Annotated in this window: 54 protein-coding genes, 1 tRNA gene and 7 pseudogenes (1 of these 62 only partly in view); 29 read left to right on the top strand and 33 right to left on the bottom strand. The window is 71.1% G+C overall.

Annotation, left to right across the window (positions count from 1 at the left end; genetic code table 11):
- Positions 1–924 carry the 5' portion of a YafY family protein gene (locus ABZU69_RS16540; protein WP_354965180.1) on the bottom strand. Its footprint begins 132 nt before the window's first position, so only the first 924 of its 1,056 coding nucleotides appear in the window; its start codon is at positions 922–924; its stop codon lies off the left edge, out of view.
- A 102-nt stretch (positions 925–1,026) separates the two neighbouring features.
- On the opposite strand from ABZU69_RS16540, the gene ABZU69_RS16535 reads away from it, so the two are divergent.
- Both ABZU69_RS16535 and ABZU69_RS16530 read left to right on the top strand, forming a co-directional pair.
- Entirely contained in the window at positions 1,027–2,025 is a 999-nt protein-coding gene (locus tag ABZU69_RS16535) for a tyrosine-type recombinase/integrase (RefSeq protein ID WP_354965179.1), read from the top strand.
- 29 nt (positions 2,026–2,054) lie between these two features.
- On the top strand, positions 2,055–2,900 hold the full coding sequence (locus ABZU69_RS16530; protein ID WP_354965178.1) for an LLM class flavin-dependent oxidoreductase: 846 nt from the start codon (positions 2,055–2,057) through the stop codon (positions 2,898–2,900).
- 28 nt (positions 2,901–2,928) lie between these two features.
- On the opposite strand, the gene ABZU69_RS16525 is transcribed toward ABZU69_RS16530, so the two are convergent.
- Entirely contained in the window at positions 2,929–3,300 is a 372-nt protein-coding gene (locus tag ABZU69_RS16525; protein WP_354965177.1) for a VOC family protein, read from the bottom strand.
- Positions 3,301–3,363: 63 nt separating this feature from the next.
- Positions 3,364–5,067, bottom strand: a complete 1,704-nt coding sequence (locus ABZU69_RS16520) for an acyl-CoA dehydrogenase family protein (protein WP_354965176.1) — start codon at positions 5,065–5,067, stop codon at positions 3,364–3,366.
- 148 nt (positions 5,068–5,215) lie between these two features.
- Between ABZU69_RS16520 and ABZU69_RS16515 the strand changes: the two genes are divergently transcribed.
- On the top strand, positions 5,216–5,674 hold the full coding sequence (locus ABZU69_RS16515; RefSeq protein ID WP_354965175.1) for a hypothetical protein: 459 nt from the start codon (positions 5,216–5,218) through the stop codon (positions 5,672–5,674).
- A gap of 52 nt (positions 5,675–5,726) precedes the next feature.
- Positions 5,727–6,884, top strand: coding sequence for a low temperature requirement protein A (locus ABZU69_RS16510; RefSeq protein WP_354965174.1), 1,158 nt, complete (start codon positions 5,727–5,729; stop codon positions 6,882–6,884).
- Between the two features lie 10 nt (positions 6,885–6,894).
- Here the strand turns inward: ABZU69_RS16510 and ABZU69_RS16505 are convergent, their stop codons facing one another.
- The 8 genes from ABZU69_RS16505 to ABZU69_RS16470 all read right to left on the bottom strand — a co-directional run bounded on the left by ABZU69_RS16505 (position 6,895) and on the right by ABZU69_RS16470 (position 14,316).
- Positions 6,895–7,503 carry a thymidine kinase gene (locus ABZU69_RS16505; protein ID WP_231931215.1) on the bottom strand — a complete coding sequence of 203 codons (609 nt, stop codon included), beginning with the start codon at positions 7,501–7,503 and terminating at the stop codon, positions 6,895–6,897.
- Positions 7,504–7,664: 161 nt separating this feature from the next.
- On the bottom strand, positions 7,665–9,056 hold the full coding sequence (locus tag ABZU69_RS16500; RefSeq protein ID WP_354965173.1) for an MFS transporter: 1,392 nt from the start codon (positions 9,054–9,056) through the stop codon (positions 7,665–7,667).
- A 16-nt stretch (positions 9,057–9,072) separates the two neighbouring features.
- Entirely contained in the window at positions 9,073–9,840 is a 768-nt protein-coding gene (locus ABZU69_RS16495; RefSeq protein WP_354965172.1) for a glycerophosphodiester phosphodiesterase, read from the bottom strand.
- A gap of 52 nt (positions 9,841–9,892) precedes the next feature.
- Complete coding sequence (locus ABZU69_RS16490; RefSeq protein WP_354965388.1) at positions 9,893–11,038, bottom strand: NYN domain-containing protein; 1,146 nt, start codon at positions 11,036–11,038, stop codon at positions 9,893–9,895.
- Positions 11,039–11,040: 2 nt separating this feature from the next.
- Entirely contained in the window at positions 11,041–11,601 is a 561-nt protein-coding gene (locus ABZU69_RS16485; protein ID WP_354965171.1) for a hypothetical protein, read from the bottom strand.
- Positions 11,602–11,893: 292 nt separating this feature from the next.
- Complete coding sequence (locus ABZU69_RS16480; protein ID WP_354965170.1) at positions 11,894–12,853, bottom strand: SDR family NAD(P)-dependent oxidoreductase; 960 nt, start codon at positions 12,851–12,853, stop codon at positions 11,894–11,896.
- Positions 12,854–12,911: 58 nt separating this feature from the next.
- Positions 12,912–13,496 carry a TetR/AcrR family transcriptional regulator gene (locus tag ABZU69_RS16475; RefSeq protein WP_354965169.1) on the bottom strand — a complete coding sequence of 195 codons (585 nt, stop codon included), beginning with the start codon at positions 13,494–13,496 and terminating at the stop codon, positions 12,912–12,914.
- Between the two features lie 46 nt (positions 13,497–13,542).
- Complete coding sequence (locus ABZU69_RS16470; protein ID WP_354965387.1) at positions 13,543–14,316, bottom strand: lysophospholipid acyltransferase family protein; 774 nt, start codon at positions 14,314–14,316, stop codon at positions 13,543–13,545.
- Between the two features lie 190 nt (positions 14,317–14,506).
- On the opposite strand from ABZU69_RS16470, the gene ABZU69_RS16465 reads away from it, so the two are divergent.
- The 3 genes from ABZU69_RS16465 to ABZU69_RS16455 all read left to right on the top strand — a co-directional run bounded on the left by ABZU69_RS16465 (position 14,507) and on the right by ABZU69_RS16455 (position 18,211).
- A complete protein-coding gene (locus ABZU69_RS16465; protein WP_354965168.1) occupies positions 14,507–15,919 on the top strand; it encodes a cytochrome ubiquinol oxidase subunit I in 1,413 nt (470 codons plus the stop codon).
- Between the two features lie 15 nt (positions 15,920–15,934).
- The gene (cydB, locus tag ABZU69_RS16460; protein WP_354965167.1) at positions 15,935–16,933 is read left to right on the top strand and encodes a cytochrome d ubiquinol oxidase subunit II; all 999 of its coding nucleotides are present in this window, start codon (positions 15,935–15,937) and stop codon (positions 16,931–16,933) included.
- A gap of 87 nt (positions 16,934–17,020) precedes the next feature.
- Positions 17,021–18,211 (top strand): GNAT family N-acetyltransferase, encoded by a 1,191-nt coding sequence (locus ABZU69_RS16455; RefSeq protein WP_354965166.1) that lies wholly within the window; start codon positions 17,021–17,023, stop codon positions 18,209–18,211.
- On the opposite strand, the gene ABZU69_RS16450 is transcribed toward ABZU69_RS16455, so the two are convergent.
- The 4 genes from ABZU69_RS16450 to ABZU69_RS16435 all read right to left on the bottom strand — a co-directional run bounded on the left by ABZU69_RS16450 (position 18,202) and on the right by ABZU69_RS16435 (position 20,600).
- A complete protein-coding gene (locus ABZU69_RS16450) occupies positions 18,202–18,399 on the bottom strand; it encodes a hypothetical protein (protein WP_354965165.1) in 198 nt (65 codons plus the stop codon). The two genes, ABZU69_RS16455 and ABZU69_RS16450, sit on opposite strands and share 10 nt — an antisense overlap.
- A gap of 87 nt (positions 18,400–18,486) precedes the next feature.
- Positions 18,487–19,176 (bottom strand): hypothetical protein, encoded by a 690-nt coding sequence (locus ABZU69_RS16445; RefSeq protein ID WP_354965164.1) that lies wholly within the window; start codon positions 19,174–19,176, stop codon positions 18,487–18,489.
- 83 nt (positions 19,177–19,259) lie between these two features.
- Positions 19,260–19,721 (bottom strand): peroxiredoxin, encoded by a 462-nt coding sequence (locus ABZU69_RS16440; RefSeq protein ID WP_354965163.1) that lies wholly within the window; start codon positions 19,719–19,721, stop codon positions 19,260–19,262.
- Between the two features lie 45 nt (positions 19,722–19,766).
- Complete coding sequence (locus tag ABZU69_RS16435) at positions 19,767–20,600, bottom strand: patatin-like phospholipase family protein (protein ID WP_354965162.1); 834 nt, start codon at positions 20,598–20,600, stop codon at positions 19,767–19,769.
- Positions 20,601–20,686: 86 nt separating this feature from the next.
- On the opposite strand from ABZU69_RS16435, the gene ABZU69_RS16430 reads away from it, so the two are divergent.
- On the top strand, positions 20,687–21,415 hold the full coding sequence (locus tag ABZU69_RS16430; protein ID WP_354965161.1) for an SDR family oxidoreductase: 729 nt from the start codon (positions 20,687–20,689) through the stop codon (positions 21,413–21,415).
- Positions 21,416–21,459: 44 nt separating this feature from the next.
- On the opposite strand, the gene ABZU69_RS16425 is transcribed toward ABZU69_RS16430, so the two are convergent.
- Positions 21,460–21,585, bottom strand: coding sequence for a hypothetical protein (locus ABZU69_RS16425; RefSeq protein WP_269458402.1), 126 nt, complete (start codon positions 21,583–21,585; stop codon positions 21,460–21,462).
- Positions 21,582–23,003 carry an OFA family MFS transporter gene (locus ABZU69_RS16420; protein WP_354965160.1) on the bottom strand — a complete coding sequence of 474 codons (1,422 nt, stop codon included), beginning with the start codon at positions 23,001–23,003 and terminating at the stop codon, positions 21,582–21,584. Before ABZU69_RS16420 ends, ABZU69_RS16425 begins: the two co-directional genes overlap by 4 nt.
- Positions 23,004–23,319: 316 nt before the next feature.
- Between ABZU69_RS16420 and ABZU69_RS16415 the strand changes: the two genes are divergently transcribed.
- Positions 23,320–24,039: a VOC family protein gene (locus ABZU69_RS16415; protein ID WP_354965159.1), complete on the top strand. Its 720-nt coding sequence runs from the start codon at positions 23,320–23,322 to the stop codon at positions 24,037–24,039.
- Positions 24,040–24,066: 27 nt separating this feature from the next.
- Here the strand turns inward: ABZU69_RS16415 and ABZU69_RS16410 are convergent, their stop codons facing one another.
- Both ABZU69_RS16410 and zwf read right to left on the bottom strand, forming a co-directional pair.
- Positions 24,067–24,267 (bottom strand): hypothetical protein, encoded by a 201-nt coding sequence (locus tag ABZU69_RS16410; RefSeq protein ID WP_354965158.1) that lies wholly within the window; start codon positions 24,265–24,267, stop codon positions 24,067–24,069.
- Positions 24,267–25,646 carry a glucose-6-phosphate dehydrogenase gene (gene zwf, locus ABZU69_RS16405; RefSeq protein ID WP_354965157.1) on the bottom strand — a complete coding sequence of 460 codons (1,380 nt, stop codon included), beginning with the start codon at positions 25,644–25,646 and terminating at the stop codon, positions 24,267–24,269. The genes ABZU69_RS16410 and zwf overlap by 1 nt, the downstream gene beginning before the upstream one ends.
- A 189-nt stretch (positions 25,647–25,835) precedes the next feature.
- Here zwf and ABZU69_RS16400 point away from each other — a divergent pair, with 189 nt between their 5' ends.
- The 5 genes from ABZU69_RS16400 to ABZU69_RS16380 all read left to right on the top strand — a co-directional run bounded on the left by ABZU69_RS16400 (position 25,836) and on the right by ABZU69_RS16380 (position 31,446).
- Positions 25,836–27,467, top strand: coding sequence for a beta-N-acetylhexosaminidase (locus ABZU69_RS16400; protein ID WP_354965156.1), 1,632 nt, complete (start codon positions 25,836–25,838; stop codon positions 27,465–27,467).
- 88 nt (positions 27,468–27,555) lie between these two features.
- On the top strand, positions 27,556–28,005 hold the full coding sequence (locus ABZU69_RS16395) for a helix-turn-helix transcriptional regulator (protein ID WP_354965155.1): 450 nt from the start codon (positions 27,556–27,558) through the stop codon (positions 28,003–28,005).
- A gap of 5 nt (positions 28,006–28,010) precedes the next feature.
- Positions 28,011–28,421, top strand: coding sequence for a VOC family protein (locus ABZU69_RS16390; protein WP_354965154.1), 411 nt, complete (start codon positions 28,011–28,013; stop codon positions 28,419–28,421).
- A 3-nt stretch (positions 28,422–28,424) separates the two neighbouring features.
- Complete coding sequence (locus ABZU69_RS16385) at positions 28,425–28,928, top strand: pyridoxamine 5'-phosphate oxidase family protein (RefSeq protein ID WP_354965153.1); 504 nt, start codon at positions 28,425–28,427, stop codon at positions 28,926–28,928.
- A 124-nt stretch (positions 28,929–29,052) separates the two neighbouring features.
- Positions 29,053–31,446, top strand: a complete 2,394-nt coding sequence (locus ABZU69_RS16380) for an excinuclease ABC subunit UvrA (RefSeq protein ID WP_354965152.1) — start codon at positions 29,053–29,055, stop codon at positions 31,444–31,446.
- 55 nt (positions 31,447–31,501) lie between these two features.
- Here the strand turns inward: ABZU69_RS16380 and ABZU69_RS16375 are convergent, their stop codons facing one another.
- Entirely contained in the window at positions 31,502–32,257 is a 756-nt protein-coding gene (locus ABZU69_RS16375; protein ID WP_354965151.1) for a helix-turn-helix domain-containing protein, read from the bottom strand.
- Between the two features lie 223 nt (positions 32,258–32,480).
- Here ABZU69_RS16375 and ABZU69_RS16370 point away from each other — a divergent pair, with 223 nt between their 5' ends.
- The 3 genes from ABZU69_RS16370 to ABZU69_RS16360 are packed head-to-tail and all read left to right on the top strand — an operon-like array spanning position 32,481 to position 34,909.
- The gene (locus ABZU69_RS16370; RefSeq protein WP_354965150.1) at positions 32,481–33,146 is read left to right on the top strand and encodes a DUF4097 family beta strand repeat-containing protein; all 666 of its coding nucleotides are present in this window, start codon (positions 32,481–32,483) and stop codon (positions 33,144–33,146) included.
- 12 nt (positions 33,147–33,158) lie between these two features.
- A complete protein-coding gene (locus ABZU69_RS16365; protein ID WP_354965149.1) occupies positions 33,159–34,121 on the top strand; it encodes an ATP-binding cassette domain-containing protein in 963 nt (320 codons plus the stop codon).
- Entirely contained in the window at positions 34,118–34,909 is a 792-nt protein-coding gene (locus tag ABZU69_RS16360) for an ABC transporter permease (protein ID WP_354965148.1), read from the top strand. Before ABZU69_RS16365 ends, ABZU69_RS16360 begins: the two co-directional genes overlap by 4 nt.
- 138 nt (positions 34,910–35,047) lie before the next feature.
- On the opposite strand, the pseudogene ABZU69_RS16355 reads toward ABZU69_RS16360, so the two are convergent.
- The 3 genes and pseudogenes from ABZU69_RS16355 to ABZU69_RS16345 all read right to left on the bottom strand — a co-directional run bounded on the left by ABZU69_RS16355 (position 35,048) and on the right by ABZU69_RS16345 (position 37,629).
- A pseudogene (locus tag ABZU69_RS16355) lies at positions 35,048–36,215 on the bottom strand (DUF6596 domain-containing protein).
- Positions 36,212–36,571 (bottom strand): YciI family protein, encoded by a 360-nt coding sequence (locus ABZU69_RS16350; protein WP_354965147.1) that lies wholly within the window; start codon positions 36,569–36,571, stop codon positions 36,212–36,214. The pseudogene ABZU69_RS16355 and the gene ABZU69_RS16350 overlap by 4 nt, the downstream one beginning before the upstream one ends.
- Before the next feature lie 83 nt (positions 36,572–36,654).
- Positions 36,655–37,629, bottom strand: coding sequence for a helix-turn-helix domain-containing protein (locus tag ABZU69_RS16345; RefSeq protein ID WP_354965146.1), 975 nt, complete (start codon positions 37,627–37,629; stop codon positions 36,655–36,657).
- Between the two features lie 509 nt (positions 37,630–38,138).
- Between ABZU69_RS16345 and ABZU69_RS16340 the strand changes: the two genes are divergently transcribed.
- The 3 genes and pseudogenes from ABZU69_RS16340 to ABZU69_RS16330 form a co-directional block, all read left to right on the top strand.
- Positions 38,139–41,180, top strand: coding sequence for a S8 family serine peptidase (locus tag ABZU69_RS16340; RefSeq protein WP_354965145.1), 3,042 nt, complete (start codon positions 38,139–38,141; stop codon positions 41,178–41,180).
- Between the two features lie 188 nt (positions 41,181–41,368).
- A complete protein-coding gene (locus tag ABZU69_RS16335; protein ID WP_354965144.1) occupies positions 41,369–44,692 on the top strand; it encodes a S8 family serine peptidase in 3,324 nt (1,107 codons plus the stop codon).
- A gap of 140 nt (positions 44,693–44,832) precedes the next feature.
- Positions 44,833–44,985 (top strand): annotated as a pseudogene (locus ABZU69_RS16330) (amino acid ABC transporter substrate-binding protein); the annotation flags it as partial.
- Between the two features lie 163 nt (positions 44,986–45,148).
- On the opposite strand, the gene ABZU69_RS16325 reads toward ABZU69_RS16330, so the two are convergent.
- Positions 45,149–45,223 (bottom strand) — tRNA-Cys (locus ABZU69_RS16325).
- Between ABZU69_RS16325 and ABZU69_RS16320 the strand changes: the two genes are divergently transcribed.
- From ABZU69_RS16320 to ABZU69_RS16290, 7 genes and pseudogenes are all read left to right on the top strand, one after another.
- Positions 45,216–45,806 carry a type IIL restriction-modification enzyme MmeI gene (locus tag ABZU69_RS16320; RefSeq protein ID WP_354965386.1) on the top strand — a complete coding sequence of 197 codons (591 nt, stop codon included), beginning with the start codon at positions 45,216–45,218 and terminating at the stop codon, positions 45,804–45,806. The genes ABZU69_RS16325 and ABZU69_RS16320 overlap by 8 nt on opposite strands.
- A 715-nt stretch (positions 45,807–46,521) precedes the next feature.
- The gene (locus ABZU69_RS16315) at positions 46,522–46,734 is read left to right on the top strand and encodes an excisionase family DNA-binding protein (protein ID WP_354965143.1); all 213 of its coding nucleotides are present in this window, start codon (positions 46,522–46,524) and stop codon (positions 46,732–46,734) included.
- Positions 46,734–47,435 (top strand): hypothetical protein, encoded by a 702-nt coding sequence (locus ABZU69_RS16310; RefSeq protein WP_354965142.1) that lies wholly within the window; start codon positions 46,734–46,736, stop codon positions 47,433–47,435. Before ABZU69_RS16315 ends, ABZU69_RS16310 begins: the two co-directional genes overlap by 1 nt.
- Positions 47,432–47,500: pseudogene (locus ABZU69_RS16305) on the top strand (hypothetical protein); the annotation flags it as partial. The gene ABZU69_RS16310 and the pseudogene ABZU69_RS16305, both read left to right, overlap by 4 nt.
- Positions 47,501–47,503: 3 nt before the next feature.
- Complete coding sequence (locus ABZU69_RS16300; protein ID WP_354965404.1) at positions 47,504–47,656, top strand: hypothetical protein; 153 nt, start codon at positions 47,504–47,506, stop codon at positions 47,654–47,656.
- Between the two features lie 407 nt (positions 47,657–48,063).
- Positions 48,064–48,243 (top strand): annotated as a pseudogene (locus tag ABZU69_RS16295) (dCTP deaminase); the annotation flags it as partial.
- Positions 48,244–48,906: 663 nt separating this feature from the next.
- A pseudogene (locus ABZU69_RS16290) lies at positions 48,907–49,026 on the top strand (IS5/IS1182 family transposase); the annotation flags it as partial.
- A 47-nt stretch (positions 49,027–49,073) separates the two neighbouring features.
- Here the strand turns inward: ABZU69_RS16290 and ABZU69_RS16285 are convergent.
- Together ABZU69_RS16285 and ABZU69_RS16280 are read right to left on the bottom strand one after the other, a co-directional pair.
- Complete coding sequence (locus ABZU69_RS16285; protein WP_354965141.1) at positions 49,074–49,271, bottom strand: hypothetical protein; 198 nt, start codon at positions 49,269–49,271, stop codon at positions 49,074–49,076.
- A 142-nt stretch (positions 49,272–49,413) separates the two neighbouring features.
- Positions 49,414–49,995, bottom strand: a complete 582-nt coding sequence (locus tag ABZU69_RS16280; RefSeq protein WP_354965140.1) for a hypothetical protein — start codon at positions 49,993–49,995, stop codon at positions 49,414–49,416.
- A gap of 250 nt (positions 49,996–50,245) precedes the next feature.
- Between ABZU69_RS16280 and ABZU69_RS16275 the strand changes: the two genes are divergently transcribed.
- Entirely contained in the window at positions 50,246–50,494 is a 249-nt protein-coding gene (locus tag ABZU69_RS16275; RefSeq protein WP_354965139.1) for a helix-turn-helix transcriptional regulator, read from the top strand.
- A gap of 59 nt (positions 50,495–50,553) precedes the next feature.
- Here the strand turns inward: ABZU69_RS16275 and lexA are convergent, their stop codons facing one another.
- Complete coding sequence (lexA, locus tag ABZU69_RS16270) at positions 50,554–51,204, bottom strand: transcriptional repressor LexA (RefSeq protein WP_354965138.1); 651 nt, start codon at positions 51,202–51,204, stop codon at positions 50,554–50,556.
- 161 nt (positions 51,205–51,365) lie between these two features.
- Positions 51,366–51,486 (bottom strand): annotated as a pseudogene (locus ABZU69_RS16265) (L,D-transpeptidase); the annotation flags it as partial.
- Positions 51,487–52,023: 537 nt separating this feature from the next.
- Between ABZU69_RS16265 and ABZU69_RS16260 the strand changes: the two are divergent.
- Positions 52,024–52,812: an ATP-binding protein gene (locus tag ABZU69_RS16260; RefSeq protein ID WP_354965137.1), complete on the top strand. Its 789-nt coding sequence runs from the start codon at positions 52,024–52,026 to the stop codon at positions 52,810–52,812.
- 267 nt (positions 52,813–53,079) lie between these two features.
- Here ABZU69_RS16260 and ABZU69_RS16255 read toward each other — a convergent pair whose 3' ends face one another.
- The 5 genes and pseudogenes from ABZU69_RS16255 to ABZU69_RS16235 form a co-directional block, all read right to left on the bottom strand.
- Entirely contained in the window at positions 53,080–53,778 is a 699-nt protein-coding gene (locus tag ABZU69_RS16255) for a hypothetical protein (protein WP_354965136.1), read from the bottom strand.
- A gap of 534 nt (positions 53,779–54,312) precedes the next feature.
- Entirely contained in the window at positions 54,313–55,023 is a 711-nt protein-coding gene (locus ABZU69_RS16250; RefSeq protein ID WP_354965135.1) for a DUF3800 domain-containing protein, read from the bottom strand.
- 118 nt (positions 55,024–55,141) lie between these two features.
- Positions 55,142–55,570, bottom strand: coding sequence for a hypothetical protein (locus tag ABZU69_RS16245; protein ID WP_354965134.1), 429 nt, complete (start codon positions 55,568–55,570; stop codon positions 55,142–55,144).
- Positions 55,567–55,932, bottom strand: a complete 366-nt coding sequence (locus ABZU69_RS16240; RefSeq protein ID WP_354965133.1) for a hypothetical protein — start codon at positions 55,930–55,932, stop codon at positions 55,567–55,569. Before ABZU69_RS16240 ends, ABZU69_RS16245 begins: the two co-directional genes overlap by 4 nt.
- A gap of 22 nt (positions 55,933–55,954) precedes the next feature.
- Positions 55,955–56,146: pseudogene (locus ABZU69_RS16235) on the bottom strand (ATP-dependent DNA ligase); the annotation flags it as partial.
- Positions 56,147–56,412: the final 266 nt, after the last annotated feature.

The raw sequence follows: 56,412 nt of genomic DNA, 5'->3' as shown, positions 1-56,412 counted from the left end.
ACGCAACTCGGCCGGTGCGAGCACCTCGACCTGCGCGCCGAGCTTGAGCATCTCGACGTGGCCGTGCCGGACCGACTCGATCGGCACGGTGGTGACCAACCAGCCGTCCGCGTCCGGAGCGCCGGCGGCGTCGCGCGCCGCCCGACTCATCGCCGGCGGGAAGAGGTGCACCGTCCGCGCCAGCGCCGCCACGGTCATCCGCACCCGTGCCTCGGCGCGATAGACGCTGCTCTCGTAGCGCTCGGTGTGCTCCTGCCAGCAGCCCGCCAGGTCGAAGCCGGGCGGCCGGTCGGCGGGTTCATCCAGCACGGTCAGGTCCAGGATCGCGCCCACCCGGTAGGTGCGTACCTGTCCGGCCGCCGCGGCGACCAGATACCACCGGCCGGCCTTGAGCACCACGCCGAGCGGGTCGAGGGTGCGGGTGACCTCCCGGGGTTGCTGCCACCGCTGGTAGCGCACCCGGATCCGGCGGTCCTCCCACACCGCGCCGGCCAGGGCGGCCAGGTGCGGGGTGGGCTCGGGTTCGCGGAACCAGCTCGGCGCGTCCAGGTGGAACCGTTGCCGGATCCGCCCGCCCCGGTCGGTGAGGTCGCTCGGCAGCGCGGCCCGCAACTTCAGCTCCGCGGTGGCCAGCACCGACCCCAGGCCCAGCTCCGCGGCCGGGCCAGGCACACCGGCCAGGAACAGCGCCTCGGCCTCACCGGCGGTCAGCCCGGTCAGCCGGGTGCGGTAGCCGTCGAGCAGCCGGTACCCGCCGGCCGGGCCGCGCTCGGCGTACACCGGCACCCCGGAGGCGCCCAGGGACTCCACGTCCCGGTACACCGTCCGGACCGACACCTCCAGGGCCTCGGACAGCTCCGCAGCGGTCATCCGCCCCCGCGTCTGCAGGAGCAGCAGCAGGGAGACCAGCCGACTGGCACGCACCGCCCGACGGTAGCCGGCCCGCCGCGCCCCGACACCGACCGGGGCCGGTGGTCTCGGCGCGCCTTCCCGGCCAACCCACCCCGAGCTGAGAGTGTTTTTCACATGGTGTCCTCCGACGCTCCGGTGCTCGCCCGCCCGACAGCCCGACCGGCCCTGCCCGGCGGGCCGGTCGACGTCACCGAGGCGTGGCTGCGCAACCGCCGGTTGTCCGCGCACACCCGCGACGCCTACCGGCGCGACGTCACCGGCTGGCTCAGCTGGTGCACCGGCCGCGACCTGGATCCGCTGCGGGCCAACTTCCTGCACGTCAACGAATACGCCCGTGCCCTGGAGTCCACCCTCGGCGCGCGCAGTGGTCGGCCACTGACCCCGGCGACCGTGGCGCGCCGGCTCTCCGCGCTGTCCAGCTGGTACGACTTCCTCGTCAAGCTCGGCGCGGTGCCGGCCAACCCGGTCGCAGGCGCGGACCGGCCCCGCGTCGACCGGGACCACTCCGCCACGGTCGGGCTCACCCCGGAGGAGGTGGACGCGCTGCTCAGCGCGGCCGACGCCGACACCGGCCCGACGGCCGCCCGCAACCGGGCCGCGATCGCCCTCCTGGCCGACCTGGGTCTGCGCGTCGGCGAGCTGATCTCACTGGACCTCACCGACCTGGGCACCGAGCGCGGGCACCGCAGCGTGCGCTTCGTCGGCAAGGGCGGCAAGCAGCGCCGACGTGCCCTCACCCCCGGCACCGGGTACGCGGTGGACGCCTACCTGGCCCAGCGGGCCGCCGCCACCGGCGTGCCGGTGCCGCAGCTGACCGGGCCGCTGCTGGTCACCGCCAACGGCGCCCGGCTGGACCGGCACTCGGTGTTCCGGATGGTCCGCCGGCTGGCCCGGGCCGCCGGCATCCCGGCCTGGGCGAAACTCTCACCACACTCGCTGCGGCACGCCTTCGCCACCACCGCCCGCTCCGAGGGCGTCCCGTTGGAGGACGTGCAGGACGCGATGGGCCACGCCGACCCCCGTACCACCCGCCGCTACGACCGCGACCGGCACAACCTCGACCGCGACCCGGCGTACGTGGTGTGGGCGGCCCGGTCCCGTCGCCGCGGCTGAGGGTCGTACCCCCGCAATACGGTCGATGGATGAGACACGGTCTGGAGCTTCCCTGCGGCGGCGCCTCCGTCACGGTGTCCACCCTGGTCGAGCTGGGTGAGCTCGCCGAGAGCGCCGGGTGGGACGGGGTGTTCCTGGAGGACTATCTCGTCCACTACTCCGGCGACGACCCGCCCACCTACGACCCGTGGCTGGTGCTCACGGCGATCGCCGTGAGCACCGGTCGGGTGCGGTTGGGCACCACGGTCACCGCGCTGCCCCGGCGCCGCCCGGCGAAGCTGGCCCGTGAGGTGCTCACCCTCGACCACCTCAGCGCGGGGCGCGCCACGGTCGCGGTCGGCGTCGGCGACCCGGGCGACCGAGGCCTGGCCGCGTTCGGCGAGCCGACCGAGGTGGCCGTCCGGGCCGCCATGCTCGACGAGGGTCTCGACCTGCTGACCGGGCTGCTCAGCGGAGCGCCGGTCAGCCACCAGGGCACCCACTACCGCGCGGACGCGGTGGCGCTGCGGCCGCCGCCGGTGCAGTCGCCCCGGGTGCCGGTCTGGGTCGGCGGCAGCACCCAGGCCGGGTCGGTGCGGCGGCGGGCGGCCCGCGCCGACGGCATCGTGCCCTACAAGCTCACCGACACCGACGGGTGGTCCGACTTCACCCCCGATGAGGTACGCGAGCTGGTGGGCACCCTGCCACCCACCCGCGCCGACGGCCAGCCGTTCGACGTGGCGATCGGCGGCCGGAGGCGCCGACCGGACGAACGCGCCGAGCGGGCCTACCTCGGCGAACTCGCCGAGGTAGGCGCCACCTGGTGGTTGGAGTACGTCCCGGTCGGCGACGCGGCGACGATGCGGGCCGCCGTCGCCCGTGGTCCGCTGCGCTGACACGCCGCGCGGCCGTGGGCGCGGGTGCTCAGCCCTGCGGGCGGGGGCAGATGCAGAACGGCTGCCCGATCGGGTCGATGAGCACCACCCACCCGTCGCCGCCGGGCTGGAACTCAGGCTTCGACGCGCCGGCCTCGACGAACTCCTTCTCCGCCGCGGCCAGGTCGTCGACGTAGAGGTCGAGGTGGTAGCGCTTACCACCAGCCGGGTCCGGCCAGGACGGCGGCCGGTATCCCTCGACCAGCCCGAAGCCGATGGAAACGCCACCGCCCTTGATCATGGCGTACTCGGCTTGGCTGTGGGTGATCTCCCAGCCCAGGGCCCGGTGGTAGAACGCGGCGTGCGCGGCCGGGTCGGAGCTGTCCAGGTTGACCATGGCGAGGTCGGCGGTTGTTGTCATGCTGGCAGTCTGCACCGGCGTACCTGCCAACCAGTGTCAGGTACGCCGGTGTTTCTCGCCCGCTCAGCAGAGCAGGTCCAGGTGGTGGTGCGCGTCCTCGGCGATCTCCTCGTGCCGCAGCCAACGCCGCGCCCACAGCCGGGCCGCCAACTCCGCCTGCTCGTCGCCCCACGCGGCGTGCTCGACGAGCAGCGCGGTGGTCAGCGCGTACGCCAGTCGCAGCGCCAGGCCGCGGGCACCGGCGAGCACCGCCTCGGCCCCCGGGTCGGCGGTCACCGCGGTGATGGTGTCGCGGAGCTGCGCGGCGGTCGTGGCCAGCGTGTCGGCCAGCGCCGGTGACAGTGGCCGGGCCAGATCGACGGCGGCGGCGAGCCGGCTCAGCAGCGGCGCCCCGGCGTCCTCCCGGGTCAACGCGCGCAGCACGTCCAGGGCGAGCACATTGGTGGTGCCCTCCCAGATCGGCAGGACCTGCGCGTCGCGCAGCAGCCGGGGCACGCCGGTGTCCTCCACGTAACCGGCCCCGCCGAAGCTCTCCACGTACTCACTGGCGGAACCGACGGCGAGCCGGCCGGTGGCCAGCTTCGCCAGCGGCGCCACGATGCGCAGCTCCGCCGCGGCCGCCGGGTCGCCGCCGACCTCGACCCGGCCGAGCAGCGCGAACGAATGCCCGGCCAGGGCGAACGCACCCGCCGCGTCGACCGCGAGGGTGCCCAGGGTGGCCCGGTGCAGCGGCGAGGACGCCAGCGCGCCGCCGGCGACGTGACGCGCGTCGGCGTACGCCCGGGCGTACGCCAGCCCGCGCCGCATCCCCCCAGCCGCCGCGGCGGCGTTGTGCACCCGGGTCACCACGACCAGGGTCATCGCCCGGACCAGGCCGGGTACCGTCGGGTCGCCCAGCGGCACGGCGTACGCGTCGTGCAGGCCGATCTCGGCGGTGGGCAGCGCCCGGGTGCCGAGCTTGTCCTTGAGCCGGTGCACGGTGACGCCCGGCGCCGGCGCGTCCGCCGCGGCGCCGTCGGCCAGGGGCGAGTCGGCCGCGTACCGGGGGACCAGGAACGGGGCGAGTACGCGGCTGCCGCGGCCGGCGCCCTCCGGGCGGGCCAGCGCCACCGCCATCGCCGCGTCGGCGGCGGAACAGAACCACTTCTCCCCGGTCAGCCGCCACGAACCGTCCGCGGCGGGCCGACCCACCGTGCTGGAGCGCCCCAGGTCAGAACCGCCCTGCGACTCGGTCATCCACTGCCCGCTGGTGATGGCCGTGGCCGGGTCCGTGGAGATCAGCCGGGGCAGCCACGCGTCGCGGACCCCGGCGTCGACATCGGGCAGGCTCAGCAGCGCCGCCGCCCCGTCGGCCATCGCCACCGGGCAGGAGAACGTCGCCGACTCCGGGCCGTACAGGTGCAGCAGGGCGTGCTGCACCACCCGCGCGGCCGCACCCCAGGTGCCGCGCGCGTCCGGCAGGTAGGGCAGCGCGACCACGGCGTGCCGGGCGGCGGCGGCACGCTGCGCCTGCCAGCCGGCGGAGGTGTCGATGCGGTCGACGCGGGCGCCCCACGGGTCGTAGCGGACCAGCGTCGGCGGGTGCGCCTCAGCGTCGGCGTGCGCGGCGCGCAGCGGCCCGGTGACGTCGGCGGCCAGGTCGGCCAGGCGCCCCTTCGCGGCGGCGTGCCCGTCCGGGCCGAGGCGGCGTTCCAGCCAGGACCGCAGCAGGGCGTCACCGGCGTACGGGTCGGAGGGGGGTGGTACCGGCTGCACGAAGCGGTTCATCGATCGGCTCCCTGGCACTGCTGTGGGGGTGTGCGACGACGGTAGACGATCCGTGGCCGCCGGGAACAGGGCACAGCAGCCCACCGGTCGCACCCAGTTTCCGACTTGTCGTGCTCGACTGTGACGGAGTTCTCTACGGTCGGTAGTCGTGGGTGCCGGCCAGCCGTACAGCCGACCGGCCCGGCGGCACCGCCCGATGCGCACCGGGCTGGCCTTCGCCGGGATCGGCGTGGCGCTGTGCTGCGTCGGGGTGGCCGGGCTGGCCTCCTGGAACCTGCAGACCGTACGCCAGGCCGCCGGCCCGATCCGGGAGACCGCCGACGGTTTCCTGAGCGAGGTGACCCTCGGCGACAGCGACGGGGCGTACGAGCGGCTCTGCGCGGACGCCCGCAGCCGATGGAGCGCGATCGGCTTCACCAGTTGGGTGCGTACGCCGCCGATGGTGACCGACTACGAGATCACCGACGTGTCGGTGGCGACCAGTGGCGGTCGGCCGCACGGCACGGTGACAGTGAAGTTGACCCGCGACGGCGGGCTCAGCGAGGAACGGCGGCTGCCGGTGGTCCGCGAGGGCGGGGACTGGCGGGTCTGCGGTGACCCCTTCTGAGCCGCCGGTCGCGAGGCCGGTGCGCCCCTGGTTGCTACGCGAGCGTCGGGGGGTGGAGCCGACCACCTCGACGGAGCTCTTCTTCGACCTGGTCTTCATCTTCACCATCACCCAGTTGGCGCATTATCTGATCGAACACGCGGACTGGCGTGGCGCCGCCCGCACTGCGCTGCTGCTGGCGCTGGTCTGGTTCGTGTGGGTCTACACCGCCTGGGTGACGAATTGGCTGCACCCGGACCGGGCGCCGGTGCGGGCACTCCTGATCGGGCTGATGCTGGGCAGCCTGCTGCTGTCGGCAGCGATCCCCGGGGCGTTCGCCGGTACCGGCCTGCTCTTCGCCCTGGTGTACGTGACGGTGCAGGTGGGCCGCACCCTGTTCGCGCTGTGGGCGGTGCGGGGCCATCCGTTGCTGGTCGACGGGTTTCAGAAGACGCTGCCGTGGTTCGCCGGGACGTCGGCGCTCGTGGTGCTCGGAGGACTGGGTGGCGAGGGTGTCCGCGAGGCGCTGTGGGCGACGGCGATCGTGTGTGACGTGGTTGGCCTGTCGATCGGGTATCCCGTGCCCGGTCTGGGGCGTACCCGCGCCGAGCGGTGGGAGGTGGAGGGCGGGCACCTGGCTGAGCGGTGCCAGGCGTTCATCCTCATCGCCCTGGGCGAGTCGATCCTGGTCACCGGGAGCACCCTCGCGCAGCAGCTGAGCGTGGTGACCTCCGGGGCGTTCGTGCTGGCGTTCGCCGGGTCGGTGGCGCTGTGGTGGGTGTACTTCGCCCGCTCGGCCTCGGCGGCGACGGAGGTCGTGGTCCGCGCCGGTGAGCGCACCGGCGGGTTGAGTCGGGTGGCGTTCAACTATCTGCACCCGGTGATGGTCGCTGGCATCGTCGTCACCTCGGCGGGCGACGAGCGGCTGCTGCACGAGCCCGGCGCGCCCGCCGACACTGTCGCCGCGCTGTTCATCCTGGGCGGTCCGGCGCTGTTCCTCGCCGGGCACGCCGCCTACCGGGCGGTGCTGTGGCGGGCCCGGCCGACCAGCCGGATCGGGGCGGTGGCGCTGCTGCTGGCACTCGTACCGGTGAGCGTGGAACTGGAGGCGCCGGTGGCGGTGTGCGCGGCGGCGGCGTTGGTGGTGACCGTCGCGGTCATCCTGGTCGACCGACGCCGGGCCGGCGGAGAGCGCCGGGCCGCGGCAGCCGCCCGAGACGACCGGGCGTGACCGCTGCTGGTCAGTCGCGGGGGCCGAGGTCGCCGCTGCGGTAGTGCCGCCGGCAGAGCACCTGGTAGCGCACCTCGGCGGTGTCGACCGTGTCGCCGATGACGACCTGCGCGCCCTCGCGGACCACCCGGCCGTCGACCACCCGGGCGTTGAGCAGCCCTTCCCGGCCGCACCAGCAGAGCACCTCGACCTGGATGCGGGCCACCTCGTCGGCCAGCTCGAACAGCCGCTGGGTGGCGGGGAACAGGCAGGACCGGAAGTCGGTGGCCAGGCCGAACGCGAACACGTCCACGTCGTAGCTGTCGACCAGCTCAGCCATCTGCTCGACGTGCTCGACGGTGTAGAAGCACGCCTCGTCGCAGATCAGGTAGTCGACGCGTTCCCCCTCGGCCCACCGGCCCCGGACCAGGGCCCGCAGGTCCAGGTCGTCGGTGACCTCGATCGCCTCGTGCGCCAGACCGATGCGGGTGGTGACCTGTGGGCCCAGCGACCGGTCGATGCGGGTGGTGACCAGCCCGCGCCGGCCCTGCCGGGCGTGGTTGTAGTTCATCTGCAGCGCCATGGTGGACTTGCCGCAGTCCATCGGCCCCCAGAAGAACTTCAACGCCGCGGCGTGCACCGGACGCCCGTCGAGCCCCCGCGCCGCCGCGCACCCGGCCGGAGCGTGCGGCTGGCCGGGGAACGGGTGGGCCAGGCAGGTCGGGGCGGCAGCGGCGTCGTCGGTCACGGTCGGGCAGCCTATCTGATCGACCAGGGCCGATCAGCCCGGCGCGGGCGGGGTCAGAGCACCCGGGGCGGGGTGTTCCCGGCCGCGACGATGGCCCGGCGGATCGGCACGGCCAGAAGGAGCAGGAACCCGACCACGAAGAAGATCAGGAGGGAGACCAGGCCCACTCGGTAGGAGGCGGTGAGCTGGAACACCAGGCCGAAGGCGAGGGGGCCGAGCCAGCTGGTGCCCTTGTCGCTGATCTCGTAGAAGCCGTAGTACTCGCCCTCCTTGCCGGCCGGGATGAGCTGGCTGAACAGCGACCGGCTCAGCGCCTGGCTGCCGCCCAGGACCAGGCCGATGGCCGCGCCGAGGACCATGAACGGCACCGGCGCCTCGGCGGGCAGCCGGAAAGCGCCGATGATCACACCGGTCCAGAGCACGAGGCTGAGCAGCACCGTTTTCCAGGCGCCGATGAGCCGGGCCAGCGCGCCGAGGCTCAGCGCGCCACCGAAGGCGAGGAACTGCACCAGCAGGATGGTGATGATCAGGGTGCTCTGCTCCAGCCGCAGCTCCTCGGTGCCGTACTGGCTGGCGAGGGTGATGACGGTCTGGATGCCGTCGTTGTAGACCAGGAACGCGAGCAGGAAGAACAGCGTCAGCGGGTACGCCTTGACCTCACGCAGGGTGCGGCCGAGCTGCCGGAACCCGTCGGTGAGCACGTTGCCGCCGCGGGCCAGCGCCGCCGCGGTGGGGCGTTCACGTAGCCAGCGCAGCGGCACCAGGGTGAACGCCGCCCACCACACGCCGGCGGACACGATCGACCAGCGGGCCAGGTCCAGGGTGCGCTGCGGGTTGTCGTCCTCGCTGAGCAGGGTGACCGCGACCAGGTTGAACGCCAGCAGCAGGCCGCCGCCGAGGTAGCCCAGCGCCCAGCCTCGGCTGGAGATGCCGTCGCGCTCGTCGGGGCCGCCGAGCTGTGGCAGGAACGAGTTGTACACCACGATGGCCGCGCCGAAGGAGATGTTGGCGACCAGGAACAGCGCCCCGCCGAGCAGGTACCGGTCGCCGGTGACGAAGGCCATCGCCATGGTCGCGCCGGCGCCGGTGAACGCCGCGCCGCCGAGCAGCCGCTTCTTGTGCGCCGACCGGTCGGCGATCGCGCCGATGATCGGCAGCACGAATACGGTGAGAAACACCGACAGCGAGATCAGGTACGGGTAGTACGAGCCGGCGGCCACCCGGATGCCCAGCGGGTGCACGTAGCCGTCGCAACTGTCCGCGCCCAGCTCGCAGCCGGCGGCCAGCTCGGCGACCGTGGTGAGGAACGGGCCGAGGAACACCGTGATGACGGTGGTCTGGAAGGCGGAGTTGGCCCAGTCGTAGATGTACCAGCCGCGCCGCTCGCGGCGGGTGCTCGCCGGGGGCGGGGTGTCGTCCACCGTGGGGGTCACGGTCGAGGCCATCGGGGGTCCTTGATGGTCAGGCGGCCCAGTGGCCGCGGCTGCGGTAGACGTCGCGCAGCACGCCGACGTGATCGGTCATGATGCCATCCACGCCACGATCCAGTAAGTCGTGCATCTGGGCTGGTTCGTCGATCGTCCAGACATGCACCTGCAGGCCGAGTCGGTGGCAGTAGTCGAGGAACCGGCGGTCCACGACCGGCACCCGACCGTAGTGCGGTGGCACCTGTGCGGCGACCACCGACGGGGGCAGCCGCAGCCGGCGGCCGTGCAGCGAGGCCAGGCGCAGCCGGGCCACCCCGCGCATGCCGAGGCTGGTGGCGACCCGCCCGTCGGTGAGGGCGCGCAGCCGGGTCAGCCGGGCGTCGCTGAACGAGGCGAGCAGCACCCGGTCGCCGGCGCCGGCCCGGGTCACCGTGGCCACCGTCGGCTCGACGCCGCCGTCAGCCTTCACGTCGACGTTGAAGCGGACCTGCGGCCACGCGCCCAGCACCTCGTCGAGCCGGGGTACGACGGCGGCCCCGCCGACGCGTACCGAGGCGAGGTCGGCCCAGCGCAGGTCGGCGATGCGCCCCGGTTCGCCGGTGATCCGGCGCAGCGTCGGGTCGTGGAAGATCACCGCCACCCCGTCGGCGGTGGCGTGCACGTCGGTCTCCACGTACCGGTAGCCGAGCCCGACGGCACGGGCGAACGCCTCGGTGGTGTTCTCGTCGCCCTCGGCGGCGCCGCCGCGGTGGGCGAACGCCAGCGGCCCGGGCGCGTCCAGGTAGCCGAATCGGGTCAGCACGCGACGCAGTATGCCCGCCGCCGATGGATCGTGGGTGACCTGTCGGCGAAGATCAGGCCCGTGGCACGGGGGCGTTAGGGAGTTCGTCGAGCACCTGCCGTCCGGCGGCTGGTTCGTCGCCTGGCGGTTCTGGTGCCGGGCCCGGTTGGTGGCCCCGCCCGCAGCGGTGGCAGGCGCCCCGCCGGCGCAGGTGGTAGGCGATCGTGGCGGCGCCGAGTCCGGCCCCCCACACCGTCCAGAAGAGGCTCGGGACGTACAGGGCCCAGGTGCCCCGGGCTTCGCTTGTCCAGAGCAACATCAGGCCAGCCGGAATGATCGTCACAGCGACGATCGACGCCGGGACGACGGCGAGGGCGGGCGGGACCCGTTTGCCGGCCTTGAACCAGATCCAGCGGGGATAAACCTCCCCCCATCGGGCCACCAGACCGTGGGTGAGCACACCCCCCAGCGCCGACGCGACCGCGCAGCCTAGCCCGACCTCAAGCATCCCCGGCGTGTCCTGCATCATCCGCAGGAAGTCCTGGCTGATGCCGAGGGGATAGCCGAGGTACCAGGCGATCCTGGTGACCTCGTAGGGCAACGGCGCAAGGCAGGCGACCGCGACGGCCCACCGGCCCCACCGCAGCAGCGTCTGCCGTGACGGGCCACGGCCGTCTCCGTGGCGGCGGCCGCAGTGTGCGCAGGCGGCCGCGACCCGCCGCTGGTAGGCGAGGGTGGCAGCGGCCCACAGCAGGCCGCCGACGAACACGATGATCAGGTTCGTCCGGTGCCAGTTCAGGATGTCACCGATGCCGCCCTGGTCACCTGGTACGCCGGTGAAGGCGAAGACCAACAGCAGCGGCGCGAACGCCACCAGGACGATCATGGTGTAGTCGGGGATGACCAGGGTCAACCCGACCGCCGCCACCCATCCGAAGACAACCAGCGCCGCCGACAGGTGACCAGGCCGGGCGCGCCGCGTCATGATCCACGCGACGACCGCACCGAGCAGCCCGAGCGCGGCGATGACCGGGGCGACGACCTCGGCGCGGCTGCCTTCCAGGATGGACCCCGACGCGCGTGCCGGGTCGATCGGCGCGAACGGGAACCCGTCACCTCCGGCCGTCCAGTACAGCCCCAATCCGCCGTACAGCAGCGAGAAGCCCGCGGCGGCGTATCCGGACCAGGTCGGCCAGTGCCTCCACCAGAGCCACAGCATGGTCACCGGGCCCGGTCTCCGGCGTCGGGAAGCTCGGCGGCCGTTTGGCTCTGCTCAGCGCCATACACGGCATACCCGCCAGTGAGAACCGGGTACCGGGGCCGCTGGGGGAGTTCCGGAGGGAGGTCCGTCTCGGGATCGAGGCAGTGTGTGGGTGGCCGCTCGGTCCCGTTCTGCGCCTGAGCGTCGACGATCACATCCGGCCGCGTCCCGCCGTCGATAATCTTCACGTAGTAGCCGTGGTTCTTCGCCGTCCCTTCGCCCTCCGGCACGATCGCGGTGAACAACGCGACGTTCCCGGCGACCTTCAGACACGTCACGTCGGCCCGTCCCTGCGCGACTAGTGTGCCGTCCGCTCGCTCGTGCCGGTAAAGGAACTGGCCGTGCGCTGATCCGTCCGCGGCCGAAACCGCCGAGACGCCGAACCAGATCCGGTGCCCAACCACGTTGGGCTCGTCGTACACGAAATGTCCCATCCCGGCGACCACCGACCACCCGGCTGCGGCGGTCTTCGGCTCGGACTGCTGGGCCCACGCCACCGAGGGCCACGCCGCGACCACCACGGCTGCCACCGCCCCCAACACCGTCGTACGCGAACCAGAGATGAACATGTCACTCCTTTGAGCAAGCGGTTGGCTGACGTGAACCAGCATCACCACATGCCCAGGCGACCTCATCCCCCCGCCGAGCCAGCCGCATCCCTCAGCCAGGGGAACCGACGCCAAGCGCACGTGCCGCGCGGAAAGGGGTGGCCGCCGGGGGCCGTGGAAGGCGGGGTGTCCGGGGCGCGGGCATGCCCGGTCTCCGTGAACTCCGCCTCGCCGGTCAGTTGTCCGGCCGGCACCGCCGACCCGGTCAGCGCCGCAGGAGCCGGATCGTCTCGTCCCAGAGGAGTTCGGCGTTCTTGTCGTCGATGGCGTACGGGAGCACGCCGCTCATGCCGTCGGCCCGCTCGGCGATGACCAGGGCCTCGTTGCCGTCCTCGAAGTAGCGTCCGGTCACGCCGTCGACCTCGGGGGAGGCGGCCAGCAGGACCGAGGTGGCCGCGCCCTGCTGCGGGGTCTTCCAGCCTGGTGGCACCTCCAGGCGGTTGCCCTGCTCGTCCACCGCACCGACGTAGCGCAGTTGCGCGTCGTCGAGGTGCCGTTGCAGGTTGGTCATGATGCCGCCGGGGTGCAGGGCGTTGGCCGTGACCCCGTCGACGGCCCACTGTCGGGCCAGGGCGACGGTGAACAGGATGGTCGCGGTCTTCGACTGGCCGTACGCCGACCAGGCCTCGTAGGGCCGGTCGGTGAAGTGGATGTCGTCGAAGTCGACCGGGGACTGCTGGTGGGCCGAGGAGCTGACGACGACGATCCGGGCGCCCTGCGCAGCGGCGAGCGCGTCGTGCAGGCCCAGGGTCAGCGCGGCGTGACCGAGGTGGTTGATGGCGAACTGGGCCTCCCAGCCCTCGGTGGTCCTGGTCAGCTCCGGCAGGGCCATGACGCCGGCGTTGTTGACCAGGATGTGCAGCGGGCCCGTCCAGGTGTTGACGAAGGCGTCGAGGGAGGTGCGGTCGGCCAGGTCGAGCCGGGCGACCCGGACCGCGCCGTGCGCCCCGCCCGCCGTGATGTCGGCTGCGGCGCGCTCGCCGGCGACGGTGTCGCGGACGGCCAGCGTCACCTCGGCGCCGGCGTTGGCCAGCGCCCGGACGGTCTCCAGGCCGATCCCGGACGCGCCGCCGGTGACCACGGCCCGCCGGCCGCTGAGGTCGACGCCGCCGATCACCTCAGCGGCGGTCGACCGGGCGGAGTAAGGGGTGATGATTCGTGACATTTCGGAACTCCTTGGACGCAGGGATGCAGCGTGAGGGTGCGGTGGGGTGGGCGGCGGGTCAGCCCGCGGCGCGGCAGATCAGCCGCAGGGCCCGGCGGATCCGGTCGCGGAACTCGTCCCTGGTGGCCGAGGTCGATTTCCAGGTCAACGCGGCGGAGAAGAGCAGGTCCATCACGTCGTCCGCCGTCAGGCCACCGTCGAGCAGGCCGGGCGGGGCGAGAGCGTCGACGTGGGCGCGCAGTGCCGCCCGGGCCCGCTCCTGGTAGTCGTGGAACATCGAGCCCAACTGGGGCCCGCTGTTCTCGAGCAGCTCGTTGAGGTCGCGGGCCACCTGGGTGTCGATGTACGGGCCCATCAGCGCATCCAGCCCCGCCACGATCCGCTCGTCGAAGCTCAGCGCCTGGTCGCCGAAGCGCGCCTGCATGGCCTGCTGGGCGCGTTCCATGACGCCCTGCATGGTGGCGCGGTACAGCTGCTCCTTGGTGGGGAACATCAGGTACAGGCCCGGCCGGGAGATGCCGGCCGCCTTGGCGACCGCCTCCATCGACGTCTTCTGGAACCCGTAGCGCCCGAACACCCCGACCGCCGCTGCGAGGACAGCGGCGCGCTTCGGGTCTTCGTGCTCCATCTCCACGCTGCTCACGTTAGACAGCGTAGACAGGTTTCCAAAACTTGTCTAACCCGTCAGGTCATCCGAGCCGGCGGCGGTGGGACCTGCTGGGGTCGCTCGGGCGGCTGGGGTCGATGTGTCGAGGCCGGTCGGGTTCGTCGGGGCGCAGCGGGGCGAGGCTGTCGGTGAGCGCGTCGATGATCTGGTCGGTGGCCCGGCGGGCGGCGCCGGGGCCGCTGGCGGCTGCCTCGTGCAGGTCGATGGGTGCGCCGAAGTGCACCCGGATCACCGGACGGCGCCACAGCGCGCGGGCGACGCCGCGCAGCATGCCCCGGGGCGCGCGGTAGGGCAGCACCTCGTGGGCGCCCCACTGGGCGACCGGGATGACCGGGGCGGCGCAGGCCAGGGCGAGCCGCGCGGCGCCGGTCTTGCCGCGTTCGGGCCATATGCCGGGGTCGAGGCTGATGCGCCCCTCCGGGTAGATGAGGATCACCGATCCTCCCGCGACGGCGGCGGTGGCGGCCTCCAGGGCCCGGTGCACCGCATCGGTGCCCCGGTCGACGCGGATGTGCCCGGCGTGGCGCATGAGGGAGCCGAACACCGGGGCGCGGAACAGCCCGGCGGTCGCCATGATCCGGGGGGCGATGCCGCGGGTCTGGCAGGCGGCGGCCATCACCACGGGGTCGAACGGGCTGATGTGGTTGGCGGCCAGCACCAGCGGTCCGCGGCGCAGGTGCGCGGGGACGTCGCCGGTGACCTCGAGGCGGGCCACCAGGCCGACCAGGGGTCGGGCCAGCAGTTGGGCGGCGCGCCAGATCAGCGGCGGTTGCCAGGGGGAGTGCGCGGTGTCCATCAGCGCGCCATCGTCGCACGTGCGCACGGTGCTGCGAGGGCGGGTCGGCCGGTTGCCGCCGGGCCCGGCGGCCCGGGTGATCAAGGTCATTGGTCCCGGGCCGGTTCGGGCCGCCCGACCCTGCCCGCTCCTCTACGACGAGCAGTAGTATTTACTACGTCTCGTAGTACGACATGGCTGGGGGTTCCAGGTGGACGCGTTGGACGTCGCCCGATGGCAGTTCGGTGTCACCACCGTCTACCACTTTCTCTTCGTTCCGCTGACCATCGGCCTGTCCGTGCTGGTGGCGATCCTGCAGACGTTGTGGCACCGCACCGGCAACGAGCGTTACCTCAAGCTCACCAAGTTCTACGGCAAGCTCTTCCTCATCAACTTCGCGATGGGCGTGGTCACCGGCATCGTGCAGGAGTTCCAGTTCGGCATGAACTGGAGCGACTACTCCCGCTTCGTCGGCGACATCTTCGGCGCGCCCCTGGCCATCGAGGCGCTGGTCGCGTTCTTCCTCGAATCCACCTTCATCGGCCTGTGGATCTTCGGCTGGGACCGGCTGCCCAAGCGGGCGCACCTGGCCAGCATCTGGGCCGCCGCGATCGGCACGAACCTCAGCGCGTACTTCATCCTCGCCGCGAACTCGTTCATGCAGAACCCGGTCGGCTACAAGGTCAACCCGGACACCGGCCGCGCCGAGCTGACCGACTTCCCGGCCGTGCTGACCAACAAGGTCGCCCTGATCACCTTCCCGCACACCCTGGCCGGCTCGTTCCTGGTCGCCGGGTCGCTGGTCGCCGCCGTGGGCCTGTGGCACCTGATCCGCAACCGCGACTCCGCCGACACCGGCGCCTACCGCTTCGCCGCGAAGTTCGGTTCCTGGGTGGTCCTGGTCGCCTCCGCCGCCGTGCTGTTCACCGGCGACATCCAGGGCAAGATCATGACCGAGGTCCAGCCGATGAAGATGGCCGCCGCCGAGGGCCTCTACACCACCGAGAGCCCCGCCTCGTTCTCCGTGCTCACCGTCGGCAGCCTCGACGGCAGCCGCGAGGTGCTCGCCATCAAGATCCCGTACCTGCTGTCGTACCTGGGCACCGGCGACCCCCACGGCACCGTGCACGGCATCAACGACCTCCAGGCCCAGTACGCCACCCAGTACGGCGCCGGCAGCTACACCCCGATCATCCCGGTCACCTACTGGAGCTTCCGCTTCATGATCGCCTTCGGGATGGCCGCCGCCGCGATCGCCCTGCTGGTGCTCTGGAGCCAGCGCAAGGGCCGCACGCCCACCAGCAGGTGGCTGCTGCGCGCCGGGATGGTCATGCCGGTGCTGCCGCTGCTGGCCAACTCCTTCGGCTGGATCTTCACCGAGATGGGCCGCCAGCCGTGGATCGTCTTCGGCGAGATGCTCACCCGCAACGGCGTGTCCCGCAGCGTCTCGCTGGCCGAGGTGCTCACCTCGTTCACCGCCTTCACGCTGATCTACGCCACCCTCGCGGTGATCGAGGTCAAGCTCCTGCTGCGCTACGCCCGCGCCGGCGTACCCGACGTCACCGAGACGCCCCCGTCCGACGACACCGACGACGCCGAGCGTCCGCTCGCCTTCGCCTACTGATCACCGGAGCCTGCCGTGGACCTCACCACCATCTGGTTTCTCCTCATCGCCGTGCTCTTCACCGGCTACTTCATCCTGGAGGGCTTCGACTTCGGCGTGGGCATGCTGCTGCCCGTGCTCGGCCGCGACGACCGGGAACGACGGGTCCTGATCAACACGATCGGCCCGGTCTGGGACGGCAACGAGGTGTGGCTGATCACCGCCGGCGGCGCGATGTTCGCCGCCTTCCCCGAGTGGTACGCCACCCTCTTCTCCGGCTTCTACCTGCCGCTGCTGCTGATCCTGCTGGCCCTGATCGGCCGCGGGGTGGCCTTCGAGTACCGGCACAAGCGCCCCGAGGTGTCCTGGAAGCGTCGCTGGGACGCGGCGATCGTGGTCGGCTCGCTGCTGCCGGCGTTCCTGTGGGGCGTCGCCTTCGCCAACATCCTGCGCGGTGTGCCGCTGGACGCCGAGCACGAGTACGTCGGTGGCCTGGTCGACCTGCTGCACCCGTACGCCCTGCTCGGTGGCGCGACCACCCTGGCGCTGTTCGTCACCCACGGCGCGGTGTTCATCGCCCTGAAGACCGCCGGCGAGATCCGCGAGCGCGCCAGCGCCCTCGCGGTGCGCCTCGGCGTCGGTGCCGCCGTGCTCGCGGTGGGCTTCCTGGCCTGGACGCTGAGCATCCGCTCCAGCGCGGCCGCCGTCGTGCTCGCCGTCGGCGCGGCCCTCGCCCTGCTCGGTGGCCTCGCCGCCGCCCGGGTACGCCGGGAGGGCTGGGCGTTCACCGGCACCGCCGTGGCGATCGGGCTGGCGGTGGCGACCCTGTTCGCGGCGCTGTTCCCGAACGTGCTGCCCTCCACCCTGGACGCGGCGGGCACGTTGACCGCCACCAACGCCGCCTCCACCCCCTACACCCTGAAGATCATGACCTGGGTGGCGGTGATCTTCACCCCGGTCGTGCTGGCCTACCAAGGCTGGACCTACTGGGTGTTCCGCAAGCGGATCGGCGTGGCCAACATCCCGCAGCACTGACCGCCGGGGCGCGGGGTCGGTTCCGACCCCGCGCCCCGGCCGTTAATTCGGCGGCCCCCCGAAGATCCATCCCGCTAGGGTGTTCCGATGCCCGCCACCGTGCACGTACGCGAACTCACCACCGACGACCTGGCCGACGCCTGGGAGCTGGGCCGGTTCGCCTTCGGGTCCGACCCGCAGCGCCCATCGCACGCCACCGCCACGGTGCCCGGCCTGACCCGCTACGGCGCGTTCGACGACACCGGCCGGCTCGTCGGCAAGGCCGTCGACCTGCACCACGACCAGTGGTGGTCCGGGCGGGCCGTGCCCGCGGCCGACGTCGGCGGCGTGGCGGTCACCCCCGAGGCCCGCGGCCGGGGCGTGGCCCGCGGCATGCTCACCGCCCTGCTGCGGGGCGCCCGCGAGCGCGGCGCGGCGATCAGCGCGCTGTACCCGACCGTCGCCGCCCCCTACCGTGCCTGCGGCTGGGAGGCCGCCGGGGTGCTGCGCACCGTCGACCTGGCCACCGCCGCGCTGCCCCGGCACCGGCCGGATCCCCGGTTGACCGTCCGGGCCGGCACGCCCGCCGACCTGCCCGCCGTCATGGCCCTGTACGAGCGGGTCACCCGGCACCGCAACGGCCCGCTGACCCGCCGGGGCGAGCTGTTCGACTTCTTCGCCGCCGACCGCGGCCTGCCCGGCGACGCGCTCACCCTCGTCGAGGACGGCGGCGACCTGGTGGGTTACGCCAGCTGGGAACGGGGCCGTGGCTACGGCGCCGACTCGGTGCTGACCGTCGACGAGGCCCTGGCGACCACCGCCGAGGCCGCCCGGGAACTCGTCGGCGTGCTCGGCAGCTGGGCCAGCGTCGCACCGACCCTGCGACTGTGCCCGCTCGACGGCGACGCCGTGAGCGTCCACCTGCCGCTGGAGTTGGTCCGCGAGCACAAACGGAACCTGTGGATGCACCGGCCGGTGGACGTGGCCCGGGCGGTCCGCATGCGTGGTTGGCCGGCCCACGCCCGCGGCGCCGTCGAGTTCACCCTCGCCGACGCCGTCGCCGACTGGAACGCCGGCACCTGGCGGTTGAGCGTCGCCGACGGCGCCGGTGAGCTGACCCGGATCGGTGGCGAGGCGGACCTGCGGCTGGACGTGCGCGGCTTCGCGCTGCTCTACGCCGGCGCCGCCCGCGCCCGGTCGGTCGCCGAGGCGGGCCTGCTGCACGCCGCCGGCGCCGACCCGGACGCCCTGGATCTGCTGGGCGCCGGAGGCCCGGCGCAGCTGCTCGACTACTTCTGACCGACCGTCGCGGCGACGCCCGGGATCGCTGCCAGTTCGGCGTTCGCGCGCTGGGTGACCAGGGTGAGGACCCGGGCGGCGGCGCTGGAGTCGTCGGCCGGGAGGTCCGCGTACAGCCGGGCGGTGATGCCCGCGACGGCGTCGGAGACGCGACCCTGCACGGCGTGACCGGCGTCGGTGAGCCACACCCGCGGCTCCTCGGCGCCCGCTGGCGCGCGGTCGCCGACCTGGCCGGTCGGGGGCTCGTCGTACGAGCCCCCGACCCGCCGGAGCCGTCAGCGGGCCTCGCGCAGCTCCGCCAGCCGCGCCTCGATCTCGGCCAGCTCGGCGCGCAGCTTCTCCGCCTGCTGCTCCGCCTCAGCCCGCTCGGTGCCGAGGATCTGCTCCACCGCCTCCTGCACACCCGGCACGTCGACCAGCGCCACCATCTTCAACGCCTCGGCCGGCTTCACCACGTACGGCTTGGCCAGGGCCTTGCTGCCCTGCTGCGCGGCGACCGTCCACTCACCCTCGGCGTACGCCAACGTCACCGTCAGGCCCGCGGGGCCCTTCGGCTTCACGGCCTTGACCGCCCGCCGCGCCGGCGCCTTCTCCACCTGCTCCACCTTCGGCTCCTCCCGCCGCGGCGTCGGCACCCGCGGCGTGTCCAACACGAACTCCGGCTCCACCACCGCGGCCGGCTGCTCCTGCGCCGGCGGCTCCGGCTTCGGCTCGGCGACCCGACGCCCGGCGCCCTTCGGCGCGACCGCGAGATCCGCGGGGGAGAACGGCAACTCGTCGCGGCCGAAACGCACCACCACGAACTCGTCGGACACCTCGGGATCGGTCAGCTCGACCACCTGGCCGATCTGACCGGCGATCTGCCCCGCCGATGCGGTGAACACCACCCGGGGCCGGCGGCCCGCCGCCAACGCATCCCGCAGGCTCTGCACCTCGTCAGTGGACAAACCCTGGCCGGCATCCATCACAACCCTCTTCCGTACACCTGTTTGATTGCTGTCTTGATACCAGCCGACTGCGACACCCGCCGCACGGGGCTCACACCCGCTCAGCCGCCCAACGCCCGCAGCGCCCGGTCGGCGTGGTCGTTCATGCTGACCTCGCTGTGGATCACCTCGATCACCCGCCGGTCCGCGCCGATCACGAACGTCATCCGCTTCGTGCTCAGCGGCCCCAACGGCAGCCGCCGGCGCACCCCGAACCGCTGCGCCACCGTCCCGTCCTCGTCCGACAGCAGGGGATAGTCGAAGCCGTGCAGCGTGGAGAACTCCGCCTGCCTGGCCACGCTGTCGCGGCTGATGCCCACCCGCGTGGCGCCGACCGCCGCGAACTCCGCCGCCAGGTCCCGGAAATGGCAGCTCTCGGCCGTGCAGCCCCGGGTCATCGCCGCCGGGTAGAAGAACAGCACCACCGGCCCCGCCGTCAGGAACTCCGACAGCCGCCGGGGCGTGCCCGTCTCATCGGGCAGCTCGAAGTCCTCCACGACGTCGCCGACACCCACACCCGCCACCGCGCACCTCCGTTGTCGGACCAGACAGGCGGTGAGCGTAAGCGATCACACCCAGAGGGCCGCCACCTCGTCCGCCACCACCGCGGCCTGCGCCCGCCCGGCCCGCGCGGATCCCGCCCGTCGCGCCGGATCCAGCACGTTGCGGCCGATGGCCTTGCGCGCCGACGCGTCCGGCGTCACCACCACCACCCGCGACCCGGCCGCCCGCAACCCGGCCACCTGCGCCGACAGCCGCGGCATCGGCCCGAACGCCCCCGACGTCGGCGCGATCACCAGCACCCGTCGGGCATCCGCGGCCAGGTCGGCGTTCACCGTCGAGCGCATCTCGCCGTCGACGTAGCGGCGCGCGCCGATCGTCACCGGCGGCCACACGCCGGGCACCGCGCAACTGGCACCCACCGCGTCCACCAGGGACACGGAGCTGTCGCCGTCGAACACCACGAACTCACCCGAGGACGCGTCCACCGCGGTCACCAGCAGCCGCCGCTGCGGCCACTCAGCCGTCGGCAGGCGGGCCTCGATGACGGCGCGGCGGGACGCCTCCGACGGGGTACGCGCCGCCACCGCCATCGCACCGATGCGCGCCCGCGCCCGCACCGCGTCGCGGGTCCGGGCACCCGCCCACACCATCCGCGCCAGCACCGCCAAGCCCAGCCGCGCCGTCAGCTCGCCCGACGGCGGCGCCAACTGCGCCTCGTACAGTTGCTCCAGCGGCACCCCCGAGCACATCTGCGCCCCGACGACCGAGCCCGCCGATGTGCCCACCACCAGGTCCGCCTCGGTCACCGGGACGCCCCGCTCGGCGAGCCCCGCCAGCAGCCCCAGCTCCCAGGCCACGCCCGTGACCCCACCACCGCCGAGCACCAACGCGCGCTCCATGTGACTCTCCTCTCGACGACCGGTCCGCGCGGTCACGGTAGCGTCGGCGGGGCCGGCACGCAGCCGTCAGAAACTCGGGGGGCACCGTGGCACCTGTCACCGTCATCACCGGTGGTGGTCGCGGCATCGGCGCGGCCACCGCCCGCCGTCTCGCCGCGGCAGGCCACCACATCGCCCTGTGCTACCGCCGCGACCACGCCGCCGCCGACGCCGTGCTGGCCGACCTGCGGGCCACCGGCGTGCGGGCCACCGCGGTACGCGCCGACACCACCGACCCGGACCAGGTCGACGCCCTGTTCGACGCCGCCGCGCAGCTCGGCCCGCTCACCGGCCTGGTCAACAACGCGGGCGTCACCAGCCCCATCGGGCCCTTCACCGAGCTGCGTGTCGAAGACCTGCGCCGGGTCGTCGACGTCAACCTCGTCGGCTACGTCCTCTGCGCCCAACAGGCCGCCCGCCGGCTGGCCGACGGCGGCGCCATCGTCAACGTCTCGTCCGCCGCCGCCACCCTCGGCAGCCCCGGGGAGTACGTGCACTACGCCGCCGTCAAGGCCGCCACCGACACCCTCACCATCGGCCTGGCCAAGGAACTCGCCCCGCGCGGCATCCGAGTCAACGCGGTCGCCCCCGGCATCGTGCGCACCGACATCCACGCCGACTCCGGCGTACCCGACCGCGCCGACACCGCCGTCGGTCGTATCCCGCTCGGCCGCGCCGGCGAGCCCGACGAGGTCGCGGCCGCCATCGCCTGGCTGCTCGGTCCGGACGCCTCGTACGCCACCGGCACGGTGCTGCGCGTCTCCGGCGGTCTGTGACCGACCGGTGTGGGTGCCGCGCGGATGCGGCACCCACACCCGGATCAGTGGGTGAACAGCTTCGCCGCCGTGATCACCGTCTGCGCCACCCCGTAGCCGAGCAGCGCCGCCACCACCAACCAGGAGATCCACAACCGGGCCTGCTGCCCGGGCCGTCCGTTCTCGCTCACCGGGTGCCACTCCTCTCCGCCGCCACCGGCGCCGTGTCCTCGGCGCCGTCCCGGTCGGTGGGCGGCTCGTGGAACCGTTCCGGCACCGGCCGGATCAGCAGATTCGCCACGAAGCCCACCGCCAGCACGCCGACCATCGTGAACAGCGCCGGCCGGTACGCCGACGCCGTCAGGGTGCCCGGCTCGCCCTGCGCGTCGAGGAACCCGTTGACGATCAGCGGGCCCGCGATCCCCGCCGCCGACCAGGCGGTCAGCAGCCGACCGTGGATCGCGCCCACCTGGTACGTGCCGAACAGGTCCCGCAGGTACGCCGGCACCGTGGAGAACCCGCCGCCGTAGAACGACAGGATCACGCAGGCCAGCAGCACGAACAGCGCCGTGGCCGTCTGCCCGATCAGGGCCAGCAGCGCGTACAGCACCATCCCGACGCCCAAATACACCATGTAGATCGGCTTGCGGCCGATCACGTCCGAGGTGGACGACCAGGCGAACCGGCCGGCCATGTTGAACAGCGACAGCAGGCCGACGAACCCGCCGGCCGCCGCCACCGACACCGCCGACGTGCCGTTGTCGCGGAAGAAGTCCTGGATCATCGGGCTGGCCTGTTCCAGGATTCCGATGCCCGCCGTCACGTTGCAGAACAGCGCCACCCACAGCAGCCAGAACGACCGGGTCTTGACCGAGTTGGCCGCCGACACGTTCGCCGTGGTGACCAGCGGCTTGGACGCCACCGTCGCCGGGTCGAAGCCGGCCGGGCGCCAGTCCGGTGCCGGCACCCGCACGTTCGCCACCCCGAACATCATGATCACGAAATAGCCCAGGCCGAGCGTCACGAACAGCCACACCAGGGCGCTGCCCGACGCCGTCGATCCCGCGTTGGCCGGGTCGTAACCCGGGTCGTAGAACGACAGCAACTGCCGGGACAGGGGAGAGGCCACCATCGCCCCACCACCGAAGCCCATGATCGCCAGGCCGGTCGCCAACCCGGGGCGGTCCGGGAACCACTTGATCAACGTGGAGACGGGGGAGATGTACCCGATCCCCAGGCCGATGCCGCCGAGCAGGCCGTAGCCCAGGTACAGCAGCCACAGTTGCTTCGTGGCGATGCCCAGTGAGCCCACCAGGAAGCCCGCCGCCCAGAAGCAGGCGGAGACGAACATCGCCTTACGCGGCCCGTTCGCCTCCACCCATGTCCCGGCGACCGCGGCGGACAACCCCAGCATCACGATCGCGATGCTGAAGATCACCCCGATCGCGGTCTGGCTGGTGTCGAAGTGGGCGATCAGCGAGTTCTTGTAGACGCTGGTCGCGTAGACCTGGCCGATGCAGAGGTGGATGGCCAACGCCGCGGGGGGTATGAGCCACCGGCTGTACCCGGGCGGCGCGACGGTGTGCCGACGATCGAGTGCGGAAAGCATGAGCTGCTTCCTCTCCGAAGCGGGCGAGAAACCTGCTCATCACTTCCCCACACCGCAGGGCAGGAGCAAACCTCACCAGCGCCGGACGGTCGGTACGGTGAGCTGAGCGGTCAGTCAGCCCGCCAGGCGTCCGATCGTCATCCGGGGCGTGCCAGCCGCCGGCGAGGGCGTCGGCGTTCGCGGGACCCCAACTGCCCTTGTCGTACGTCTGCACCGGCGCCGGCGCCCCTCGCTACCTCCGCCTTCTGGTCGACCCCGGACGACGATCGGCCAAATCCATGTGCGGCGGCTGCGCGGCAGCGGCTACGAAGAACGGATGGCCAACGAGGTGACCGTTCCGCTGCTGCCCTGCGCGTCCATCGACGACATCGTCGCGTTCTACCAGGTGCTCGGTTTCCGGACCACGCATCGGCAACGTAAGCCCAACCCGTACGTGGCACTGCGGCGTGCGGACCTGCATCTGCACTTTTTCGAGATGCCGGGGTTCGATCCGGAGCAGTCCTACGGCTCGTGCCTGGTGCTGACGTCGGACACGGGTGAGCTGTATCGGGCGTTCGCTGCGGGAATGCGGGCCGCGTACGGCAAGGTGCTGATCTCCGGGACACCGCGAATGACCAGGCCCCGGGCACGGAAGAACTATGACGGGTTCAGCGGGTTCAGCGTCATCGACCCGGGAGGCAACTGGATCCGCGTCGTTCAGAACGCGGCTGTCAGCCCCACACCGGCGCCCGGGCCGACTGGAGGGCTCGACAAAGCTCTGGCGAACGCTGTCGTGCAGGGGGATTCCAAGGGTGACTTCCCGCAAGCCGCCCGGATCCTCGACAGTGCTCTGGCCCGTTTCGAAACGGGGGACGACCCGGTCGCGCTGGTGGAGGCTCTCGCCTATCGCGCCGAAGTGGCGATGGTGCTGCACGAGCCGGCGACGGCTGCGCAGATGCTGACCCGCATCGACCGCGTCGAGCTGAGCACGGATGAGGCCGAGCGGGCGACGGGGGCACTCCAGAGTTGTGCCGACATCGCGGCGACACTGGCCTAGTGCCTCGTCGGGCAGCCCTGCACGCTGCTAGCTGGCCGGGTCCGCCCGCCAGATCCAGTTGCGCCGCTCGTACAGGGGCGTGAGGCCTACCCGGAGCATGTTGTTCAGCGACGGGTTGGACGAGCCGGGCGCTGGCTTGCCCGTCTCGGCGGTGACCCACCGGCAGCCGGCCTGCGCCGCAGCCGCCGCCCGGGCCGTCAAGAGTGCGCGCGCCCTGTCCTCCACCATCACCGCAGCTGCGGGGCGTGCCAGCCGCCAGCGAGGGCGTCGGCGTCCGCGGGACCCCAGGTGCCCTTGTCGTACGTCTGCACCGGCGCCGCCAGGTCCAGGATCGGCTCGACGATGCGCCATTCCTGCTGGATCGTCTCCTCGCGGGCGAAGCGCAGATGCTGCCCGTCCATCGCGTCGTCGAGCAGCCGCTCGTACGCCTCCTGGCGGTGCCCGAGCGCCGCGCCGAAGTCCACGGACAGGTCCACCGGACGGCTCGCCACCTCGGCGCCGGGGCTCTTCGCCTGGATCGACATCGTGATGCCGTCGCCGCGGCCGAGCCGGAACCGCAGCAGGTTCGCGGCGGCCCCGGCGCCGCCCTCGGCGCGCACGAGGGAGCGCTGCGGCTGCTTGAACTCGACCACCACCTCGGTCGCCGTCCCCGGCAGCGACTTGCCGGTGCGCAGGTAGATGGGCACACCCGCCCAGCGGCGGGAGTTGACCGTCAACCGGGTCGCCACGAACGTCTCCGTGTTCGAGTCCGGCCGCACGCCCGGCTCGTCCCGGTAGCCGGCGTACTGCCCCCGCACGGTGGACTCCGGCGACAGCGGCTCGATCTGCCGCAGCACGGCGACCTCCGCCTCGCGGAACGCGTCGGTGGTGTCGGCGACCGGCGGTTCCATGCCGATCAGCGCGACGACCTGCAGGATGTGGTTCTGGAGCACGTCGCGGGTGGCGCCCACCGTGTCGTAGAAGCCGGCACGGCCCTGGGTGCCGAAACCCTCCGCGAGCGTCACCTGGATGTTGTCGATGTGCTCGCTGTTCCACAGCGGCTCGAACAGCCGGTTGGCGAACCGGAAGGCGTAGAGGCCCTCGACGGCTTCCTTGCCGAGGTAGTGGTCGATGCGGAACACTCGCTCGGGGTCGAACGCCGCGCGCAGCGTGCGGTCCAACTCGTGCGAGGACGCCAGGTCACGCCCGAACGGCTTCTCCACGATCACCCGGCCCCGCTCGGCCAGCCCGGCCGCGGCCAGGCCTTCGACCACCGAGCCGAACACCGCCGGGGGGATCGCCAGGTAGAAGATCGGACGCTCGGCGCCCCGCAGGCGCTCGGCCAGCCGTTGGTACGTCACCGGGTCCGCGTAGTCGCCGGAGATCATCGAGAGGTTCCGCGCCAGCGCGTCGAAGGCCTCGTCGTCGATCTCGTCGTTGGCCTCGGCGATCGACTTGCGGGCGGTGGTGACGAGTTGCTGATCATCCCAGGGGGAGCGTGCCACGCCGATCACCGGGACATCGAGGCGGTCGCGCCGGGTCAGCTCGTACAGCGCCGGGAAGAGCTTCTTCGAGACGAGGTCTCCCGTGACGCCGAACAGCACCACCGCGTCTGAGCGCACCTGCATGACACTTCCATCCGATCGAGTGAACCTGATCTTCCCACCGGAGAACCTCCCGGCCCACCTCGGAATTCCCCGCCGGACGGCCCGGGTGGGGACAGCGACAGGGCCGCGCCGGGTTGCGGCTGGACCGGCCCGGACGATAAGGAAGGTTTACAGTCCAGGTTCGGCGCGGGTAGCGTGCGGGTCTGATCGATGAACGCCGATCACGACGAAGGCCTGGAGGTATCCGTGCGTCGCCGACCCACCATGACGCGGCTGCTGGTCATAGCCGCACTCGGACTGCCGTTCATCCTGCCCGGAGCCCCGGCCGTCGCCGCGCCGACCGCCCCGGCCCGCCACCTGGACGACGTGGTCCCCGCGCCCGTCGAGACCCACCCCGACGCCCGGGGCACATTCCGCCTGAGCCCCCTGACGGTCATCCGCACCTCACCCGGCTCGGCCGCCGCCTGGCAGGTGGGGCGGCAACTCGCCGACACGCTGCGCCCCGCGACCGGCTACCCCCTGCCGGTGCTGCCCGTGCGCTCGACGCCGCTGCCCGAGATCGCCCTGGTCATCGGGGGAGCGGACGGGCGCGTCGGCCAGGAGGGCTACCAGCTCGACGTCACCCGCCACGGCGTGACGATCCGGGCCAACACCCCGGCCGGGCTGTACGCCGGCACGCAGACCCTGCGCCAACTGCTACCCGCCGCGATCGAGGCGTCCAACCGGCAACGGGTCACCTGGACCGTGCCCGGCGGACGAATCGTGGACTACCCGCGCTTCGCGTACCGCGGGGCGATGCTCGACCTGGCACGGCACTTCCACACCGTCGACGAGATCACCGCGTACGTGGACCTGCTCAGTCAGTACAAAATCAACTACCTGCACCTGCACCTGACCGACGACCAGGGCTGGCGGATCCAGATCGACTCCTGGCCCCGGCTCACCACCGTCGGCGGCGGCCCCGGCACCGGAGTCGACGGCGTCGGGCCCGGGTTCCTCACCAAGGCCGACTACAAGGCCGTCGTCGCCTACGCCGCCACCCGACACATCACCATCGTCCCCGAGATCGACATGCCCGGGCACACCAACGCCGCCCAGTCGACCTACCCCGAGCTCAACTGCGACGGCGTCGCACCGGCCCCGCGCACCGACACGGCCGTCGGCTACAGCTCGCTGTGCATCGGGGACGACCTGACCTACCGGTTCGTCGAGGACGTCATCCGCGAACTCGCCGCGATCACCCCCGGGCCCTACCTGCACATCGGCGGCGACGAGGCGCACGCCACCACCGACGAGGACTACCGCACGTTCATGCAACGGGTCCTGCCGCTGGTGTCGAAGTACGGCAAGCGCGCCTCGGGTTGGAACGAGGTCGTGCAGGTCGACCCGCCCACCGACGTCGTGGCGCAGTTCTGGGGCACCGGCACCACCAACGCCGACCTGGTCGAGGCCGCCGCCCGGGGCAACAAGGTGATCATGTCACCGGCCAACAAGGCATACCTGGACATGAAGTACGACGCCAACACCCGCCTGGGGCTGCGGTGGGCCGGCCTCATCGAGGTGTCCGACGCGTACGGCTGGGACCCGGCCACCCGGGTGACCGGCGTCGGCGAGAACGCGGTCCTCGGCGTCGAGGCGCCGCTGTGGTCCGAGACGCTGCGCAGCCTGGACGACATCGAGTACATGGCCTTCCCACGCCTGCCCGCGATCGCCGAACTGGGCTGGTCGACGACGGCCAGCCACGACTGGGAGTCGTTCCGGACCCGGCTGGGGGAACAGGCACCCCGGTGGCGCCTGCAGGAGGTCGACTTCTACCCGTCGCCGCAGGTGCCATGGCTCTGACCGGATGACACGGGGGTCCGGGTCCGAGGCGGCCCGGACCCCACCGTCCTGCTGGGCGATGTCGGCACGACGTGGCACGATCACGTACGTGACCAGCAGACCTGACGAGACGCAGCACCTGCGCGACCTCGCACGCCTGCGCCGCGTCCGCGACCGGATCGACCGGGAGTACGCCCAGCCGCTGGACGTCGAGGCGCTCGCCCGCGGCGTGAACATGTCCTCCGGGCACCTCAGCCGCCAGTTCCGGCTCGCGTACGGCGAGTCGCCGTACGCCTATCTGATGACCCGGCGCATCGAACGCGCCATGGCGCTTCTGCGCCGCGGCGACCTCACCGTCACGGATGTCTGTTTCACGGTCGGCTGCTCGTCGCTGGGCACCTTCAGCACCCGCTTCACCGAACTCGTCGGCGTGCCGCCCAGCGTCTACCGGGACGAGGCGGCGGCCGCGACGGCCGGGATGCCCGCGTGCGTGGCCAAACAGGTGACCAGACCGATCAGGAATCGAGAAGCGCGGGCCACCCAGCCGCAACTAGCGTGACCGCCATGGACATCACCATTCACTCGAGCTTCCTTCCGCACACCGACCCGGACGCCTCCCTGGCCTTCTACCGCGACATCCTCGGGTTCGAGATCCGCAACGACGTCGGATACCAGGGCATGCGCTGGATCACGGTCGGCCCCGCCGGGCAGCCCGACACCTCCATCGTCCTGCACCCGCCGACCGCCAGCCCCGGCCTCACCGACGACGAGCGCCGCACCATCCTCGAGATGATGGCCAAGGGCAGCTTCTTCGGCGTCAACCTGGCCACCACCGACCTCGACAACACCTTCGCCAAGCTGGAGGGCAGCGGCGCCGAGGTCGTCCAGGAGCCGACCGAGCAGCCGTACGGCGTCCGCGACTGCGCCTTGCGCGACCCCGCGGGCAACATGATCCGCATCCAAGAGCTGCGCTGAACCGTGGTCACCCCAGCCATCACCCACACCGACGGCACCGCCGTCGAGCCGCCCCGAAGCGCTGACCCCCGCCCTCGCGCCCAGCGTCATCGCGACACCGAACACCGGCTCAGCCACGACATCGACGTCTGGGTGGCCAGCGCCTCGGCCGACGGCGCACCCCACCTGGTGCCGCTGTCCTTCCACTGGGACGGCGAGACCCTGCTCCTGGCCACGGCGGCCGACAGCCCGACCGGCCGGAACCTGGCGGCCACCCGGAGCGCAAGGCTGGCCCTGGGCGACACCCGCGACGTGTCGATGATCGAGGGCGACGTCGAGGTCCTCGAGATCGACACGCTGCCGCGGGAGCGAGCTGACCTGTTCGCCGCGCACACCGGTTTCGACCCGTGCGCGCTGACCACGTCGTACCGCTGGTTCCGGATCTCACCACGCCGCATCCAGGCGTGGCGCGAGGTGAACGAGATGCCCGGCCGTGAGCTGATGCGTGACGGCCGCTGGTTGGTCTGACCCCCGCGACGACGCGCCGGTGGCCGGGACCACAGGGCCAGCACGGGCCGCATGGATACCGTGGTTCCCGCGGCGACGCCGACGGAGACCCCCAGCAGGCCCCGCCCCGACAGATGGAGACACGATGAGCAAGGCCACGAGGACGGACACGCGGTCGTCCGCGCCGCACATCGCCGACAGCCACGACCTGATCCGGGTGCACGGCGCGCGCGTGAACAACCTCAAGGACGTCAGCATCGAGATCCCGAAGCGCAGGCTGACCGTGTTCACCGGCGTCTCCGGCTCCGGCAAGAGCTCCCTGGTGTTCAGCACGATCGCCGCCGAGTCGCAGCGGATGATCAACGAAACCTACAGCGCCTTCCTGCAGGGCTTCATGCCGACGCTGGCGCGGCCCGAGGTCGACGTGCTCGACGGTCTGACGACCGCCATCATCGTCGACCAGCAGCGGATGGGAGGCGACGTCCGCTCCACCGTCGGCACCGCCACCGACGCCAACGCGATGCTGCGCATCCTGTTCAGCCGGCTCGGCAAGCCGCACATCGGCTCACCGCAGGCCTTCTCCTTCAACGTCGCCTCCATCAGCGGGGCGGGCGCGGTCAGCATGGAACGCGCCGGGCGGACCGTGAAGGAACGCCGCACCTTCACCATCACCGGCGGCATGTGTCCGCGCTGCGAAGGGCGCGGCTCGGTCTCCGACATCGACCTCACCCAGCTCTACGACGACTCCAAGTCCCTCGCCGAGGGCGCCTTCACCATCCCCGGCTGGAAGTCGGACAGCTTCTGGACCGTCCGGGTCTACGCCGAGTCGGGTTTCGTCGACCCGAACAAGCCGATCCGCGACTACACCAGCAAGGAACTCCACGACTTCCTCCACAAGGACCCGGTGAAGGTGAAGGTCGACGGCGTCAACCTCACCTACGAAGGACTGATCCCCAAGATTCAGAAGTCGTTCCTGTCCAAGGACAAGGAAGCGCTGCAGCCACACATCCGGGCGTTCGTCGAGCGGGCCGTCACCTTCACCACCTGCCCCGAGTGCGACGGCACCCGCCTCAGTGCGGCGGCGCGCTCCTCGACGATCGACGGAATCAACATCGCCGACGCCTGCGCGATGCAGATCAGCGACCTCGCCGACTGGGTCAGCAGCCTCAACGAACCGTCGGTGGCGCCGCTGCTCGCCGCGCTGCGCCACACCCTCGACTCGTTCGTCGAGATCGGGCTGGGCTACCTCTCGCTCGACCGGCCGTCGGGCACCCTGTCCGGTGGCGAGGCGCAGCGCACCAAGATGATCCGCCACCTCGGCTCCTCACTGACCGACGTCACCTACGTCTTCGACGAGCCCACCATCGGCCTGCACCCCCACGACATCCAGCGGATGAACGACCTGCTGCTGCGGTTGCGCGACAAGGGCAACACGGTCCTGGTCGTGGAACACAAGCCGGAGGCGATCGCGATCGCCGACCACGTCGTCGACCTCGGCCCCGGCGCCGGCACGGCGGGCGGCACCATCTGCTTCGAGGGCACCATCGACGGACTGCGCGCCAGCGACACCGTCACCGGCCGCCACCTCGACGACCGGGTCGCCCTCAAGGACACCGTACGAAAGCCCACCGGCACGCTGGAGATCCGCGGCGCGACCGCCCACAACCTGCGCGACGTCGACGTCGACATTCCACTCGGGGTGCTCTGCGTGGTCACCGGCGTGGCGGGCTCCGGCAAGAGCTCCCTCGTGCACGGCTCGATCCCCGCCGGCGAGGGCGTCGTCTCGGTCGACCAGGGCGCGATCCGCGGCTCGCGGCGGAGCAACCCGGCGACGTACACCGGGCTGCTGGACCCGATCCGCAAGGCCTTCGCGAAGGCCAACGGCGTGAAACCCGCGCTGTTCAGCGCCAACTCCGAGGGCGCCTGCCCCACCTGCAACGGCGCCGGCGTCATCTACACCGACCTGGCGATGATGGCCGGCGTCGCCACCACCTGCGAAGAGTGCGAAGGCAAGCGGTTCCAGGCCTCGGTACTGGAATACCACCTCGGCGGCCGCGACATCAGCGAGGTGCTCGCCATGTCGGTGACCGAGGCCGAGTTGTTCTTCGGCTCCAGCGAGGCGCGCACCCCCGCCGCGCACGCCATCCTCGAACGCCTCGCCGACGTCGGCCTCGGCTATCTCAGCCTCGGCCAGCCGCTCACCACCCTGTCCGGCGGCGAGCGGCAGCGGCTCAAGCTGGCCACCCACATGGCCGAGAAGGGCGGCGTCTACGTCCTGGACGAGCCGACCACCGGCCTGCACCTCGCCGACGTCGAGCACCTGCTCGGCCTGCTCGACCGGCTCGTCGACTCCGGCAAGTCGGTCATCGTCGTCGAGCACCACCAGGCGGTCATGGCGCACGCCGACTGGATCATCGACCTCGGGCCCGGTGCCGGCCACGACGGCGGCCGGATCGTCTTCGAGGGCACCCCCGCCGACCTCGTCGCCGCCCGCTCCACCCTCACCGGCCAGCACCTCGCGGCCTACGTCGGCGCCTGACCAAGCTGTCTCAGCCGCGCCGGCCCGGGGGAGTACCCCGGACCGGCGCGGCTGTCTATTCGCGACCTGAACCCGGCGCGGCGGTGTCGCCCGAGGCCGCCCGGGGTTTCGTGTAGAGGATCTCCCGGGCCTGCTCCGCGGCGCGACTGATGCTCTCGGCGATGAAGTCGACGAAGCGGGCGATGCTCTCCAGGCGCGCGGCGGCCGGGGTGTCGGGGCCGAGGACGCTGACGCCCTGCCGTGCGACCTCGGCGAGCTGGGCGTTGGCTCGGGCGCCGGCGATCGTGCCCTGGTAGAAGACGTCGTCGTCGACGACGTAACGCTCCCGGCGGCGGTCATCGCGTTCCCGGCGGATGAGGCCCTGACTCTCGAGGAACGTGATCGCCTTAGAGATCGACGCCGGGCTGACCTGGACGCGCTGGACGAGTTCGGACGCGGTGAGGCTGCCCGCGTCGGCGGTGTAGAGGCAGGTCAACACCCGGGACATCATCTTGGGCAGGCCCTGCTGCATGAGCAGGGTGGTGAACATCTCCTCGTACTCGCGTACGGCCTCGGCGTCGCGTCCGTGCGCCTGCGAGGGTGCCTGCGGCCCTGGGGGAGCGGCCTGCCTGCGCCGGTGCGCGCGGCGTTCGGTGGCGCGGTGGGCCAGATCGGCGCGGTACGCGGTGGGGCCGCCGTTGCGCATCACCTCCCGCGTGATCGTCGAGGTGGGACGGTCCAGACGCCGGGCGATCTCGGCGTACGCGAGCCCGTCGGCCAGCCCCAACGCGATCTGCTGACGTTCGTGCTGGCTGAGCCTGCCTCCCGGCATCGCGATCTCCCTTCACGCTTCCCTGACACCGCCAGCATAGCGTTCACTCCCACTTCAATGCAACGCTGAGGGCGAGCAACGTTGCGTTAGATTCAGAACTGTTGCAACGAAAATGGGGCTGCCACCTGCTCATACGCCGATTGCGCGCAACGATCATGTTGCCTGATCCTTGAACGCAACGTAGCGTTTCCGGTGTCAGAAACAAGCGCAGGAGGAGAGCACGATGCAGAAGTTCGACACCCCCACCCCGATCGCCACCGTCCTCGACATCCCCGCGGGGCGCGTCCAGTTCATCGCCGCCGACCGGGCCGACACCACGGTCGAGGTCCTGCCCGCGGACGCCTCGAAGAGCCGCGACGTCAAGGTGGCGGAGCAGACCAAGGTCGAATACAGCGACGGCGTCCTGCGGATCACCGCCTCGGCGAAGAACCAGATCCTCGGCCACTCCGGATCCATCGAGGTGACGGTCCAACTGCCCGCCGACTCCCGGGTCACGGCGAAGGCGGCCAGCGCGGAATTCCGGGCCGTCGGACGGTTCGGCGACGTCGCCTTCGACGGCGCGCACGCCGAGATCAAGATCGACGAGGCCGCCAGCGTCCGCCTCACCACCGCCGCCGGTGACGTCTCGGTCGGCCGCCTCACCGGACCGGGGGAGATCAGCACCGTCAAGGGCGACATCCGGATCACCGAGGCCGTACGCGGCACCGTCGTGCTGCGCACCCAGGCCGGCAACCTGTCGGTCGACGCCGCCCCCGGCGTTTCCGCCTCCCTCGACGCCGGCACCACCCTCGGCCGGATCCACAACTCCCTCCGGAACACCGAGGGCACCGCCGACCTGACCATCCACGCGACCACCACCCACGGCGACATCGTCGCCCGCAGCCTCTGAGGAGCACACACCATGACCAACCTGGCGATCGCGGCGCACGGCCTACGCAAGTCCTACGGCGACAAGGTCGTCCTCGACGGCGTCGACCTGACCGTCCCCGAAGGAACGATCTTCTCCCTGCTCGGCCCGAACGGCGCCGGCAAGACCACCGCCGTCAAGATCCTCTCCACCCTCATTTCCCCCGACCCGGCCTCCGGCGCCATCCGCGTCGGCGGCCACGATCGCGCCACCGACCCCCAGGCGGTCCGCGCCGCGATCGGCGTCACCGGCCAGTTCTCCGCCGTCGACAACCTGATCACCGGCGAGGAGAACATGCTCCTCATGAGCGACCTGCACCACCTGCCCAAGCGCGAAGGCCACCGCGCCGCCGCAGAGCTGCTGGAACGCTTCGACCTCACCGACGCCGCGAAGAAGCCCGCCTCCACCTACTCCGGCGGCATGAAGCGCCGCCTCGACCTCGCCATGACCCTGGTCGGCAACCCACGGATCATCTTCCTCGACGAGCCCACCACCGGCCTCGACCCCCGCAGCCGCCACAACATGTGGCAGATCATCCGCGAACTCGTCTCCGACGGCGTCACCGTCTTCCTCACCACCCAGTACCTGGAAGAGGCCGACGAACTCGCCGACCGCATCGCCGTGCTCAACGACGGAAAGATCGCCGCCGAGGGCACCGCCAAGGAGCTCAAACGGCTCATCCCCGGCGGGCACGTCCGGCTCCGCTTCACCGACCCGGCCTCGTACCAGTCCGCCGCCCTCGCGCTGCACGACGCCACCCGCGACGACGAGTCCCTCGCGCTGCAGATCCCCAGCGACGGCAGCCAGCGCGAACTCCGCTCCATCCTCGACCGGCTGGACTCGGCCGCCATCGAGACCGACGAGCTGACCGTGCACACCCCCGACCTCGACGACGTGTTCTTCGCCCTGACCGGCGGCACCAACATCCCCCACCAGCCCAAGGAGACCGTCCGATGAGCACCCTCACCCTCGCCGTACGCGACTCGTCCACGATGCTGCGCCGCAACATCCTGCACGCCCGGCGCTACCCGTCCCTCACCCTCAACCTGCTGCTCACCCCGATCATGCTGCTGTTGCTCTTCGTCTACGTCTTCGGCGACACGATGGGCTCAGGCATCAACGGCGGCGGCGCGGACCGCTCCGACTACATCGCGTACATCGTCCCGGGCCTCCTGCTGATGACCATCGGCAGCACCGTGATCGGCACCGCGGTGTCCGTCTCCAACGACATGACCGAAGGCATCATCGCCCGCTTCCGCACCATGGCGATCCACCGCGGTTCGGTGCTCGTCGGGCACGTCGTCGGCAGCGTGCTGCAGTCGGTCATGAGCGTGGTCCTCGTCGGCGCCGTCGCCGTGGCCATCGGCTTCCGCTCCACGGACGCCAGCGTCCTGGAATGGCTCGCGGCACTCGGGCTGCTCGCGCTCTTCGCCACGGCCCTCACCTGGATCGCGGTCGGCATGGGTCTGGTCAGCCCCAACGCCGAGGCCGCCAGCAACAACGCGATGCCGCTGATCCTGCTGCCGCTCCTGTCCAGCGCCTTCGTCCCGGTCGACGCCATGCCCGGCTGGCTCCGGCCGATCGCCGAGTACCAGCCGTTCACGCCCTCCATCGAGACCCTGCGCGGCCTGCTGCTCGGCAGCGAGATCGGCCACAACGGGTGGCTCGCGGTCGCCTGGTGCCTGGCTCTGGCAGTACTCGGCTACTTCTGGTCGACCTCCACGTTCAACCGCGACCCGAAGTAACCCCGCGACAGCGCGGGCCGCGTCCCGCAGCTCGTCCCGCCCACGGGCGGCGTACCCCGACACCATGTCGGCGTACGCCGCCCCGTCGGCGTTCCCGGCCCCTGGCCGGATCCGCTTCGCGGCCCGCAAGCCAGATCCTCACTCACTCCCGCCCGCCGCCCGACTGCGCAACCACGCGTTGAGCCGTGCGGCCTGCCGCGTGAGGTGGTCCCGTTCGGCGAGATTGGGCGCTGACCGGGCAGCTTCGGCGTAGAGCCGCGCCGCGGTGACCGCGTCACCGTCCCGCTCGTGCAGGTACGCCGCGGCGGCGGCATAGCCGGGGGAGGGAGGAATCAAGCTCCGCCAGGGCGGCCAGTCCGGCCCGCGCCCCGTCGGCCTCACCGACCGCGACGGCGCGATTGAGCCGAGCCACCGGACTGTCGGTGAACCGCAGCAGCTCGTCGTACCACTCGACGATCTGCACCCAGTCGATCTCCTCAGCCGTGCGTGCGTCGGCGTGCAGCGCGGCGATGGCGGCCTGCGCCTGAAACTCGCCCAACCGGTCACGGCCGAGGGCCGCCTGAAGCACCTCGACGCCCTCGGCGATCAGGCGGGTGTCCCACAGGCTGCGGTCCTGCTCGCCGAGGGGCACGAGACGGCCGTCCGTACGGATCCGCGCCGAGCGCCGCGCGTGGTGGAGCAGCATGAGCGCCAACAGGCCCGCGACCTCCTCATGGCTGGTCCTGGCCGCCAGTTGACGGGCGAGCCGGATCGCCTCTCCGGCGAGGTCGACATCGCCGGAGTAGCCCTCGTTGAAGACCAGGTAGAGCACCCGCAGCACCGTGGCGACGTCACCGGCCTGGTCGAACCGAACACCGGAGACGGTCCGCTTGGCCCTGCTGATCCGCTGGGCCATGGTCGCCTCCGGCACAAGGTACGCCTGCGCGATCTGCCGCGTCGTCAGACCGCCAACCGCACGCAGCGTGAGCGCGACGGCCGACGCCGGTGTCAAGGAGGGGTGCGCGCACAGAAAATACAGCCGGAGCGTGTCGTCCACCGCCTCGACCGGTCCGGGCATCGGCTCGACCTCGACGCGTACCTCACGCCGCCGCCGGGAGGCATCGGCACGGGCCGCATCGAGGAACTTGCGCCAGGCCACAGTGACCAACCAGCCCCTGAGGTCCCGCGGCGGATCATCCGGCCACACACGCACGGCTTCGACCAGGGCATCCTGCACGGCATCCTCAGCCGACGCGAAGTCGGCTCCCCGCCGGACGAGGACACCGATCACCGCGGGTACGAGGTCCCGCAGCAGCGCCGCGTTCACTCGGTGACCGTGGGCGACCCGCCCAGAAACGGCCGAACCTCCAACCATTCGTAGATCGGCTTACCACCGGGCCCGGGAGCCGCCGACAGCTCTCCCGCCAGCTGAACCGCCCGGTCCCACGACTCCACGTCGATGATGTACCACCCGGCGATCAGGTCCTTGGTCTCGACGAACGGCCCGTCGGTCACCGGTGGCCGCCCCTCGCCGCCGTATCGCACGAACGCGCCGCCGGACGCCAACGCCTGGGTGTCGACGAACTCGCCCGTCTCCTCCAGCCGAGCCGCGAAGTCGCGCATGAACTGCACGTGCGCGTCGACCTCGTCCGGGGTCCACTGATCCATCGGCGCCGACTCCATGGCGGGAGCCGGGCCACCCCGGTAGTGCTTGAGCGCCGGCTACTGGAGTCCAACAGCCGGACGGTGGAGTCACCGCACGACACTCACGCCTCGGGCAGCCAGCCACGCTCCCGGGCACGCCAGCCCAACTGCAGGCGCGACTGCGCCCCCGCCGTCTCCATCAGGTGCTGCACCCGGCGAACGACGGTGCGCCGGCTCATCCCGAGGCGCGCACCCGCCGTCTCGTCGGTCATCCCGGCAACCAGCAGCGACAGCAACTTGCGGTCCTCATCCGAGATCTCGCCCCGCGCGGTAACCTCACCGGCGCCCGACAGGCCCAGGGGACTCGCTGTCGACCACACGCCCTCGAAGAGTGCGACGAGCGCGTCGAGCAGCGCGCACGGGTGGACGAGCACCGCCGCATCCTGCGCCGCATCCGTCAATACCAGAGGGAGCAGGGCCAGCGTGCGATCTGCGACGGCGAGCTTTGTCGGCACGCTGGGCGCGAGGCGCGCTATCTCGCCATTGCGGACGTGCTCCCCGGCCGCCGCCAGGGTGGCCGGATCGGCGAGCGCGTCGATGGTGTAGACGACGCGGTAGGTGATTTCCCGCCCGCGCTCCATCTGTACGCGGTTGACCTGCTCGGCCGCGGCGTACGGCGGCGCGACCAGCATCCGCATCGTTGCCTTCGCGACACGCTGTACCCGGTCGAAGGCACGCTGCACGCTTGCTTGCCCTTGGACGATCTCGATGAGTTCACCGGTACGCCGTCCGGCGGTACGGTCGCGGGTCTGGGCCGCCAGCGCGTGCGCCGCCTCGCGGACCCGGTCCAGCTCGGCGTGCTGGCGCTGGATCAACTGCTCGATCGCCTCGTCTGGCGGAACCGGCACGACCAGGCCGTGCGGCGGTGGCGTGCGGTGCACCATTCCTTTGCGGTGCAGGCCGGCCACCGCCCGGCTGATCTGCGTGGTGGGCCGTCCGGTGCGTCTGGCCAGCTGATCCACGGTGGCGCTGCCCTGCCGCAGCAGCCCAAGGTAGGCCGACTCCTCGGCGGTGGTGAGTCCGGCGGGCTCGAGCATGCGTGGGCCTCCCATCGAGCGGCGGTGTGGGACGGGACCGGTGGCGAGGCCGGCGGTTGTGTGATCGGCGTGGCGCACCTGAGTCACGACTCATCTGCGCCCCTGAGTGATCTAGCCCCGGGTGGTGCCAAGTGTGACACTCGGCCGAGCTCGATTCCACGATCATCCGGGAGACCGCGGTCGGGAGGAGGGCCCTGTCGTGAGGTCGCTACAGGGTCAAGAGCGGCCATTTGAAGAAGGGGTCCATGTCTGTGCATCCTTCCCGGCCACACCGGCGTACTGCCCTGACGGCGGTATCCGGTGCCCTCATGGTGGGGCTCGCGGCTCTGGCGGCCGTGCCTCCGCCACCGGCGCTCGCCTCGCCGCAACCTGCCACCGAGCCTGGCCGCGCGCAGCAGCGTGCCGAACACCACACGATCACGCTTGTCACCGGCGATACAGTGGCCGTCACTCGTGGACCGAAGGGCATCATTTCGTACAGCGTCACCCCGGGCCCTGGCCGCCAGGACGTGACGTTCCTGACCCGATCGGCCAGCGACGGCGCCGCCTCGGTAATCCCCTCCGACGCGCTGAACCTGCTCTCCGCCAACCAACTGGACCCCCAACTGTTCGACCTGGGCGCGCTGATCGACAGCGCGCCCGACGACGGTGGCGAACTGCCGCTGATCGCGCAGTACGCCAAGGCGACCACGGCCGGGCCCTCCAACCGGGTGCGGGGCGTGCTCGCCGACGGTGCCCGGACCACTCTCGCCCTGCCCCGGCTCGGGCTGAACGCGTTGCGCGTCCCCCCGAACAACACCGGACGCATGTGGCGTGCAGTCACCGGTGGAGAGAAAGCTGCCCAGCGTCTGCGCGGTGGCCTCGGCAAGCTCTGGCTGGACCGCAGGATGAAGGTCTCGCTGGAGCGCAGTGTGCCCCAGATCGGCGCCCCGACTGCCTGGCAGGCGGGGCTCACCGGGACCGGTGTCACCGTGGCCGTTCTTGACACTGGCTACGACATCGACCACCCCGACCTCAAGGACGTGGTCGTCGCGTCCGCCGACTTCGTCGGCGAGGGCACGGTAGACGACCACGTCGGGCACGGCACCCACGTGTCCTCGACCATCGCGGGCAGCGGAGTGGCCTCGAACGGGCTGCGCAAGGGCGTGGCGCCCGGCGCGAAGCTGGCCGAGGGCAAAGTTTGCTCCGAAGAAGGCTGCCCCTGGTCGGCGATCCTCGCCGGGATGCACTGGGCGGCCAACGAGGTGCATGCGAAGGTCATCAACATGAGCCTCGGCGGGCTCGACTCCGCTGGTATCGACCCACTCGAGGCCGCGGTGAACGACCTGTCGGCCCAGACCGGAGCCCTCTTCGTCATTTCGGCGGGCAACAACGGCTGCAGGTATGGCGCCCGCCCGGTCGGCTCGCCCAGCACCGCTGACGCGGCGCTGAGCGTGGCCGCGGTCGACCGGACCGACTTCATCGCCGACTTCTCCAGCTGCGGTCCACGCATGCTCGACGACGCGCTGAAGCCGGAGATCAGTGCGCCAGGAGTGGGCATCGTCGCGGCCGTCCCCGGCGGGGGCTACGGGTCCTTCAGCGGTACGTCGATGGCCGCCCCGCACGTCACCGGCGCGGCGGCGATCCTGACCCAGCAGCATCCCCACTGGACCGGAGAGCAGCTGAAGGCCGGCCTGATGAGCAGCGCCTCCGAGCCCCGCTGGGAGAGCATGCCATCGCCCCGGTACGGGTCCGGCCGTGTCGACGTGGCGCGGGCGGTCGCCGCTCAGGTCACGCCGAGCGTCGGTGGTCTGAACATCAACCAGCCCTGGCCGCGTCCCACAGCGGGCGTCACCCGCACGGTCAGCTATCGCAACGTCGGGACTGAGCCGGTCGTCCTCGATCTGGCCGTCTCGTCGATCCCGGCCGCGCTGGTCACGCTGAGCACCCAGCGGTTGACGGTGCCCGCCGGAGGCAGCGCCTCGGTGACGCTCACCGTCGGCAGCGAGGGCGAGGCAGAGGCGTACCACCTCGGCGCCCTCACCGCCACCGTCGACGGCGCCCCGGTGGCCCGGACCGCGCTGACCTACCACCAGGACGCGCGGTACGACGTGTCGGTGGAGCTGGTCAACCGGCTCGGCGCGCCCGCCGAGGGCAGTGTGGCTGCGGTGAACGGCGACACCGGCGCGGTGACGTACTTGACGGTCAATGGGGGCATGGCACGGGGGATGCTTCCCACCGGCCGGCACTACCTGCTGACCACGGTGTTCCCGGGCGGGCCGGAGGACATCGCCTTCACCTACGGGATCGTGCCGGTCACGGTCACCGACGATACGGCCGTCCTGCCGGTACGGGTCGACGCCCGCCGCGGCAGGCAGGTCCGGCTCGAGGTCTCCGACCGCTCGGCCGAGCATGTCGTCACGTCCGTGGACCTGACCCTCGACGTGGCCGGCACCCGGATGGCGCACGGCGGCTCCTTCGGCGTGCAGGGTGCGAGCTACGTGCTCCCGGTCGAGGATCCGGCCGTCACCTATGGCGCCCGGGCGGTCTTCGACAAGAAGAGTTCGAGCGAGCAGTCGCCGAGCCCCTACCACTACCGGATCGCCGACACCCGCGCCGGCATCCCCAGCGACCCGGTACGCACCGTGGCCAGGGAGGACCTCGCCCGGGTCGTCATGGACTTCAAGGCTCCCGGCGTCGCCTCCAGCGGATCCGCCGCCGTCGGCATGATCACCGACGACAGCCTTCCCACGCTCACTGTCGAAGGGCCGGCCGACTTCCCGTCGAAGGTGATCGACTACCGGGCGCCGGGGCGGTACGAGAGCGAGATCCGCATCGGCGACAACTGGATCACGGCACCGGCCCGAACCGTCAGCCTGGCTGAACCCGGCCGGGAGACCTGGAACAACGCGCTCCTCGGGCCGACGCTGGACAGCACCACCGGGCTGAACGGAGACGGCTTCATGTCGATCCCCGACATCCCGTGGTTCGTCGACGCCGAGACGCACGACTTCGCGTACACCCCCGCGTCCGGCACCCTGACGCTGAAGCGGGAGGGGGAGCAGGTCGCGCAGTGGCAGGCCGGCCAGTGGGGCTACGCCTACGGGCTGCCCGTGGAGAAGGCCACGTACACCCTGCAGGCGAGCGTCACCCGGTCGGTGCCGTTCGCCACCCTGTCCAGCCGGATCGACGCCGAGTGGCGGTTCACTACGGCAGGCACCACGGAGTGGCTGGCCAATCCGCTCATGGTGCCCCGCCTGGCAGCCGTCGGCCTCGACGAGTACAACCGGGCCGCCGGCAAGGCACCCACCAAGGTGCTGATCGGCGTCAGCGGCCAGCCCGCCGGCGGCGTCCCGGCCACCCGGGTCACCCGGGTGGAGGCGTCCTTCGACGAGGGCGGCACCTGGAAGTCGCTGAAGGTCACCGCTGGGCCGGACGGGACGCTGGGCAAGGTGATGGTCCCCAACCCGCCCGCGGCGGGCCACGTCGCGCTGCGCGTCACGCTGACCGACCGGGACGGCAACCAGGTCACGCAGACCGTCCACCGCCCCTACGAGGTGCGGCCCCGGTAACCGAGCGAGGCCGGGCCCGAGCGGCTGCAGCCGCTCGGGCCCGGCCTTCTTTCCGACCCTTTCAAAATGGACGGCTGCACTGGTCTTGTCTTCGGCAGGCGCGGCCGCCCCTCAACCCCGGGAGCGAAATGCCCAGACGAATTCGGTGGCTGTTGGCGACCGTCACAGTGGTTGCGACGCTGCAAGCGGTGCCGGGAACCCCGGCGCTGGCCGACCCGACCCCAGACCTCACCACCCCGAACCCCGCCACCGCGGCCCCGGCCGGCAGCGGTGAGACGCACATCGTCACGCTGCTCACCGGCGACGTGGTGACCGTCGAGGCCACCGGGTCCGGCTGCCCCCGGGTCCGCGTGCAGCCCGTCGACCCGGCCGGTGTGATTCGGCGCAGCTGCGGTGCCGACGGGCACCTGAAGGTCATCCCGGCGAAGGTGGCGGCTCAGGTCGGCACCGTGCTCGACCCGGACCTGTTCGACGTGACCACGCTGATCGCGGATGGCTACGACGACGTGAGCACCAGCGAGCTGCCGGTGATCGTGCAGCCCGCCGAGAACCAGCGGACGACGGCGCTCGCCGACGTCCGGCCACTGTCGAGCATCGGTGCGGTCGCCGGGGCCCTGCCGAAGCAGACCGCGGCCACCGCCAGGGCGGCCACCGTCTCCCTGCTCACCGGTGCGCGCAAGGTCTGGCTCGACCGGAAGGTGCACGCGACCGGGATCGTCGCCGGCAACCACGGCGGCGAGAAGCCCGGCGGCTCCACCGGTCAACTCGACCACAACATCAGCCAGGTCTCCGCGCCACAGGCCTGGCAGGCCGGCTACACCGGCAAGGGCGCCCGGGTCGCCGTGCTCGACACCGGCGCCGACTTCAGCCACCCCGACCTGGCCGGCCAGGTCGTCGAGCGCGCCGACTTCGTCACCCCGGGCGGCGACGCGGTCGACCACAACGGGCACGGCACCCACGTCGCGACCACCATCGCCGGCACCGGGGCCGCCTCGCACGGCCAGCGTCGCGGCATCGCGCCCGATGCGCGCCTGGTCATCGGGAAGGTCCTCGACGACTTCGGCTCCGGGTTCGACTCCGACATCATCACCGGCATGGAGTGGGCCGCGGCCCGGGCCGACGTGATCAACATGAGCCTGGGCGGGGCCATGCCGGACGACGGCACCGACCCGATGGCGGTCGCCGTCGACAACCTGACGGAGCAGACCGGTGCCCTCTTCGTCATCGCCGCCGGCAACAGCGGCGGCGCGATCGCGTCCCCTGGCTCGGCCGGGCGCGCGCTGACCGTCGGCGCGGTCGACTCCGACGACGAGCGGGCCGGCTTCTCCAGCCGGGGACCGCTGATCAACACCTGGGCGGCGAAGCCGGAGCTGGCCGCCCCAGGTGTCGACATCGTCGCCGGCCGTGCCGCCGGGACGACGCTCGGCACGCCGTTCGACGAGTACCACACCACGCTCTCCGGCACCTCCATGGCCGCCCCGCACGCCGCGGGGGCCGCCGCGCTGCTCGCCCAGCGCCACCCCGACTGGACCGCGGACCGGCTCAAGGCCGGGCTCGTCGGCGCCGCCGACCCGCTGCCCGACGCCGAGCCGTACACCGTCGGCGCCGGCCGGCTCAACGCGGTGCGGGCGCTCACCGGTCCGGTGAGCGACCAGCCGGTGGTCAACCTCGGCGCCTTCAGCTACCCGCAGTCCGGCACCCACGAGGTGCGGCTGAGCTGGACCGGCGACCGGACCCCGGCGGCCGTCCCGCTCAACCTCGCGGTCACGGTCGCCAACCACGACGGGACCACCGCACCCCGCCGGGCCGCGAAGCTGTCGGCCACCCGGGTGACGCTCAAGGGCGGCGTGCCCGGCACGGCGACGCTGCGGCTCGACCGCGCGGCGCTGGCCGGCTCGCCCGGGTACTACCTCGCCACGGTCACCGCCCGCACGCCGAACCACGCGCTGGTGGCGACCACGCCGGTCGCCTTCTACGTGGAGCCGCGCAGCTACGACCTGACGATCCAGACCCGTCCCGTGCCGGGCGCCCCGGTGAACGGGTACAGCGCCGTCGGGGTGGAGGTGACCAACCTCGCCGACCCGCTGCTCTACGCCGGCGGGGCGTTCTTCACCCCCGGCAAGTCGGCCACGCTGCGGGTCCCGGCCGGCCGCTACCAGGTCACCGCCGGGTTCAGCACGTACGACGACGAGACCGGGGCGCAGACGGGCGCGTTCGTCGGGGACAGCGACCTCGCCGTCGACGGCACCCGGACAGTCGTCCTCGACCCGACGCAGGTCAAGCCGATGGCCGCGACCGTGCCCGGGAAGCCCACCCAGGCCCTCGCGAGCGACTTCCTGTACGTGCAGACGGCCGTAAACGGTCTCTCCTGGTGGCAGGCCATCGCCGCGTGGGGTGACTCGGCCACCGTCGCGGTCGGCCCGGTGACGCTACCCAGCGTCGGGTCGCTGCGGATGTACGGCGGCTGGGGGCTGGACTCGCCGGCGGGCACGGCCGCGCCGTACCACTACGACCTGGCTCACGAGTACACCGAGGGAGTGCCGGCCGACCCCACCTACCGGGTCACCGCCGCCGAGCAGGCCCGGCTCGCCCGGATCGACCAGCGGTTCAACCAGCTGGACCTCGCCGGGATGGTGACCTCGATGCGCCGCGCCGGCTTCACCCTCGACGGGTACTACCTGACTCAGAACCCCACCTACGACCTGCCGGCGACGCGTACCGACTACGTCTCGCCGGGGTTCCTCTGGCAGGACACCGGGACCTACGGCGGGCTCCCGGCCCAGGAGGCGCCCCGGGACTACACCCCGGGTAGCCGGCAGACCAAGATCTGGGCGCGGCAGCCGCTGCGCTCCGACTGGTTCGACGACCCGGCCGGTGGGCAGTACAGCTGCGCCGGCGCGCCGTGGCGGACCAGCGGCAACCTGCACGTCGACCTGGCCATGCTCGTCGACCAGCACCAGCGGGCCGACTGCCTGCAGCCCGGCGCGGTCGGCATCACGCGAACGCTGGCGCTGTACCGGGACGGCCAGCTCGTCGACGAGCGCAACGCCGCCCGGACCGACTTCAGCGTGCCGGCGAAGGCGGCGGACTACCGGCTCACCTTCGACGTCGACACCAGCCGGATCCTGCCGTTCTCGACCCACGTCAACACCGCGTGGACCTTCCGGTCGGCCGGACCGGCCGGCACGGCGCGCAGCGCCCTGCCGCTCCTGTCGGTCGACTACGCCCTGCCACTGGACGCGGCGAACCATCCCACCGGTGGTCCGGCCACGTTCACGGTCCGGCAGGCCCAGGGGGCGCCGGCCCAGCGGGTGACGACGTTCCAGGTCTGGACCTCGACCGACGACGGCGTGACCTGGCAGCCGACCACGGTCGACCGGGACCGGGACGGCTACCACGCCGCGCTGCCGACCGTGACGGGCGGACAGGCGGTCTCGTTGCGGGTGAAGGCCACCGCCGACGGCGGCAGCGGCATCGAGCAGACGATCATCCGGGCGTACCGCGCCGGCTGACCGTCCCGATCCGCCGTACCTCCACCGAGGCGCGGCCCGGTGCCGACCGGGTCGCGCCTCGGCGCGTTTCAGGCGGCTGGCTCAGGACGAGAGGGCCGCGTCGGCGAGGAACTCCCGCTCGGGTTGAAGCTGCTGACCTACGACCCGCGGAGAACGCTTTGGCTGTCGATTTCACGGCCGGCGCTGCGGAGATCAAGAGCTTCGGGGCGGACGCTGTGCTGATCATCGGCTTCAGCGAATCAGCCACGGTGGTCCGCGCGCTGGCGGACGCGGGCGTGCTGCTGCGGCATTGAGCCACTGAACCTCCAACGGAGAGCGGCCGCACCAGATGGCCGGTGCGGCCGCTCTCGTCTCCGCCGCTTCGTCGCGGCCATCGACACTGACCTCCCCCCGCGCAGCCGCTCTCCGCGGACGCGGCCAAGGGCCAGGTGCCGGAGCTCCGCAGGGACGACTGTTTGGAGGCCGAAGCCGGACTCGAACCGGCGTACAACGATTTTGCGGACCGCCCCCTGACCACTCGGGCATTCGACCGTGTGCCCCCGGCTGGAATCGAACCGGCGGCCCCGGCGCTCGGAACGCCGGGTCTCTCGCCACACCTCGTGTAGCGAAGTACCGCCTCTTCGCGTGGCTGCCGACCACCACCCTCCCGGACAGTCAGTTGATTGTCTTCGCACGAGACGACGACTATTTCTTCGGGGTGCTGCACTCTCGACCCCATGAGGTATGGGGTCTGCGCCTCGGCACGCAGCTCGAAACTCGTCCTAGATATACGCCGACCACCACATTTGAAAAGTTCCCCATGCCGCGGCCCACGCCTGCTGTCGCTGAGGAAATCGCTGCCGCTGCCCAGGAACTCAATCGGCTACGTGAAGGATGGCTTAATCCCCCAGGTGCCGAGGACGCCGTCCTTCGCCGGCGCACTCTGACCAACCTGTACAACGAGCGCCCAAGCTGGCTTGACCAGGCACACGCCCGACTTGATGCCGCCGTTCACGCCGCTTATGGCTGGCCGTATCCCCTGAGCGACGATGAAATCCTGAGCAGATTAGTTGATCTCAATCTCAGCGGACAGGCTGGCTCGACTGCGACCGTCACGGCGGAGGAAATGCCCTAGCGTCGTGTGTGGATCTCCTCCGTGCGCAGCCCCCATCAGGTGCTTGCAGTGGCCTTGTAGGCTGCCCCTCATGGCGCGTTGGATGCCCGAGTCGAGGCCCACTCAGTTAGGGGTGGCCCTGCTGGTGCTTGCCCACCCCCTCGTCGAGGTTCTCAAGATTGCGTCTGGCTTCACTGCTCGTCCCACCGCGTCCCAGATCGTGCTTACGGGCACAACCGCAGTCCTGGCTGCGATACTGGCCGTCCTCGGCATGGCACCCCCAAAAAAAACGAAACCTTGCCTTAGTTAATCGGGCGAAGTTTCGGGCCGGGGGCAAAGAAACGCATCATGATGGCCTGCTGCTGCGGATCTCCTCGTCGGGCAGTCGCCAGACCGTCCAGCATCCCCGGACGGGGACAAGGTGGAGCGCCCTACGTCCGAACGACCTTGGCCCAGTCCGGGGAGGCTGGTAGCCCTTGTGGTGCCCGGCGAGGGCATCCGTGGCTGATCTCTGAGGAGGGCCGGGGTTCGGGGCGGAGCCCCGAGGTCTTCACGGTTTTGTGTCCCGAAACGTGGCCGGCCGGCCCGGCCGATGCCGGCCGGAGGTCGCCAGCAGGCCGGGGCCGGGCCGGCGCGGCCCGCTTGCGGGCCGCCTTGACGCCGCGAGACGCGCTGCCGTGCCGCCCGATGTTTCGGCAACTGCGCCTAATGATGCGACCAGGAAGGAGGCCACCGAGTGGAGCAACTGCTGACGGTCAAGGAAGCTGCGGCCCGCCTCGGCACCACCGAGCGCTTCCCCCGCCGGCTCATCGCCGAGCGGCGCATCCGCTACGTCAAGCTCGGCGGCCACCACGTCCGCATCCCGGAAACCGCGCTCGCCGAGTTCATCATCGCCGGCACGGTCGAACCGCTCACCGTCGGGTGGTCGGGCGGGAAGGCGTTGGCCTGATGGGCAAGCGTCGGTTCGGCATGGTCCGCAAGCTGCCTTCCGGACGGTTCCAAGCCTCGTTCATGCCGCCCGGCGGCGGTGCTCGGCAGACCGCGCCGCATACCTTCAAGACCAAGACTGACGCCAACCGCTCACTGGTGGAGGCGGACATCTCGCGCGGCACCTGGCTGGATGACCGCGCGGCGTCGGAGACGTTCGGCAACTACGCGAGGGCGATTCTTCGGGACGGTCCGAAGATCGGCGTTCGTTGGCGGAAGACGTGCGATCGGAACTTGCGGCTGCACCTGGCACCCCTGATCGACCTGCCTCTTCGTGAACTCACGGCGAGTCGGGTCCGGGAGTGGCACGCTGCCGCTTTGCGGGGCAAGGGCGGGCGCACCTCTATCTCGCAGTCGTACCGCTTCCTGCGCATGGTCATGAACACCGCTGTGCGTGAGGGCATCATCGCCCGGAATCCATGCCAGATTCCGGGTGCCGGTACGGTGCGCGTCGCTGAGCGGCCGGTCGCCACACCGGCTCAGGTTGTCGCCCTGGTCGAGGCCATCAACCCGCGTTACCGCACCGCTGTTCTCATCGCCGCGTGGTGCGGTCCTGGTCGTCCGTCAACGTGGCCGGCCGGCCCGGCCGATGCCGGCCGGAGGTCGCCAGCAGGCCGGGGCCGGGCCGGCACGGCCCGCTTGCGGGCCGCCTTGATGATCTGACCTTCCATGACCTGCGGCACACCGGGCAAACCCTCGCCGCGCAGACCGGCGCGACCCTGGCTGACCTGATGAAGCGACTCGGGCACTCGTCCATGGCGGCGGCCCGCCGGTACCTGCACGCCGTCGACGGACGCGATCGGCAGATCGCCAAGGCCCTGTCGGAACTCGCCGCACACGGCGATGTTGCACGGCTGCCCCGGCACATCACGATGCGTGGCTGAGCGACGGCTAGGCCGGTTGTGGCAGGAACAAGCCCACGCCAGCAAGGGCAGCCAGGATCGCTACCGCAATGAAAATCATCTGACCTAGTTTGCGCGTCACGCACAAAGAACCGCAGTGAACACGGGTGCGCCGGCCGGGGCGGCGGGCCGGCCGGCCTGTCCGACGTAAGCGGCCCAGGCCGACAGGATTGCCCGTGTCATGTAGACGCGTCCCGCCACCGTTGACCGGGCGGTGCTGTGCGCCAGTTGCCTGGTGGTGGTCGGCCTGCACGGGGAGACGTGGCGGCACGTCGCGGTGCTCGGCCGGTCCCCGTTCGAGGTGTGCGGCAGCGTCTCCCCTGGCCAGCCCGCGAAGGCGTACGAGGTGGAGCGCGGGCACGGGCAGCCGGTCGTGCGTCGCGGTGCAGCTGCCGTCGGATCGGGGCCTGGACGCCGAGATCAAGGCGGGTGGGCTGGCCCGGGAGCCGTCGGATCCGGCGCTGATCCAGCCCAGTCCGGTCGATGTGCGCCTGGAAAGGTGTCCCGGATCCTCAACAACCACCTCTCCACGCACATCGACCCGTTGCCAACAGGACCACCTGACCAGCGAGGTGGGGTTGCTGAGCGACGGCTGGCCCGGCTGGAGGGGGAAGAGTGCGCTTGGCCACCTGGGGCTGGCGGTCGACGGCGGCGGTGATGCGTATCGTATAGAAGATCGCCGACGGCCGGGCTGACGGTTGCGCGAAGGCCAAGGACCGAGCAGCCAGGAGGCGCCTCAGCATGTCCAGTCAGTCTGGCGACCACGACTCGACTACACATTCCCTGCTGGAGCCGGTCGTTCATATGGCCCAGATCGGCGAGCCGGTGCAATTGGTGAGCGCTCCCGCGAAGCTATTCCTGCGCCGGCACGTGACACCACTCGATGGCTGGTGCCAACTGACCGCACACTGGGACGGTCGAGGACTGCGTGGCACCTTCGTTGGACCTTCCCCGGGTGACGAGGACGTGCCGGGCGGCGCAGGCGACCTGGTTCCGGAGACCGTAGAAATCACGGATGACTGGCTGGGCACCGCCCGATTCGCCGTCGCGCCAGGCGTCCAAGTCGACCTGCAGCCGACCCTGTTCGAAGATGTCCAGCTGGAAGCGACGTTCCGCCTGCGACTGAGCCGGCCGCGCCGCGGCCGGCTACCAAGCGGCGGTGGTGGCGGCCGGGATGGCGTCCTCCGTAGTGTGTCTTGGAGCCAGTGGGCCGCGGTGCGGGGAGTAGTGCCGCCCGCGGCGAGCTGAGCACGAAGATCCACCTCGCGGTCGACGGACGTGGCCGGCCGCTGTCGATCCTGCTCACCCCCGGCCAGGCCGGCGACAACCCGAAACTGCTGGCCCTGCTCGACGGGGCATAAACGGCGTTGCTGCACTGGGCGCCCCAGACTGTCGGGAACTACTCAGGACATTGAGGGCGACACATGGACGGCGGTGGCGGTGACTCGGGCAGCCGTACCCCGCGTATCACCATCGGCTCGGTGTCCGCCGCCGGCGGCAACTCGACCCGGGCGGTCTCGTCGTACTCGACCTCACCGCGGGCGAACGCCTCAGCCGCCCGGACCACGTCCTCGTCCATCACGCGCTCATCTCCCATGCCTCGAACCGCTTCAGTTCCGCTGGGGTCATCTCCTGGCTCCCGATGATCTGCTGGTCGAAGTCGCTCACGTGGACATTCCCCACAGTGGGCAGCCGGAGCGGAACTCAACACCGGAAGGGGCTACACCTCATGCTGCACCTCATGCCCTAATTCGATACAGGGGAATGCGTCCGCCACGAGCTTGATCAGTTAGCTGGGCGGCGATGCTCCACCGCAGGAATCTGGCAACGGTCTCGTCGGCGATGTCGACGCCGAGTTTGTCGCTCGCGGCGTCAGCAAGCTCTGCTACATCGCCGGCGAATTCGCCCTCTGAGTCGGCCGCTGCGAGGACAGCCTGCCACACCGCCCGCCAGGTGCGACGTCTTTGCGGGCTCCAGGCGGTGGCACGGTTGTCGAAGGCTCGCAGCCGGTGATCTTGCGCGGGTCGCCGGGGTACGGGCGGCGCTTTCGGGCGCGGAATGCAGAGCTGGTAGGTGTTGCACTGCTGACCGATGCCGTAGTCGATGATCGTCAGCAGTCCAGCCTCGAAGCCATCCTCAACGCGGACTGGATGTTGGCCCTGTTCGCTGGAGGTCGTCCGGACGCGGTAGCGATGGCTGCTGCGACCTGAGTAGCTGACAGCGCTACTTTCATGGTCTCGTCGGCGGCGTCGACGAGTACTCGCCAGACCGCGCGGCGAAGGCTCGCCATTTGACCGGCGATCGTGTGTTCGCTTAGCCATGGGGCGGACGGGTGGCGGTCGTCAAAGAGACGGTAGGCCGAGTCGCGGTCGACCGTCCGGTCGGTCTCTTGAGGGCCCGGCGCGCGAGCGGTCCGGCTCCCGGTCACGGCCGCCCGGCCCCGCAGCGCGGGTGGAGGCCGGTTACCCGAAGAGGCGGCAGCGTAAGCAGCGCTTGACGGCGACATGCCTCCATATTCAGTGCACTATCGTGCACTGACAAGAGTTCCAACGGCTACCTGTCTGAACTCTTGTGATCGAGCCGCCGCCGCCCGCCGACCTCGCGGCGCTCGGACATGCGATAGCCAAGGCCAGACAAGCGGCAAACCTCACCCTCGACGGTCTGGCCGAGCGCAGCGGCCTCTCGCGTCGGATGCTGGTCGAGGTCGAACAAGGCCGCAAGAACTGCAGCATCGGCGTCCTGCATGCTATCGCGCACGCCGTCAATGTCCCGCTGGGCGACCTAGCCCAGGCGGCCTGCACAGATAGCCGCACCAACTAATTCGCGTCGCTGAAGGATGAAGGGCGGCGCCGGAGTCGAGAAACAGGCGTCGGCCTGGCCTAGACGCGGCGAAGCACGCAGACGACCTTGCCCAGGATGACTGCGTGTTCGGCGGAGATCACCTCGTAGAGCGGGTTGCGGGGGACGAGCTCAACGCGACCGTCGCGGGTCCGGTAGACCTTGACCGTCGCCTCGCCCTCGATCATCGCGGCGACGATGTCACCGCTCTCGGCGACCGCCTGCTGGCGCACAACGACCACGTCGCCATCGCAGATTGCCGCCTCGATCATGGAGTCGCCCTTCACTCTCAGAGCGAACAACGTGCCGTGCCCTACTAGGGTGGAAGGCAGCGTCAGCTCGTCCTCCACGTGTTCCTCGGCGAGGATCGGGGCGCCAGCAGCGATAGTGCCAAGCACCGGAACTTTGACACCTGGCTCGTCTGCACCGTTCGATGTTGTACCAACCCGCGCCCTGCGGATGTCGACCGCCCTGGACGCGTTTGCCTCACGACGCAGGAGGCCACGCCGTTCCAGAATGTTCAAGTGGTACGCCACGGACGAGGGAGAGCCAAGCCCGACCGCTGCGCCGATCTCGCGCACCGTGGGTGGGTAGCCGTGCTGCTGGATCCAATCGTGAATCACCGTCAGGACGCGCTGCTGCTTGGCGCTGACGTGGGGCGGCTCGGCCTCGGCCCCATCGGAGGTTGTCATCCATGGACAATACAACAGACTTTAGAACGCGCGTACTAACGCGCTCGGTGCGGGTTTGGGTATCCGAACTCCTCGGGCTCTCCGGGGAAACGGCGAAGCCGTATCCGGACGTGCGTTTTGAGGCAGACGTGGGTGTAGTCGACGTTGTCGCCGGTCGCCGTCAGCCACGACCGCCTGCCCGGCTGTGGCAGGTTCGTCTCCACGAACAACCGCCGCTGCACATCCGATCTGGCCTCGTTCGGGAGATGGAGGCTCGAAGCTAACCGCCACCGGCAGCTGGCTGAATCTCCCTCCGGTCGTCGTACGGCCGATCGATGTTTGGTTGAAGTCATGTCGGACCCCGGCGTGGCCCGCTGAATGTCTTCCGCCTTCGGCCATGCGACCGCTACCATCATCGTCGATCAATCTGAGAGGGCGGTGCGATGGCGGAGCCACCAGCGGCCGCGGGGCGGGTGGTGGCACCTATCTGCGCCGCGGCATCCGCCTCTGCCCGCCCAACCGCGACTACCGACGGCACCGATTCGTGGCGACACCGGCCAAGCCGGAACTAGACGAGATGCAACTGGCAAGGCCTTCCACTCGCCGTCTTCGATGCAAACGAGGAGGCCACGCAATGGCAGTAAACGCCGAGGCGCACGGCGACGGCCTGCCGAATGAGCGGCCCGACCCGATCACAACCTTGCGCGGCTGGCGCCGTTTTGTGGAGGCAGTCCCGCCCCACTTCGAGTTGCTCCCCGAGGCCGAGTGGGCCGCGCTGTCCGGGGCGCACGCCCGGCCTACAACAAGGCCCGGTTCGACTACCACTGCGGAAGGGTGGTCTTGGCGACCCCCACTATTCAGGAGATCGAAGAGCAGGTTGGGCTGACCCAGCTCAACCATCACGACTCCATCGCCCGCCGTGGCCTGGTCGTGTCGGGACCCCCGTTCACGGGCAAGAGCACCGGCCTCACGCAGCTCGGGCGCACCTACGAGCTGTGGATTCGCCAGCGCTATCCCAGCCAAGACCGCATCCCCGTGGTCTACGTGACCACCCCGCCGCAATGCTCTCCCCGCGACCTTGTTGCGGAGGTCGCCCGGTTTCTCGGCCTGTCACCGATCAACCCGCGGGCCGGCTTCACCAACGTCGTCGACGGGGTCGGCCAAGCGCTCACTGAAGCCCGATGTGACCTGGCGCTGGTTGACGAGATCCACAACCTGTACCTGCCTACCGCCGCCGGTGAGTACCCTTCCGATCAGCTCAAATACTTGACCGAGCGCCTGCCGGCGACGTTCGTCTACGCAGGGATCAACCTCGAAAAATCCGGGCTGTTCACCAGGGGGCACGCCACGCAAACCGCTCGCCAGATAACGCTCGTCAAAGCGGGGGCGATTCCCTATGGGCCCGAGTGGGAGGGCCTGGTGGCCAACCTGGAGGCCGGACTGCGGCTGCACCGCCACGAGGATGGCACCCTTATCCACCTAGACCGGTACCTACACGAACGAACGCACGGGATGATCGGCAACCTGTCCCACTTGATCCAAGCGGGGGCATTGGCCGCGATCGACGACGGCAGCGAAGCCGTCACACGCCAGCTTCTAGAGGTCATCCGACTCCCTGGGTTCCACTGATGTACTGGTCCGCTAGTACACGAATCTTGGGGTTGAGCTGCGGAAACACGACTTTGGCCGCCTAGTCCGCACGGCTACCACCTCGTGCTCACCGCACTCACCACCCCGTGCGTCCTCGCCGCGGTCGGCATGTGGGCCGTAGGGGAGGGCCGGACCGACAGCGGCGAGCACCGCAACCCCGCCCATCTGACCGCGTCCAGGAGCCGCGCTGCAGATCCAGCTCAAGCAGCCGCGAGTGGCGAGCACGCGGAAGGGCCGATCCGGCATCTAGCCCAGGTCCCACGCGGTCCACGTGACAATCCAAGGCCGCTCGGGTCGCGTGGCCGGAAGCGGCTGATCCCCGAACAGCACTGCTCCTACCGCTTCGGCCGCCGCGCGCATCTCTGCCTCCGGGTCCCGCAGCGGATCACATACCACCAGCAGGAGATCGCCGTGAACGAGTGTCTGGGCGGGGTGGCCCGTCTGCTGCCTGATCAGTGACCGAATCTCCTTCCGGAGGACGGCAAGCTGGTCACCGGGCACCTCCCGGACCTCCGCGTACCCGTGCTCACGCACCACGCCGCAGACCACCTGGGCAACGACCGGGACCCTGCGGTCGACCGCAGGCGCGGGGAACAGGCGGTCCATCGCCGTCAGACACCGCCGGCAGGTCGGCGCGAACGCCGGCTCCCGGTACCTGCTCAGCGTGCCCCCTTCACCCCCGACCATCAGCGCCCACTCCTGGCCGCACATCGTCGTGTGCTCCCAGACCGGCTCCCGCAGCGCCTCAACGTCATACCGCCGCTGGACTGCCTCCCGTTCGCGATCCCCGCCCGTGAGGTAGTGCTCGGGTACAGCGCCGCGGCCCGGCTCCGACGGCCGGTGCCGGCGCGCGAGGTGCACGGCCTCACCACCGCTGACCGCCACGAGAAGCAGAACCTGCTCCCCAGCGATGATGACGTTCGGTCCATGCAGGCCGTCACGCATGCCAGCAGTATGGCTGCCCCTACTTGCAGGACGGCCACAGGCGAGGCTTGCGCGGCCCCGGACCCGCTGCCATTAAGTTCGTCGAGCACGACGACGCGGGACCGCATCTCCCATTGTCGCCGGCATGACACAACGTTCTCGCTTACATGGCGAACAGCTCGTCCGGCCGCTCGCAACTGCCGCTCTGCCCACCCGGCCCCGCCCGTGCCCGAGGCCGATACCGGCACTGCCCGTCCACGCTCGCCGGTGCTCGCCACCGCGCAGGACGTACTGCTAGGGATGGCTGTCCCGTCGAGCTGCGGCCGGGTCGTCGCGCAACATCTCGGTACGTGGGCGGCGGGGCGGCTCTTCGTAACGCAGGCGATCCTGTCCACTCGGGCCGCTTATGTCCCCTCGAGTGGCGGCCTCCCGTGTCGCCTGCAGGACTTTGCCCGCGACGCACAAAGTCCTGCTAGCCTAAAGACCGCAGGACGCCCTTCCGGGCTCCCGCGCCCGCCTTGAGGCCCGCTGATGCGGGCCTCTCGTGCATCCGGATCAGTGCGGGTGGGCCATCGGATTCCAGCGGTGCGAGTGATAGCGCCGAGGCTCGACGAGTGCCCATAGCTGTTCGGTCACTGCGGCGGCACGCGGGTCGGTGCCGGGGATCTCCAGCCGCTGAAACAGGAACGTCACCAAGTCCACCGCCTGCACCAGGCGGCTCGCGTGGGACGGCGCGAAATGCAGCGTGTCGACGATCCGGGTCAGCTTCCGCGACCGGTAGCCGCCGGTGCCCGCCACTCGATACCGGTCCAGGTCAGCCCGGTGGGTTGCCTGGTCGTGCACCTCGTCGGCGATGACCAGCGCGTACTCCTCTCGCGATGCGGCGTACCCGTCGATTCGCTCCAGCACGTGCGACAGCACCACCTCGTGAGCTGGCCGCGGGTAGGTGTACCGCTTGTTTAGCTGCTCCCGCTTCACACCGCGCAGGATGATCGCCACCTCGTCCTGAGCGCCGATGGCTGCCATAGCAGCCCTGTAGACCGCGATCCGCGCGCGAGGCGGCACACCCCTCCACGCCTTTCGGCCGTGGAAGATGTCGTAGCCGTGGAGCTCGGCGTCGACCGGCACGCCGTAGGCCTTCACCGCGTCGGTCACCACCTGGTCAAGCGCTTCGCTTAGCGGGATCGCGACGGCGTCCGGCACCATCAGGGCGCCGATCCAGTAGACGCCGGCTGCGAACGACTCGTCGACGTAGCTGAGCAGCACGAGCCGAGGGTACGACCGGTTCTGACCGGCGGGCAGCCACTACGTGTGTGTGTCGAGTCCGGGCGCGGCGCACGCAAGTCCTCCGTCTCTGGCCCGTGCGCCAGCGGTGCGACCACGGCTACGGCACGCCGAAGTAGCCCTCCTCTTCACCAAGCAGCAGCGGCACGTCGTACACCGACATGTCCGGCCGGGCCCGCGCGTACCGCACCCGATGCCGCCACCGCCCGTGCTCGAAGGCGACGTCGGCGTCGATCTCCGCCACCACCGTCGGCTCCACCTGCACGTACCGCAGCGGCTCCGGCCCCTCCAGCTGCCCCGACCAGGACGCCGGCAGCGGCTCCGGCCACGGGTGCACCGCGGCGGCCAGGCGGTGCTGCAGCGGGTGCAGCAGAGACAGCATCCCGCCGAGCTGCTCCCGCTGGGCGCCGGTCACCGGGTGGGTCCGCCCGGTGTACCGCAGCCGGCCCCTCCGATCGAACCTCCCCAGCAGGACCGTGACCGGGTTGTGGATGCTGCCGGTCACCCCGCCGACGATCGCCTCGGTCACGAGCCTGGTCCGAACTTCCACCAGCCGCGCTTGCCCATCTCGTAGCGCCCCGAGAGCCGCTTGGTGACCACGCCCTCGATGCCGGCCGCGACGGTCCAGTTCAGCAGCCAGTCCGCGACCTGCCGCATGTCCGTCGTCTCGGGGGTCACAGTCAGCTGGGGCGGCGCGTCGACGAGTAGCTGCTCGAGCCGGGCCTGCCGCTCCGACAGCGGCCGGTCGACGATCACCTCGCCGCCGGCGTCAGCCAGCAGATCGAACAGCACGTAGTGGGCGGGGCAATCGTGGACCAGGCGCAGGAGCCCGCGGCCGGCGGTGATCCGCCGCTGCAGCAGCGCGAAGTCCGTCCGGCCGCGCTGCCACACGATCAGCTCGCGCGTCCAGCACGACGCCTGGCGGGATGGCCGCCCGGACCACCCGGGTGACGTCCGGGAAGCAAGTGGTCAAGTTCCGTCCGGCCCGCGACTGGACGTACACACCGTCGCTCTCGCGAAAGAAAATCGCGCGCCACCCGTCCCACTTCGGCTGGTGTATCAGGTCGGGACCTTCGGGGACCTGGTCGACGGGCGTGGCGAGCATGGGCGCGACCGGCCGGCGCAGCACCGGGTCAGCGGCTGCCCCCGCCCGGCGTCGGGCCGGGCTCACCGCCCGCCCGGGCCGAGCACCCCGATCCGGCGGTGCCGTGATTAGCCGAACCGGTCCGCCAGCAGTGGTCGGACCTCCTGGAGAAGGATTGCCGCGGAGGCTCTAAGAGGGCATCTCGTGCGACTTTGATCTGATACACGCTGTTGATGCCCTGCCGGCCCCTGCCTGTCCGAGCCGTGATCATCTATACATGACGACCG

Origin of the sequence: Micromonospora sp. NPDC005206, from assembly GCF_040608175.1 — a bacterium.
In the GTDB taxonomy this organism is placed as follows: Bacteria; Actinomycetota; Actinomycetes; order Mycobacteriales; family Micromonosporaceae; genus Micromonospora.
The sequence above is the reverse complement of the archived record's forward strand: the minus strand, read 5'-3'. Positions and strand labels throughout refer to the sequence as shown.

Bases quoted from the DNA above. Each gene is read 5' to 3' on its own strand.
- ABZU69_RS16370 (WP_354965150.1), top strand. From the start codon at position 32,481: ATGCAGAAGTTCGACACCCCCACCCCGATCGCCACCGTCCTCGACATC.
- ABZU69_RS16360 (WP_354965148.1), top strand. From the start codon at position 34,118: ATGAGCACCCTCACCCTCGCCGTACGCGACTCGTCCACGATGCTGCGC.
- zwf (WP_354965157.1), bottom strand. From the start codon at position 25,646: ATGCAGGTGCGCTCAGACGCGGTGGTGCTGTTCGGCGTCACGGGAGAC.
- ABZU69_RS16420 (WP_354965160.1), bottom strand. From the start codon at position 23,003: ATGCTTTCCGCACTCGATCGTCGGCACACCGTCGCGCCGCCCGGGTAC.
- lexA (WP_354965138.1), bottom strand. From the start codon at position 51,204: ATGACAACCTCCGATGGGGCCGAGGCCGAGCCGCCCCACGTCAGCGCC.
- ABZU69_RS16410 (WP_354965158.1), bottom strand. From the start codon at position 24,267: ATGGTGGAGGACAGGGCGCGCGCACTCTTGACGGCCCGGGCGGCGGCT.
- ABZU69_RS16300 (WP_354965404.1), top strand. From the start codon at position 47,504: ATGAAGCGACTCGGGCACTCGTCCATGGCGGCGGCCCGCCGGTACCTG.
- ABZU69_RS16350 (WP_354965147.1), bottom strand. From the start codon at position 36,571: ATGGAGTCGGCGCCGATGGATCAGTGGACCCCGGACGAGGTCGACGCG.
- ABZU69_RS16285 (WP_354965141.1), bottom strand. From the start codon at position 49,271: ATGGGAGATGAGCGCGTGATGGACGAGGACGTGGTCCGGGCGGCTGAG.
- ABZU69_RS16375 (WP_354965151.1), bottom strand. From the start codon at position 32,257: ATGCCGGGAGGCAGGCTCAGCCAGCACGAACGTCAGCAGATCGCGTTG.
- ABZU69_RS16520 (WP_354965176.1), bottom strand. From the start codon at position 5,067: ATGAACCGCTTCGTGCAGCCGGTACCACCCCCCTCCGACCCGTACGCC.
- ABZU69_RS16415 (WP_354965159.1), top strand. From the start codon at position 23,320: ATGGCCAACGAGGTGACCGTTCCGCTGCTGCCCTGCGCGTCCATCGAC.
- ABZU69_RS16345 (WP_354965146.1), bottom strand. From the start codon at position 37,629: ATGCTCGAGCCCGCCGGACTCACCACCGCCGAGGAGTCGGCCTACCTT.
- ABZU69_RS16500 (WP_354965173.1), bottom strand. From the start codon at position 9,056: ATGGCCTCGACCGTGACCCCCACGGTGGACGACACCCCGCCCCCGGCG.
- ABZU69_RS16400 (WP_354965156.1), top strand. From the start codon at position 25,836: ATGAACGCCGATCACGACGAAGGCCTGGAGGTATCCGTGCGTCGCCGA.
- ABZU69_RS16445 (WP_354965164.1), bottom strand. From the start codon at position 19,176: ATGGATGCCGGCCAGGGTTTGTCCACTGACGAGGTGCAGAGCCTGCGG.
- ABZU69_RS16480 (WP_354965170.1), bottom strand. From the start codon at position 12,853: ATGTCACGAATCATCACCCCTTACTCCGCCCGGTCGACCGCCGCTGAG.
- ABZU69_RS16490 (WP_354965388.1), bottom strand. From the start codon at position 11,038: ATGCTGTGGCTCTGGTGGAGGCACTGGCCGACCTGGTCCGGATACGCC.
- ABZU69_RS16535 (WP_354965179.1), top strand. From the start codon at position 1,027: ATGGTGTCCTCCGACGCTCCGGTGCTCGCCCGCCCGACAGCCCGACCG.
- ABZU69_RS16390 (WP_354965154.1), top strand. From the start codon at position 28,011: ATGGACATCACCATTCACTCGAGCTTCCTTCCGCACACCGACCCGGAC.
- ABZU69_RS16525 (WP_354965177.1), bottom strand. From the start codon at position 3,300: ATGACAACAACCGCCGACCTCGCCATGGTCAACCTGGACAGCTCCGAC.
- ABZU69_RS16470 (WP_354965387.1), bottom strand. From the start codon at position 14,316: ATGGACACCGCGCACTCCCCCTGGCAACCGCCGCTGATCTGGCGCGCC.
- ABZU69_RS16310 (WP_354965142.1), top strand. From the start codon at position 46,734: ATGGGCAAGCGTCGGTTCGGCATGGTCCGCAAGCTGCCTTCCGGACGG.
- ABZU69_RS16280 (WP_354965140.1), bottom strand. From the start codon at position 49,995: ATGGCTAAGCGAACACACGATCGCCGGTCAAATGGCGAGCCTTCGCCG.
- ABZU69_RS16455 (WP_354965166.1), top strand. From the start codon at position 17,021: ATGCCCGCCACCGTGCACGTACGCGAACTCACCACCGACGACCTGGCC.
- ABZU69_RS16380 (WP_354965152.1), top strand. From the start codon at position 29,053: ATGAGCAAGGCCACGAGGACGGACACGCGGTCGTCCGCGCCGCACATC.
- ABZU69_RS16435 (WP_354965162.1), bottom strand. From the start codon at position 20,600: ATGGAGCGCGCGTTGGTGCTCGGCGGTGGTGGGGTCACGGGCGTGGCC.
- ABZU69_RS16255 (WP_354965136.1), bottom strand. From the start codon at position 53,778: ATGCGTGACGGCCTGCATGGACCGAACGTCATCATCGCTGGGGAGCAG.
- ABZU69_RS16365 (WP_354965149.1), top strand. From the start codon at position 33,159: ATGACCAACCTGGCGATCGCGGCGCACGGCCTACGCAAGTCCTACGGC.
- ABZU69_RS16530 (WP_354965178.1), top strand. From the start codon at position 2,055: ATGAGACACGGTCTGGAGCTTCCCTGCGGCGGCGCCTCCGTCACGGTG.